The organism is Streptomyces sp. NPDC002125, from assembly GCF_053593715.1.
Window position 1 is genome coordinate 1 of the sequence record NZ_JBSFDD010000005.1, and the last position, 56,711, is coordinate 56,711.

Genomic DNA, 56,711 nt, shown 5'->3' on the forward strand with positions numbered 1-56,711 from the left:
CCACCCGGTCGGACGCCGTCACCTCACCCGCACGCACGATCTTCTGCGTCCCTCGCCTACCCATGGCCGCCGCGTCAGATGCCCACACGTCGCCGGAACCGGACACCGACGGTGCCAGGTAGCGGGCGGACGTGCCCGCCGGCTCTCCCTCAGTCACGGACTCCTCCTCGCACCGACATCACGGACCGTCTCGAATCACACGGTAGGCGAAGTACTCAGGCCTCCCCAAAAGATTACCTTGCTGCTTTTCGCGAATAGCAGTACGGTGTGCGCGTCAAAGCCCACGAGCAACGGGGTGAACCACCGTGTCTCTGTCGCAGCAACAACGCTTCCCCCGGCGGAAGACGTCCGTCCGCGCCTCCCGCGACTTCGTGACCGACGTCCTCACCGAGTGGCGGCTGACGCCCCTGATCGAGGACATGACGCTCTGCGTCTCCGAGCTCGCGACCAACGCCCTTCTGCACGCGGTCCCGCCCGGCAGGGAATTCGCCGTCCGCCTGAGCACCACGGACGACCTCGTCCGGCTCGAAGTCCGGGACAGCGGCGACGGCCGGCCCGTCCACCGGACACACGAACCGGACACGGCGAATTGCTCGGGACGAGGCCTGTACATCGCCGACCGGCTGGCGGCGGAACTAGGCGTGCGCCATCACGTCGTCGGCAAGACCGTCTGGGTGGTCTTCGAAAAGCCATCGTCGTAGCCACCGGAGCGCAGGCGCCTCCCGCCGCCGGAGCACCGGCAGCGGGGGCGGCACGTCCTACGAACCAAGAATCGTCGTGAGGAACTCCCCGGTCCACGACAGGAGTTCGCGGCCCACCACCGGCTTCCCGCCGATCCGGCCCGCCGTCGGCCTCGGCACCAGGATCTGACGCGTGGCCGGCTTGAAGATCGTCTTCGGGTGCAGCCGCTTCAGCCGCAGCTCCTGCGACTCCCGCAGCTCCACCGGCGCGAAGCGGATGTTCGGCCCCTGGAGCACGATCTCGCCCACCCCGCACGCCCGCGCCAGCATCCGCAGACCGGCCACCAGCAGGAGGTTCTCCACCGGCTCCGGCAGCTTGCCGTAGCGGTCGGTGAGCTCCTCGCGCACCGCCCTGATGTCCTCCTCCGAGTTCGCGGAGGCGATCGCGCGGTACGCCTGGAGGCGCAGCCGCTCCCCCGGGGCGTAGTCGTGCGGGACGTGCGCGTCGACCGGGAGCTCGATCTTGACCTCCAGCGGCGGCTCCTCCTCGGCCCCGCCGTCCACCGCCGCGCGGTAGTCCGCCACCGCCTCGCCGACCATCCGGATGTACAGGTCGAAGCCGACCCCCGCGATATGACCGGACTGCTCGCCGCCGAGCAGATTTCCGGCGCCCCGGATCTCCAGGTCCTTCATCGCCACGTACATGCCCGCACCCATCTCGGTGTGCTGGGCGATGGTCGCCAGCCGCTCGTGCGCGGTCTCGGTGAGCGGCTTCTCCGGCGGATACAGGAAGTAGGAGTAACCCCGGTCACGGCCACGGCCGACACGGCCGCGCAGCTGGTGCAGCTGCGAGAGGCCGAAGTTGTCGCCGCGCTCCACGATCAGCGTGTTGGCGTTGGAGATGTCGATGCCGGACTCGACGATCGTCGTCGAGACCAGCACGTCGAACCTCTTCTCCCAGAAGTCGACGACGACCTGCTCCAGCTGGCTCTCGCCCATCTGCCCGTGCGCCGTGGCGATCCGCGCCTCGGGGACGATCTCGCGCAGCCGCGCCGCCGCCCGGTCGATGGACTCCACCCGGTTGTGGATGTAGAACACCTGGCCCTCACGCAGGAGTTCACGACGCACGGCCGCGCCGATCTGCTTCTCCTCGTACGGGCCGACGAAGGTCAGGACCGGGTGGCGCTCCTCCGGGGGCGTCGTGATCGTCGACATCTCGCGGATGCCGGTCACGGCCATTTCGAGCGTACGGGGGATGGGGGTCGCCGACATCGTGAGCACGTCCACGTTGGCGCGGAGCTTCTTCAGCTGCTCCTTGTGCTCGACGCCGAAGCGCTGCTCCTCGTCGACGATGACCAGGCCCAGGTCCTTGAACTTCGTCTCCGACGAGAACAGCCGGTGCGTGCCGATGACCAGGTCGACCGAGCCGTCCTTGAGCCCCTCCAGCGTCGCCTTCGACTCGGTGTCCGACTGGAAGCGGCTCAGCGCCCGCACGTTGACGGGGAACTGGGCGTACCGCTCGGTGAACGTGCCGAAGTGCTGCTGGACCAGCAGTGTCGTGGGCACCAGGACGGCGACCTGCTTGCCGTCCTGGACCGCCTTGAAGGCCGCCCGCACCGCGATCTCCGTCTTGCCGTAACCGACGTCGCCGCAGATCAGCCGGTCCATCGGGACGGACTTCTCCATGTCCTCCTTGACCTCGGCGATCGTGGACAGCTGGTCGGGCGTCTCCGCGTACGGGAAGGCGTCCTCCAGCTCGCGCTGCCACGGGGTGTCCGGGCCGAAGGCGTGGCCGGGGGCCGCCATCCGCGCCGAGTACAGCTTGATCAGGTCGGCGGCGATCTCCTTGACCGCCTTCTTCGCCCGCTGCTTCGTCTTCGTCCAGTCGGCGCCGCCCAGCCGGTGCAGGGTCGGGGCCTCCCCGCCGACGTACTTGGTGACCTGCTCCAGCTGGTCGGTGGGGATGTACAGGCGGTCGCCCGGCTGGCCGCGCTTGGCGGGGGCGTACTCGACGAGGAGGTACTCACGGGTCGCACCCTGCACGGTGCGCTGGACCATCTCGATGTAGCGGCCGACACCGTGCTGCTCGTGGACGATGAAGTCGCCCGCCTGGAGGGTCAGCGGGTCGATCGACTTGCGGCGGCGGGCCGGCATCCGGCCCAGGTCCTTGCTGGCCGTGCGCTGTCCGGTCAGGTCCGTCTCGGTCAGCACCGCCAGCTTCAGCGCCGCGTCGACGAAGCCGTGGTCGATGGCCCCGCACGAGACATGGACGAGCGACGGCGCGAGATCGGCCAGGTCCGGGTCGAGGCGGGCCGCGATGCCCTCGCCGCCGAGCACCTCCACGGTGCGCGACGCGGGCCCCTGCCCCTCGGTGACGTACACCGTGCGCCAGCCCTCGGCCAGCCACCCCTTGGTGTCCGCGAGCGCCCGGGCGGTGTCGCCCCTGTACGCCTCCGGGGCGCGCATCCCGAGCTTCAGGGTGTCGTCGTCCAGCTCGTCGTCCGCGGCGAACGGCGAGACGGTCCACCACAGCATGCCCAGCTCACGGGCCCGGTCCCGGACATCGGCGATGCCCCACAGGGAGGCCGCGCCGACATCGATCGGCGCCTCGCCGCCGCCCGCCGTGGCCGCCCAGGACGCCTGGAGGAACTCCTGGCTGGTCGCGACGAGGTCCGCGGCCCTGGTGCGCACCCGCTCGGGGTCGCAGACCACCGCCATCGAGCCCTGCGGCAGGACGTCGAGCAGCAGCTCCATCTCGTCGACGAGGACCGGGGCGAGCGACTCCATGCCCTCGACCGCGATGCCCTCCGCGATCTTCCCGAGCAGTTCGCCCAGCTCGGGGTGTTCCTCCGCGAGGGCAGCCGCCCGCGACCGCACGTCCTCGGTGAGCAGCAGCTCACGGCAGGGCGGGGCCCACAGCCCGTGCTCGGCGACCTCCAGGGAGCGCTGATCGGCGATCTTGAAGTAGCGGATCTCCTCGACGTCGTCGCCCCAGAACTCCACCCGGAGGGGGTGCTCCTCGGTCGGCGGGAAGACGTCCAGGATGCCGCCGCGCACGGCGAACTCACCACGCTTCTCGACCAGTTCCACACGGGCGTACGCCGCCGCCGCGAGGGCGTCCACGACCTCGCCCAGATCCGCGCTCTGCCCGCTGCTCAGCGCCACGGGCTCCAGGTCGCCGAGGCCCTTGACCTGGGGCTGGAGCACGGAGCGCACGGGCGCGACGACCACCCTGACCGGGCCCGTCTCCGGGTCGTCCTGCCGGGGGTGCGCGAGCCTGCGCAGCACCGCGAGACGGCGTCCCACGGTGTCCGAGCGGGGCGAGAGCCGCTCGTGGGGCAGTGTCTCCCAGGAGGGGAACTCCGCCACGGTGTCCGGGGGCAGCAGGGTCCGCAGCGCGGCCGCCAGGTCCTCGGCCTCCCGGCCGGTCGCGGTGACGGCGAGCACGGTGCGCCCGGCGTCACGGGCCAGTGCCGCCACGGCGAAGGGGCGCGCGGCGGGCGGGCCCACCAGGTCGACGTGGGGCCGGTGGCCGTCGGTGGCGGCCTTCACCGCTTCGGAGAGCGCCGGGTCGGTGACGACGACGTCCAGCAGACCGTGCAGGCTCATGAAGGTTCCGTCCGGTGTGGCGAGTGAGCAACGCGAAGGGCCCGACACGTGGCACGGGCCGGGGGCTCCAGCGTACGACGCCGGTGTGTCACTCGCGCGAGGGAACGCCGTTGTCCGTACGGCGGCAGCGGGGCTAGCCCTGATCCGTAGCCGGTCCACGTCCGGCCCGAGCGAGGCGTCATGGAAGCAGTCCGGCAGTACGACGTGCACGAGGCCAAAACCCACTTCTCGCGCATTCTGCGGCAGGTCGAGGCCGGTGAGGAAGTCGTGATCAGCCGGGCGGGGGTGCCCATCGCGAAGGTGGTGCCCCTTCGGTCCAAGGTCAACCGGACCGACTGCGGCGCCCTCCGCGGGCAGATCCACATCCGGGACGACTTCGACGAGCTGCCGGACGACATCGCCGAGGCATTCGGGATGCGCTGACGTGGCGCGCCTGACCGCGGCAGCCGGACGCGAACCGGCCCCGGGGCGTTTGGAGGAACGCCCCGGGGCCGGATCAGTCATCTTACGGCCGGGCCGTCACCCGTCCGTGGCGATCGCGTTCAGGACGTTCATCCGGCCGGCCCGGAAGGCCGGGACCAGGGCGGCGAACAGTCCGACGAAGGCCGAGGCGACGAACACGGTGACGATCGTCGGCCAGGGGATCTCCAGGACCTGTAGCCCTTCCAGGGCCAGCAGCTTCTGGGCGGAGGTGCCCCAGCCCATGCCCAGGCCGAGTCCGAGCAGCGCGCCGAAGAGGGCGATGACGACGGACTCCAGCCGGATCATGCGCCGCAGCTGGCGGCGGGAGAGGCCGATCGCCCGCATCAGGCCGATCTCGCGGGTCCGCTCGACCACCGACAGGGCCAGGGTGTTCACCACTCCGAGCACCGCGACGATGATCGCCAGGGCGAGCAGGCCGTACACGATGTTCAGCAGCTGGCCGATCTGGTTCTTCAGGTCCTCCTTGAAGTCGGCCTGGTTCTGGACCTTGTACTGCGGGTAGGCCGCGAGCGAGCTCTTGAGGGCGGCGTACGCCTCCTTCTCCTTGCCGTCCTCCGCCGACGCGAACATGATCATGTTCTTGGGCATGCTGCCGGCGTCGACGTAACGCTCGGCGGTGGTGACGTTGGTGTAGTTCGCGCCCCGGTCGACGTTCGTGTCGTCCGAGGTGATGGCGGCGACCTTCAGCTGGGCGGTGTCGCCGGCCTTGAAGGCGACGGTGATCTTGTCGCCGACCTCGATCCTGTGCAGGGCGGCGTAGTCCGATCCGACCGACATGGAGTCGGCGCCGTACGCCTTCGCCAGGTCACCGGCGGTGGTCTTGCGCCGCAGGTCCTGCGGGTAGGTCGGGTCGGCGGCGGTGACCTGCTCGTCGGCGGTGGAGCCGTCGGGGTTGGTGAACGTCGCGGAGAGCACCCGGTAGTCCGTGACGTGCTCGATGCCGGGGACCTTCTCGATGGCCTGTGCGGCCTGCGGCACGATGAGCTGGCCGGTGTTCGACTGGACGATGAAGTCCGTGCCGACCGACTTGTCGAGCTCGTCGGTGGCCGAGGCGACCATGGACGAGCCGACGACCGACAGGCACGCCACCAGGGCGAGGCCGATCATGAGGGCCGCGGCGGTGGCTCCCGTACGCCGGGGGTTGCGCAGCGCGTTGCGCTCCGCGAGCCGCCCGACCGGGCCGAAGAGCCGCAGGACGACGGCGCCGAGCACCCGCACGACGACACCGGCGAGCAGCGGGCCGATCACGATGAAGCCGATGAGGCTGAGGACCACGCCCAGGCCGAGGTAGAGCGAGCCCTCGCTCGCCTCGTCGGCCCGGGTCGCCGTCCACAGGCCCGCGGCACCGGCTCCGGTGAGGACCAGGCCGAGTGCGGCCCGTACCCAGCCGGACTTGGCGTCCGCCGGGGTGCCGGCGTCGCGCAGGGCGGCCATCGGGGAGACCTTCCCGGCGCGGCGGGCGGGGATGTACGCCGCGAGGACGGTGACGACGATGCCGAGGGCCAGCCCGATCGCCGGTGTCGTCCAGGCGATGGTGAGGTCCCTGGTGGACAGCTCCATGCCCATGGCACCCATGAGCTTCATCAGCCCGACGGCGAGCCCGATGCCCGCGCCGACGCCGAGGACCGATCCGACGATGCCCAGGAGCACCGCCTCGACCAGCACGGACCGGTTGACCTGCTTGCGGCTGGAGCCGATGGCCCGCATCAGGCCGATCTCGCGGGTGCGCTGGGCGACCAGCATCGAGAAGGTGTTGACGATCAGGAAGATGCCGACGAGGAAGGCGATCCCGGCGAAGCCGAGCATCGCGTACTTCATGACGTCCAGGAAGGAGCCCATGGAGTCCTTGCCGTCCGCCGCGGCCTCCTCCTGGGTGCGCAGCTTGTACGAGGCCGAGTCACCGAGGGCGGTGGCGACGTTCTTCTTCAGCTGGGTGTCACTGACGCCGGGTTCGGCGGTGACGGAGATGTGGGTGAAGACACCGGGGGCGCCCAGCAGCTTCTGCTGCGCGGTGGCGGTGTCGAGGTAGACGACGGCCGCACCGGGGTTGGTCACGGTGAAGGAGGCGATCCCGGTGATCCTCGCCCGGATGTCACCGGTGACGGCGATCGTGCGCACCTCGTCGCCGAGCTTCAGGTGGTGCTCCTCGGCGGTGTCGGCGTCGATCATGGCCTCGGTGGGGCCGCGCGGGGCGTGGCCGGAGGTGATCTCCATGGACCGCAGGTCGTTGGTGGTCCAGTTGCCCGCGATGGTCGGGGCTCCGGTGTCCGAGCCGAGGTTCTTGTCGCGGCTGTCGACGAGGGTCACGGACATGCTGGTGACCGCGCCCTCGGCCTTCTTCACACCCTCGGCTCCGGCGATCTCGGCCACGACGGACGCGGGGAGCGCCTCGGGCTTGCCGTTCTCCGGGAGGTCGTCGGCGCCGGTCGCCTTCTTCGGGCTGACCGTGACATCGGCGGACGTGGCCGCGAAGAGCTTGTCGAAGGTGGTGTTCATGGTGTCGGTGAAGACGAGCGTGCCGCAGACGAACGCCACCGACAGCAGGACCGCGACGGCGGAGAGCGCCATCCGCCCCTTGTGCGCGAGGAAGTTGCGCATCGAGGTCTTCCATACGGTCATGACGTCCGCCCGCGCGCGTCGAAGTCCTTCATCCGGTCCAGGACCTGCTCGGCCGTCGGGTTCTGCATCTCGTCGACGAGGGAGCCGTCCGCGAGGTAGAGCACCCGGTCCGCGTAGGAGGCGGCCACGGGGTCGTGGGTGACCATGACGATCGTCTGGCCGAGCTCGTCGACCGACTTGCGCAGGAAGGACAGCACCTCGGCCCCGGCCCGTGAGTCCAGGTTCCCGGTGGGCTCGTCACCGAAGATGATCTCCGGGCGGGCGGCGAGGGCACGGGCCACCGCCACACGCTGCTGCTGGCCGCCGGAGAGCTGGGTGGGCCGGTGCTTCAGCCGCTCGGCGAGGCCGACGGTCTCCACGACCTGCCGCAACCAGGCGGCGTCGGGCCTGCGGCCCGCGATGTCCATCGGCAGCGTGATGTTCTCGATCGCGTTGAGCGTCGGGAGCAGATTGAACGCCTGGAAGATGAAGCCGATGCGGTCGCGGCGCAGCTGGGTGAGCTTCTTGTCCTTGAGGCCGGTGATCTCGGTGTCGGCGAGGTGGATCTGCCCCGAGGTCACGGTGTCCAGACCGGCGAGGCAGTGCATCAGCGTCGATTTGCCCGACCCGGACGGCCCCATGATGGCCGTGAACTGCCCGCGGGCGATGTCCACATCGACGTGGTCGAGCGCGACGACCCGGGTCTCCCCCGCCCCGTACGCCTTGACGACCTGCCGCGCCCGCGCTGCGACGGCCGTACGCCCTCCAGTGTCCCCGTGCCTGGGAATCGTTACAGCCGTTGTCACGGTAAGTCTCCTATGTCGGTCGATGCGTGGACGTCTCTGTGTACGTTCCGAGTCTGGTGTGCGAGGGGGGTCCGGCGCGCTGGTGCCCAGCGCAGTCTTCGCAGGGGGTTTTCCCCACCCCACCCCCTGCGGCCGGCCGCATCCCCCCGGTACAGGAACACGCTAGGGAACGGGGCCCCCGCCTCTCGTCCTCCGGCGGGAGGAACCGCCCCCGGCCCCAAGTACGGAGCTCCCCCTAAGGGTTCGGGCCCGCGGACCAGGACCTGGGTAGGGGTGGTCCGCCCCTCGGGCTCCGTCTCCCGTACGGCCGCCTGCGGTGAGAGAGTGTCCTCCGGGAAATAGATGCATAGGGAAGGAACCCCTGTGGGCGGCACGGAAGGCGTCGGCGGTACGGAGAGCCAGGAAGCGGTGCCCGGGACACCCACCACCGGCACGGCACCGGACGCGGCACGCGCCCGCCGCCGGGTCGCGGCGGCCCTGATGCTCGGCATGGGGCTCGCCGCCCTGGACGGCACCATCGTCGCGACCGCCGTCCCGCAGATCGTCGGCGACCTCGGCGGCTTCGCCGTCTTCTCCTGGCTCTTCTCCGGCTATCTGCTCGCCGTCACCGTCACCCTGCCGGTGTACGGGAAGCTCTCCGACACCTTCGGCCGCAAACCCGTCCTGGTCGCGGGCATCATCCTCTTCCTGGTCGGCTCCGTCCTGTGCGCCGCCGCCTGGAACATGGCCGCGCTCATCGCCTTCCGGGTCGTCCAGGGGCTCGGCGGCGGAGCCCTCCAGGGCACGGTGCAGACCATCGCGGCCGACCTGTACCCGCTCAAGGAGCGCCCGAAGATCCAGGCCAAGCTCTCGACGGTCTGGGCCACTTCGGCGGTGGCGGGGCCCGCGGTCGGCGGGCTGCTCGCCTCGTACGCCGACTGGCGCTGGATCTTCCTGATCAACCTGCCCGTCGGCGCGGTCGCCCTCTGGCTGGTGGTCCGCCACCTCCACGAACCGGCCCGGCCGCGCCCCGCCGCCCGTCCCCGGGTCGACTGGGCGGGCGCCCTCGCGGTGTTCGCGACCGGCGCGCTGCTGCTGACCGCGCTCGTCCAGGGCGGCGTCGCCTGGCCGTGGCTCTCCGCGCCCTCGCTCGGGCTGCTGGGGGCGAGCGCCGCGATGGCCGCCCTGACCGTCGTCATCGAGCGGCGGGCCGCCGAACCCGTCATCCCCGGCTGGGTCTGGCGGCGCCGCACCATCGCCTCGGTGAACCTGGCCCTGGGTGCGATGGGGCTGCTCATGGTCGCACCGACGGTCTTCCTGCCGACGTACGCCCAGTCCGTCCTGGGGCTGGGTCCGATCGCCGCCGGGTTCGTCCTGTCGGTGATGACGCTGAGCTGGCCCGTGGCCGCGGCCCTCTCCGACCGGGTCTACAACCGGATCGGCTTCCGCCGCACCGCGATCACCGGCATGTCCGGGGCCCTGCTCGTCCTGCTCTGCTTCCCGCTGCTGCCCTATCCGGGCGCCGCCTGGCAGCCCGCCCTGCTCATGCTGCTGCTCGGCGCGACCCTCGGCCTCTTCCAGCTTCCGCTGATCATCGGCGTCCAGTCCACGGTCGGCTGGACCGAGCGCGGCACCACCACGGCGTCCGTGCTCTTCTGCCGCCAGGTCGGACAGAGCCTGGGCGCCGCCCTGTTCGGCGCCGTGGCCAACAGCGTGCTCGCCTCCCGGCTCACCGCCGCAGCCGTCCCGGGACTGCCGGACGACCTGGACGCCGTCTCGCACGCCCTGGAGGCCCCGGCGTCCCTGTCCGCCGCCGCGACGGACCATCTGCGCCGGGCCGTCGACACCGCGGTCGACCATGTCTTCACGGGCGCCGCGGTCGCCGCCGTACTCGCCCTGCTGATCCTCGTCTTCCTCGCCCCACGCCGCTTCCCGGTCCTGGACGAACACGAAAGCGCTCCCCGTACACCCGCGGACTGAGGGCCGCCCAGGGGACAACTGGCGTGTTACCCACGGTAGTTCACCCGTAACGCTCCCTCTCCGCGATACCCGCGAGTAACGTACGCGCTCCCAACAGCGCACCCGCGCCGCCGCCTTGCAGCCCGCCCCGGGCCCGAGCCATGCAAGGAGCACCACCATGCCGCACAACTCGCACCCCCACCCGGTGCGGCCCCACCGGCCCCCGCCGCCCCGATATCCCGGCGACTACCTCATGCCCTGGCAGAGCTCACCGCCGCCACCACCCGGCCGGCCGGCCACCGCCCCGCGCCCGGCCCCCGCGCCCGGCCGCCACGGCGACCTGCGCCGGCTGCGCACCGCCTACCGCCTGCTGCGCCGCGTCTCCACACTCACCGCACTCGGCTACTTCACCCTCTTCCTCGTACTGTCCGGCTACGCCCCCGGCCTGATGACCCGCCCCGTCGGGGACAGCGGACTCACCACCGGCCTCGCCCTCGGCCTGGGCCAGCTCCCCGTCGCTCTCGCCGCCGTCGCCGTCTACGAACGGACCGCCCGCCGCACCGTCGACCCGCTCTGCGCCGGACTCCGCGACCGGGCCGGACCCACCGGCCCACCGGCTGGCGACCACAGAAGGGGGACGGGCCGGTGAACGGCTTCGAGGAGTCCGCCCGGACGCTGTCCCTGACCGCGTTCATCGCCGTCGCCAGCATCACCCTGCTGCTCTGCGTCATGACCGGACCCGACCGCGACGACCTCGACGGCTTCTGCACCGGCCACCGCTCGCTCTCACCCCTGCGGGGCGGCCTCGCCATCGCCGGCGACTACCTCTCCGCCGCCACCGTCCTCGGCACCACCGGAGTCATCGCCCTCACCGGCCACGACGGCCTCGTGCTCGCCCTCAGCACCGCGCTCTCCCTGGTCCTGCTGATGTTCCTGCTCGCCGAACCCCTCCACAACGCGGGCCGGTTCACCATGGGCGACATGCTCACCCGGCGCACCCCAGGCCGGGCCGCCCGCATCACGTCCTGCGCCGTCACCCTCGCCGCCCTGCTGCCGCTCATGGTCGTCCAGCTCTCCGGCAGCGGCGACCTGCTCGCCTTCATGCTCGGCTTCGACAGCTCCGGCTTCCGCACCGGATCCATCATCACCCTCGGCATCCTCATGACCGGCTACGCGGCCATCGGCGGCATGCGGGGCACCGCCGTCATCCAGATCATCAAGACCCTCGCGCTCCTCGGCGCGTGCCTCCTCGTCTCCGCCCTCGTCCTCGACCGCTTCGACTGGGACACCGCCGCACTCCTGCGCGCCGCCACCGCCGGCAGCGGCGCGGGCAGCGCCTACCTGCACTCCGGGCTCCAGTTCGGCGGCAACGACCTCGACATGATCAGCTCCGAACTGACCGTCGTGCTCGGCGCCGCCTGCCTCCCCCACATCACCATGCGGATGACCGGCGCGAGCGACGCCCGCGCCGTCCGCCGCTCCCTGTCCTGGGCGGTCTGCGTCGTCGCCGGACTCTGCCTGCTCCTCGCCGTCATCGGCTTCGGCGCCGCAGCCCTCGTCGGGCACGACCGCATCACCGCCGCCGGAGCCCAGGGCAACAGCGCGATCCTCCAGGTCACCGGCGCCGTCGCGGGCGGCGGCAAGGCCGGGGCGCTCGTCGTCACCACCATGACCACGGCGATCTTCCTGACCCTGCTCGCCTCCGTCGCGGGAATGATCCTGGCCTGCGCCAACTCCCTCGCCCACGACCTCTTCGCCCACGGCCTGCGCCCCGGGAAACCCGTCGGCGACCGGCGGGGCACCGCCACCGCACGGGGCGCGGCGATCGGCGTGGGAGCACTCGCCATCGCCCTCGCCGTGCCGGCCAGACACTGGAACGTCCAGGCCCTGGTGACCCTGTCGTTCTGCATCGGGGCATCCGCCATCGCCCCGGCGCTCGTCTACAGCATGTTCTGGCGCCGCTTCACCCGCACCGGCCTGCTCTGCACCCTCATCGGCGGCACCGCCTGCGTACTCGTCCTGATCACCGGCATCAACCTCGTCTCCGGCTCCCCCGGCTCCGTCTTCCCCGACCGCGACTTCAACTGGTTCCCCCTCACCACGACCGGCCTGGTCTCCATCCCCTTCGGCTTCCTGGCCGGCTGGCTCGGCACCGTACGCGGCCGGAACACCGACCCCGCGGGACAACGCCGCCAGTACGAGGCGGCGGAACCCTGGATCCTCGCGGGAGCCCCGCCCGCCCGACGCCGGTGAACCCGGCGGCAGAAGCCCGCAGAACCCTGCCCGCGCCTACTCCACGGACCCCGCCACCGCACGCCCCGTCAACGCCGCCAGCGAACTGCGTACGTGCGCCATGTGCGCCTGCACCTCCTCGCGGCCCTCCTCGTGCTCCCGCAGCACCCGCTCGGTCTCCCGCACGATCCGCTCCTCCGCCAGCCTGGCCGCCGACACCAGCTGCGCCGCCCGCGCCTCCGCGTCCTCCTGGCCGTGCCTGGCCGCCTCCTCCGCGTCCGCGAGCTCCCGCCGCGCCCGCGCCAGCAGCGCCTCACCACGGGCCGTCAGCTCCGCCTCGCGCTCCGCCGCCGCGGCCTCCGCCGCGGCGAACCCGGCGTCCGCCGCCTTGCCCCGGTCACCGTGCTCCTGCTCCTGGTGCGCCAGCACACTCGCCGTACGCCGACGCGTGCCCTCCATCTCCGCTTCCGCCGCACCCCGCACCTCGGCCGCCTCCCGGCGCGCGTCCTCCACCAGCTCCGCGGCCGAACCCCGCGCCCCCGCCAGCACCTCGTCAGCACCGGCGTCCGCCGCCGCCCGCACCGCGCCCGCCCGCTCGCGCGCCGTCTCACGGACCTCCCGGCCCGCCGAGTCCGCCGCGTCCCGCAGCGCCTGACCCTCCTCCTGCGCGGCGCCCAGCACCGCCTCGGCCTCGGCCTCCGCCAGCGCCAGGATCTGCCGCGCCCGCTCCCCCAGGGACTGATACGTCTGCGGAGCGAGGGAGGCGACCACCTCACCCAGCCGCGCCGACTCCTCGGCCAGCTCATCGGCCAGCACCCTCAGCCGGGACAGCCGGTCCAGGGCCCCGTCCCGCTCGGCGGACAGCGAGGCCACCATGCGGTCCACCTGCTCAGGACGGTAACCACGCCCCCGTACAGCCACGAAACCGTGCCCGGACACCGGTCCACCACTCATCCCTGAAGCCCTCTTTCCCGCTCTCCGACGCCCCGACCATGACGCAATACGTCAAGGATGCGGTAATTGGCCCGGAAGTCGGAATCGATCAGCTGCTTTCAGGACGAGAGCGTTCCGAATCACAGAACCGCACACAAAAGGCGCCTGCCCCCAAAAGGAACAGACGCCTCTCGCACACAACCGGTCGGATCAGAGCAGCCCGTCCCACATCTGCTCCAGCAGAACCGACCACCAGCTCTCCGGCGACGCCAGCGCAGCCGGATCGACCGCCACCAGCTGAGCCTGGAAATCAACCGTCCAACGGCCCGCCTGCTCCGGATTCAGCCCGTACCGCAACCGCCACATCCGGCCCAGCAACGCCATCGACCGCACGAACTCGGGCAGCCCCGTGTTCACGAACTGCGGCGGCACCGGCGACCCACCCGGACCCGCCTCCACCGGAACGGCCACGATGTTCGCCGTCCCGTACTGCACACAGATCGCCCGGCCGAAGTCCGAACCCATCACCAGATACGAACCCGCGTCCGACGCCGGCTGCACCTGCCGCTGCGCCGCCAGCTCCGCCAGCGTCGGCACCACAGGATGCCCCGGCTGCGCCCAGAAGAACGGCCCGAAATCGGCGGGCAGCCCCGCCCACACCAGCGTCTGCGCCACGACCTCGGGCACACCCTGACGGGACACCGCCCGCTGGTCGAACCGCAGCACACCCGGACCGAACGCCCCGTGCAGCTCCTCCGCCAGCGCCTCCGGCCGAACCGGCATCGCGGGCGGCATCTGCGGCAACGGCGCCCGCACCGGAGCGGACCGCGCCGGACCGTCCGCCACCTGATGCAGCTCACCCTGATGCGTCAGCAGATGCTGCATGCCCTGCTGCCGGCTCGCGTGATCCGTCCCGTACGGCGCCACACTCGTGATCCGGACCTGCGGCCAGGTCTCCCGGATCATCCGCGCACAGTACCCACCGGGCAGCTCGCACGACTCCAGCTCCGTGTGCAACTCGATGACCTGCTGCGGCGGCACACCCATCGCCCGCAGCTCGTGCAGCATCTGCCACTCCGGATGCGGAGTACCCGGCGCCGAACGCCGGATCAGCTGCTGCTCACTGCCGTCGGCCGCACGGAAGCGCAGCACGGCCTGATAGCCGGGCCCGACCGTCGGCTGACCCGGCGGCTGCTGCGGGTAGCCGTACCCACCGGGCGGCGGCGGAGTGTGCGGACCCGGCACACCAGGAGGCGGCGTCGCCCCGGGACCGACCTGACCGGGACCCGCCAGCATCGTCGCGGCATGGTGCACCCCGCCACCCGGAGGCGGCGTCGCGCCCGGAGGAGGGCCGGGCGGACCGGGAGGACCCGGAGGCGGCGTGGAACCGGGCGGAGGCGGCATCGCACCCTGAGCGCCAGGAGCACCCTGGGCCCCAGGGGCACCCGGAGGACCGGGCGGACCGGGAGGACCCGGAGGACGCGGCGCGTTCGGGCCGCCGATGCTCGCGTCGGCGAACATCGTCGCGGCCTGGTGCATCCCGCCACCCGGAGGCGGCGTCGAACCCTGCGGGGGTCCCGGAGGGCCGGGAGGACCAGGAGGACCGGGAGGCTGAGGCGCACCCGGAGCCCCGGGCGGACCCAGCTGCGAGACCAGCTGCGTCGGCAGGTACCCACCCGCCGGCGCACCGGGCGCACCCGGACCCGACGGCGGCGCGGACACCCCCGGCGTACCCGGCGCACCGGGCGGCGGCGGAGTCGTCGACGCCGGCCCCCGCACACCCCTCGGCTCCACGACAGCCTTGCTCGTCGCCGCATCGGAGATGTCCCCCGCACCGGCACCAGGACCGGGACCAGAAGGCCCCGGCGCCCCCGGCGGCGGCGCAAACGGGTCCAGCCCCGGAACCAGCGCCGTCGGCGGCAGCTGACTGCCACCCGACATCAACGCGGTCGGCGCCTCCGCGGACACCACCGGCGGCGGAGTCCCGTCATCGTCCGAACCCGAGAGCGGGGGCGCGAACACCGTCGCCGGCAGCGCCACACCACCCTCGTCGCCCGCCGCGTTCGTGTCCGTACCCGCCCAGGGAGTCCCCGAGGCAGGCACACCGTCCGACGCCGTCGGCTCATGATCCGGCTGCCCACCGGCCGCCGGCCACGCACGCGCACCCGCACCGGAGCCGGCCTGCGCGGGAACAGAAGGAGAAGAAGACGAAGAAGCCGGATCACCGGAGGACGGCGCATCCGCCCCCGCACGACGATCCGGAATCCCCAGCTTGTCCGCCGCCTCCTGAAGCCACTCCGGCGGACTCAGCAAGAACGACGTCTGATTCAGATCGATACGCTGCGGCGGCTCCGGAGCCGGCTCCGCCACCGCGGACACCCCGTACTCCTCCTCGTACCGCCGGATCACCTCACCCACCGGCAGCCCCGGCCACAACGTGGCCTCACCACTGTCACGGGCGATCACCAGCCGCTGACGGCCCCCGTCCGAAACCGGACCCTCGGCCCGGTCCTCGGCCCACACCACAAAACCCAGCTCGAACTCACGGACCCGGACCTCACGATGCTGATACGCGGGCACATCACCGTTGACCCACTCATCCGCCCGCTCCTGCGCCTGCGCGAACGTCACCACCGCGCTCACCCCTCCACCGGGACGGCCCGCGCGAAGCCACCGTCCACCATCAGGTTCGCCACCGTCTCCAGCTCCGGCGGATTGCCCGCGAGACGCTGGAGGAAAGCATCGAAGTCCTCACCGCACGGCAGCAGCAGCCGGTCCACCCGCTCCTGCACACCCCAGCCGTCCTGGTCCCGCGCATCGTCGTAGGCGCAGAACCACACCGACCCCACACCGCCGCCCCGGACCTTCACGGCCAGAATGCCGCCCTGGACGAAACCCACGCCCAGGAAATCCTTCGTGAAGTGATCCCGCAGACACTTGTTCACGTACACCAGGTCGTTCATCGCGGCTTCCTCACGCACCGTGAAGAACGGCTGGTCCACCAGCAGCCCCAGCTCCGCGTCCAGCGCGGCACCCACCGGAGCCGAACCGCCCGCCGCCTTCAGGAACGAACGGTACGCACCCGGAAGGCGATACCCGAGATCCTCCTCGACCCCCAGGATCTGCTGCTCACCCACGGCGACAGCACCCTTCGGCAGCCGGAAGTGAGCGGGCCTCGTCTCCTGCAACGGCCTCGTACCCCGACGGTTCTGATCCACCGGAGTCGTCGCCAGACCGCCGTGATGACGCAGCAGCGCCTTCACCTCGACCGGAACCAGCTCCATCCGCCGGCCACCCGCCACGTGATGCCACGTCCAGCCGTGCGGAGTCGCCACCGCGGGAATCGTGTCCCACAGCTCATGACCGCTCGCCGCGAGCGCCGCGTTCGCCGACACGTAGTCCGTCAGCCGCAGCTCGTCGATCCCGAAACCCGGAGGCGGATCAGCGATCTCCGCGGCGGCACGCGCATACGGCGAAAGCACCGGATAGCCGTTCCCGTCCACCTGCACACCTCTGGGGTGGCGGGACGCCCGGACAGGATCCGGGAAATGCACGACCTGCCCGGCATAGGCCGCGTTCGGTGGCGCGGCTTGCTGCCCGAGCCGACCTGTCGTCATGGCGGTTGCCCCCTGCTGCGTCTGGTGTTCCGCACAGCCTATGCGGTGGCGCAACCAGGCCACCCGCCCCCGCACCCCCACTCACCCAACGTCACCGACGCGTGACGGACGCGCGACAACCGGGCCACCCGCCCACGACACGAAGACACGTTTCACCCACCCAGCTTCCCCACCACCCTGCATATTTGGCAGGCTGTCCCCCGCAACTCGGGGGATTGCAGGGAGGGACAACAGCACCATGCGCACAGCACAAACAGTCACATCCGGAGACCCACGACTCAGTTGGAGCACCACCGAGCCCAGCCGCCCACCCCAGCTCCACCACCGCCGCGACGGCATCCTGCCCGCCGTGGCCGCAGCCCTGTCCGTACGCGGAGAAACCCTCACCTGCACCGCAGGCAAAGGCGACCAGCCCCCGGTCCTCCACCCCCTCGTACAGGACTTCCTCGACACCCTCGCCACCAACCAGCGCGAACGCTTCACCGGACGCTGCCCCGAAGCCATACTCCTGTCACGACAGCTCACCGCAGCCGACGACAGCCGCTCCAAACGCGCCCAGCGCAAACCCCTCACCAACGGCGAGGCCCGCCGCGCGCTCAAACACGCCCGCCTCACCGCCCGCCGCATCCGCGAGGACGGCGACCCCCTCCACGGCACGTACGCGCCACCCTGCCGCTCCTGCACCGAGATGCTCGCCCACTTCGGCGTACGCCCCGTCGACCTCACCCACGGTGCGGCGACCACAGCCGAGAAGGGCTGAGCAACAGCACCATGCACGAACGAATCGACGTACCCGCCCAGCAGGACCGCACCTCCACCACCCGCTTCCCCGTCGCCGTGGACGCCGCGCTCCGCGACGCCGGATGGCAGCCCGGACGCTGGGACATCCGGCAGGCCGAGGAATGGGCCGACGCCCTGCGCTCCCACGCGTCCCCCGCCGGACACCAGCACGCCGTGTTCCCCGCGGCCGTCGAAGCCTGGGCCGAATTCGGCGGACTCCGCATCAGCTCCACCGCACCCGGCCGGCAGATCGCCACCGCCACCGTGCACATCGACCCGCTCAGCGGCCTCCACCTCGCACGTACCCTCGGCGACCTCGGACGCGCACTCGAAACAGAGGTCGCACCCCTCGGCCAAGAAGGCGACGGACAGGCCGTCCTCGCCATCGACAGCGAAGGACGCGTCTACTCCATCGACCACACCGGAGACTGGTACCTCGGCTCCGACATCGACCGCGCCTTCGAAACACTCATGACCGGCGTACAACCGGCCAGACTCACCTCGGGCTGAGACCACCCGGACCGGACCCCGGACCGGCCCAGCCCCGAACCGGCCCAACCCCAGACCCAGCCCCAGGGCCGAGGCAGCCCCACAGGCCGCCGCCCCCTCAGACCCCCGCCGCCCCACCGTCCGGCAGCACCGCCGACACCCGGAAACCACCCGCGTCAGTCGGCCCCGACACGAACACACCCCCGAGCCCCAGCACCCGCTCCCGCATCCCCACCAGACCGTTCCCCCCACTCGGCAGCCCCGCATCCGCCGTCACACCGTCCGACGGACCGTTCTCCACCTGCATCGCCACCTCGGACCCCCGATGCGCCAGCCGCACCCACGTCCTCGCACCCGCCGCATGCTTGTGGACGTTCGTCAACGCCTCCTGCACCACCCGGTACGCCGTCTGCTCCACCTCCGGGGCATACGGACGCAGCTCCCCCTCCACCGACAGCTCCACCGTCATCCCCGCATCCCGGGACTGCGCCACCAGCGCCTCCACCTCACGCAGACGCGGCCCGTCCTCCGCCACCATCTCCGCGACCGCCGCGGCAACACGCCCCACCGACGCCAGCGGCACCCGGCCCGACCGCGGAGCCACCAGCGCGTCCCCGCTCCGCAGCACCCCGAGCATCTCCCGCAGCTCCGTCAACGCCTGCCGGCCCATGTCACCCACCAGCGCCGCATTGCGCACCGCCTTCGCCGGATCCTTCGGAGCCACCGCCTGCAACGCCGCCGCGTGCACCACCATCAGACTCACCCGGTGCGCCACCACGTCGTGCATCTCCCGCGCGATCCGCGTCCGCTCCTCCGTACGCGCCCACTCGGCCCGCTCCTCCGCACGGTCCGCCAGCAGCGACAGCTCCCGCTCCAGCGAATCCGCACGCTCCCGCAGGCTCTCCATCAGCCTGCGCCTGGCCCCGATGTAGAGCCCGAAGAGCACCGAGGGCGCCGTCAGCCCCAGCGACATGAAGAGGGACACCACCGGGACGTACCAGAACCCGGGCCCGAAGTCGGCATGGGCGTCCATACTCTGCCGGAGCCGCACGTACGACACGATGAACGTGCCGACCAGCGTCATCCCCGTCAGCACCACCGTGATCCGCCGCGGCACCTCGGAAGCCGCCAGGGTGTACAACCCGACGATCCCCATCAGGAAACCCATCTCGGCCGGCGTCGTCGCGATCGACACCAGCACCACGGCGATCGGCCACCGCCTGCGCAGCACCAGCACCGACCCCGCCGCCAGCCCGAACAGCACCGCCAGCGGCACCGGCAACCCGGTGTCCCCGGCGAACTCCACCCCCTCCAGCGCACACTCCAGCGCCGAAAGAAGCGCCAGTCCCACGTCCAGGGCGACACTGCGCCGCCGCTCCCACCACCAGTAGCCGCGGGTGGTCTGCCCCGCCGCTTCCTGGTCTGCCCCCGTTGCGGTCATGGCATCCAGCGTACGGGCGGGCGCATCTCTTTTTCCGGAGACTCCAAGAGCACAGAAAGTGACTGGTCAAGCCGTAAACGCAGGTAATCGCACGATCCGGCGAACCGAGCGCCTTTTCGACCCGGACGTCCGCATTCCGGACGAGGCTGTCCGTATGACACATGCCACTGGCAAGTACGCGGACTTCGAGGGCCTGCGGGAGAAGGCGGTCGCGCTGCGGCGGGAGGGCCTCAGCCGCCGCCAGATCCGCGACCGGCTGCACGTCGACAACAACGACATCCTGAACCGGCTCCTGGAGGGCGAGCCCGCCCCGGAGTGGACGAAACGCCCCAACGCGAAGGACGACCTACGAGCCAAGGCCCGGGAGCTGCGGCTCCAGGGGATGACCTACGACCAGATTCAGGTGGAGCTGGGGTGCTCGAAGGGTTCGATCTCGCTCTGGGCGCGGGACCTGCCGAAGCCGGTCCGCAGCCGAAGCGCCATCGAGCAGGCCCGGCTTGCCGGGCGCCTGCGCTGGGATCACGAACTGGCCGTGCGCGACGAGGAGCGGCAGCGGACGAAGGCCGCTGCGCAGGCAGCGATCGGCAACCTCACGGATCGGGAGCTTCTCCTCATCGGCGTAGGCCTCTACTGGTCCGAGGGGGCGAAGGACAAACCGTACGACCGCCGGGAGAACCTGGCGTTCGTCAATAGCGACCCAGGCATGATCGAGACCTATCTGGCCTGGCTGGCCGTGGTGGGGGTCACGCCTGACCGCATCTGCTTCCGAGTCATGATCCACGAGACAGCAGAGGTCGAGGCCGCCGAACGCTACTGGGCGGAGCTTGTGGGAATCGACGCCTCAGCGCTCCAGAAGACCACGCTGAAGAAGCACAACCCCAAGACCTCTCGCAAGAACACCGGCGAGACCTACCACGGATGTCTGGTGATCCGTGTTTCTCAAGGTGCGGAGTTGTACCGTCGAGTTGAAGGCTGGTGGCGCGGAATCGTGGATCAGGCCCAACTCCGCCTCAGGTAGGGTCTGACGCAGTGATCCGCCGTGGGGTAGCGGCATCCCGCAGGCCTTTGGAGCCTTGAGACGCTGGTTCGAATCCAGCCGGCGGAGCCCACGCATCGGGCCCCGACCTCACCGGTCGGGGCCCGCGCTCGTTTCGGGCATATACGCCCCCGGTATCCTGCGGATGTCCACCACCCGAAGCCGAAGGGCACATCCGTGAGCGCCACAAGCCCGGCCGCCGTCGTCGTCCTCGCAGCGGGTGAGGGCACCCGCATGAAGTCGAAGACCCCCAAGGTCCTGCACGAGATCTCCGGGCGCTCGCTCGTCGGACATGTCGTCGCCGCCTCCCGTGAGCTCGACCCCCAGCACCTCGTCGTGGTCGTCGGCCATGCCAGCGAGCAGGTCACCGCTCACCTCTCCGCCGGGGAGACCCCCGTGCGCACCGCGTACCAGGCCGAGCAGAACGGGACCGGCCACGCCGTCCGCATCGCTCTCGAAGAGCTCGGCGGAACCGTCGAGGGCACCGTGATCGTGGTCTGCGGCGACACCCCGCTGCTCTCCGGCGAGACGCTCTCCGCGCTGGCCGCCACCCACGCCGCCGACGCGAACGCCGTCACCGTGCTGAGCGCCGAGGTCCCGGACTCGACCGGCTACGGCCGGATCGTCCGTGACGCGGCCACCGGTGCCGTCACCGAGATCGTCGAGCACAAGGACGCCACCGACGCCCAGCGCGCGATCCGGGAGATCAACTCCGGCGTCTTCGCCTTCGACGGCCGGCTGCTGAGCGAGGCCCTCGGCAAGGTGCGCACGGACAACAGTCAGGGCGAGGAGTACCTCACCGACGTGCTGTCGATCCTGCGTGAGGACGGGCACCGCGTCGGGGCGTCCGTGGCGGGCGACCACCGGGAGATCCTGGGCATCAACAACAGGCTCCAGCTCTCCGAGGCCCGGCGGCTGCTCAACGAGCGGCTGCTGGAGCGGGCGATGCTGGCCGGCGTAACGGTCGTGGACCCGGCGTCGACCCTGATCGACGCGACGGTGACGTACGAGCGTGACGCGGTCGTGCACCCCGGTACGCAGCTGCTCGGCTCGACCCACCTCGCGGAGGACTCCGAGGTCGGCCCGAACTCGCGCCTGAAGGACACCGTGGTCCACGCGGGCGCCCGGGTGGACAACACGGTCTCGGACAGCGCCGAGGTGGGCCCCGGGGCGTCCGTGGGTCCGTTCGCCTATCTGCGGCCCGGGACGCGGCTCGGCTCGAAGGCGAAGGCCGGGACGTACGTCGAGATGAAGAACGCGACGATCGGCGAGGGCACGAAGGTGCCGCACCTGAGCTATGTCGGGGACGCGACGATCGGCGACCACACCAACATCGGCGCCGCGAGCGTCTTCGTGAACTACGACGGGGTGGCCAAGCACCACACCACGATCGGGTCCCACTGCCGGACCGGGTCGGACAATATGTTTGTGGCGCCTGTCACGGTCGGGGACGGCGTTTACACGGCTGCCGGTTCGGTCATCACCAAGGATGTGCCGGCAGGTTCGCTGGCCGTCGCCCGGGGCCAGCAGCGGAATATCGAGGGCTGGGTCGCCCGGAAGCGTCCCGGGAGCGCGGCGGCTCAGGCCGCTCAGGCTGCCGCACGGGAGACCGACGGCGAAAGCTGACCGGAAACAGGTGCGCCAAAGGCGGCGTACCGTGATAGATGCTCACCCATTTCGGCTGGCTCGTCGCACATCGGGACACATGCGTGCGGTGCCAGATACACGTCTGAGGAGACTGTGCTGTGACCGGGATCAAGACGACCGGCGAGAAGAAACTGATGCTCTTCTCCGGCCGCGCCCACCCCGAGCTGGCCGAGGAGGTCGCACACCAGCTGGGTGTCGGCCTCGTGCCGACGAAGGCCTTCGATTTCGCCAACGGTGAGATCTACGTCCGCTTCCAGGAGTCCGCTCGTGGCGCGGACTGCTTCCTGATCCAGAGCCACACGGCTCCGATCAACAAGTGGATCATGGAGCAGCTGATCATGCTGGACGCGCTGAAGCGTGCGTCGGCGCGGTCGGTGACGGTGATCGTGCCGTTCTACGGTTATGCCCGTCAGGACAAGAAGCACCGTGGCCGTGAGCCGATCTCGGCCCGTCTGGTGGCGGACCTGATGAAGACGGCGGGTGCGGACCGTGTCCTCACCGTCGATCTGCACACGGACCAGATCCAGGGCTTCTTCGACGGTCCGGTGGACCACCTGTTCGCGCTGCCGATCCTGGCGGACTACGTGGGTGCGAAGGTCGACCGGTCGAAGCTGACGGTGGTCTCTCCGGACGCGGGCCGGGTGCGGGTCGCGGACCGCTGGTGCGACCGTCTGGACGCGCCGCTGGCGATCGTGCACAAGCGCCGTGACAAGGACGTGCCGAATCAGGTCAGCGTCCACGAGGTCGTGGGTAACGTCGAGGGCCGGGTGTGTGTCCTGGTCGACGACATGATCGACACGGGTGGCACGATCTGCGCCGCGGCGGACGCCCTGTTCGCGCACGGTGCCGAGGACGTCATAGTGACCGCGACGCACGGTGTGCTGTCGGGTCCGGCGGCCGATCGTCTGAAGAACTCGAAGGTGAGCGAGTTCGTCTTCACGGACACGCTGCCGACGCCGGGTGAGCTGGAGATCGACAAGATCACGGTGCTCTCGATCGCTCCGACGATCGCGCGCGCGGTGCGTGAGGTGTTCGAGGACGGTTCGGTGACGAGCCTCTTCGAGGAGCAGGGTTAAACCTCGGGGCCGGGTGCTGCGGGGTGATGAGCCCCGGGTGACCGCCTTCGGGTGATCGACTTTGGGCGCGGCCTCCCCGCCGGGTAGACTCAGTGAGTTGCTCGGCGAGGGAGGCCGTTCTCATGCGTGGTCATGGGATTCGGTGGTCCGTTATCGACGCGCTCTTCGTAGCAGGCCTGTCGTGGGCCGGGTGACCATCGGTTTTTCGTCACCTTACGAGGAGTGCAGCATGGCTGAGATCAAGCTCGACGCAACGGTCCGTACGGAGTTCGGCAAGGGCGCTGCCCGTCGTACCCGTCGTGCCAACCTGGTTCCCGGTGTGGTCTACGGCCACGGTGCCGAGCCGGTTCACATCAACCTGCCGGGTCACGAGCTGCTTCTCGCGCTCCGTACCGCCAACGTCCTGATCGGTCTGGAGATCGACGGCAAGGACGCCCTGGTGATCCCGAAGGCCGTGCAGCGCAACGCCATCAAGGGCAACATCGAGCACGTCGACCTGCTGACCGTGAAGCGCGGCGAGAAGGTCAACGTCGAGATCGCGGTGCACGCCGAGGGCGACCTGGCGCCGGGTGCCAACCTGCTGGAGTACGTGCAGAACACGCTGCTCGTCGAGGCCGAGGCCACGCACATCCCCGAGTCCGTGACGGTTTCGGTCGCGGGCCTGGACGCCGGTGACTCGATCCTCGCGAAGGACATCCCGCTCCCCAAGGGTTCGGTGCTGGCGGGCGACGAGGAGGCCGTCGTGCTCCAGGTCGTGGCCGCGCAGGCCGAGGAGGCCCCGGCCGAGGGTGCCGAGACCGAGGCTGCCGAGGCCTGAGCCTCGCCCCACCTGCTTGACTGACGGGGTGGCGGTTCCCTTCCGGGGTTCCGCTGCCCCGTTTTCCTGTATCGATCTGTCTGTACGCACTGCGAGGAGACCGAGTTCTGATGTCCGAAGCCACCGACCCCTGGCTGATCGTGGGCCTCGGTAATCCCGGCCCCGACTATGCGGCGAACCGGCACAACGTGGGGTTCATGGTCGCCGATCTTCTCGCGGAGCGGATCGGGGGTTCGTTCAAGCGGGCTCAGAAGGCGCAGGCGCAGGTGCTGGAGGGGCGGGTCGGTCCGCCGGGGCCGTCGAGCCGCCGGGTGGTGCTGGTGAAGCCGATGTCGTACATGAATCTGTCGGGTGGTCCGGTGACGGCTTTGCGGGACTTCTACAAGGTGCCTACGGATCATGTGGTGGCGGTGCATGACGAGTTGGACATCGATTTCGGGATGTTGCGGCTGAAGCTGGGTGGCGGTGACAACGGGCACAACGGGCTGAAGTCGATGACGAAGGCGATGGGTCCGGATTATCACCGGGTGCGTTTCGGGATCGGCCGGCCGCCGGGGCGGATGCAGGTCGCGGATTTCGTGCTGAAGGATTTCTCGGGTGCGGAGCGCAAGGAGCTCGCGTATCTGGTGGACCGGGCGGCGGATGCGGTGGAGTCGTTGCTGGACGAGGGGCTGGAGCGGGCTCAGTCCGCGTACAACTCCTGACATTCCAGTGGGTACGTGGGTGTTTTTCGGCCACAGGTTGACCGAGGGGAGCGCTCTGCCCAAGGATCGGCGTCCATGAAGCGGAGTTCCTCGCACCGGATGCTGGCTCATGGCCGTACGTTCGCCGCGGGCTGTGTCGTGCTGTTGCTGCTGGTGGCCGGTGTGTGGGCGTCGTGGGACACGGCGCACCACGTGGTCCTGGCCAAGGGCCGTGAGCACGGCACGATGGCGGTCACGGAGTGCGGTGAGGACGCGTGTTCGGGGTCGTTCTCGCCGGACGCGGATTCGCAGGACCGGTCCGAGGTGACGATCGAGCGGTCGGTGGCGGCGCGGAAGGGCGACCGTTTCCCCGTGGTGGTGAAGCCCGGCACGGGTGATGTGGTGAGGACGGGTGTGCCGGGCTTTCTGCATGCCTGGGTGCCGCTGGGCGGGGCGTTGCTGATGGCCGCGCTGATGATCGGCGGAGGGCTGCGGCTGACGCGGACGGCGTGGGGTACGGGAACGGCGGGTGCGGTCCTGTTGATGGCGACGTTCATCGCTCTCTGACAGGTCCGCACCCGCCGTTCCTCGTCACTGGCCGGCGGTGCCGGCCTGGGTCAGCCGGTGTTGCGCAGACCCGCGGCGACGCCGTTCACGGTGAGCAGCAGGGCGCGGGCGAGCAGCGGGTCGGGCTCCTCGCCCCGTTCGGCGGCCTGGCGCTGGCGGGCGAGCAGGGAGACCTGGAGGTAGGAGATCGGGTCCAGGTAGGCGTCGCGGATGGCGAAGGTCTGCTGGAGCACCGGGTTGGTGTCGAGGAGTTCCTTGCCGCCGGTGATCTTGAGGACTTCCTGCACGGTGAGTGCGTGCTCGGCCTCGATGACGTCGAAGACGTGCTTGAGTTCGTCGGGGACGAGGGTGTCGACGTAGTGCCTGGCGATGCGCAGGTCGGTCTTGGCGAGGGTCATCTCGACGTTGGAGAGGAAGTTCTGGAAGAAGTGCCACTGTTCGTGCATTTCTTCGAGGACGGTGTCGAGTCCGGCTTCGCGCAGGGCCTTGAGGCCTGAGCCGACGCCGAACCAGCCGGGGACGATCTGGCGGGACTGGGTCCAGCCGAAGACCCAGGGGATGGCGCGGAGTCCGTCGAGGGAGACGCCGGAGCCGGGGCGGCGGGAGGGCCGCGAGCCGAGGTGGAGGTCGGCGAGCTGGTCCACGGGGGTGGAGGCGAGGAAGTACGTCGGGAGGTCGGGGTCCTCGACCAGCTTGCGGTAGGCGGCGTGGGCGGCGTCGGAGACGGTGTCCATGGCCGCGTCCCAGCGGGCGAGCGCCTCGTCGGACTGGCGGGGCGCGGTGTGCAGTGCGGAGGCCTGGAGGGTGGCCGCGACGGTCAGTTCCAGGTTCTCGCGGGCGAGGGCGGGGATGAGGTACTTGTCGGAGATGACCTCGCCCTGTTCGGTGACCTTGATCTCGCCCTCCAGGGTGCCCCAGGGCTGGGCGAGGATCGCGTCGTGCGAGGGGCCGCCGCCGCGGCCGACGGTGCCGCCGCGGCCGTGGAAGAGGCGCAGGCGTACGCCGTAGCGGTGGGCGACGTCGCGGAGGCGGCGCTGGGCGCGGTGGATCTCCCACTGGGAGGTGGTGATGCCGCCGAACTTGGAGGAGTCGGAGTAGCCGAGCATGACCTCCTGGACGTCGCCGCGCAGGGACACGAGGCGGCGGTAGGAGGGGTCGGCGAGCATCTCGTCGAGGATGACGTCGGCCGCGCGGAGTTCGTCGGTGGTTTCGAGGAGGGGGACGATGCCGATCTTGGCCCAGCCGGCGTGGAGGTCGATGAGTCCGGCTTCGCGGGCGAGGACGGCGGCGGCGAAGACGTCGTCGGCGCCCTGGCACATCGAGATGATGTAGGACTCGATGACTTCGGGGCCGAAGCGCTCGAAGGCCTGCTTGATGGTGTGGAAGACGCCGAGGGTCTTCTCGCCGGCGGCGTCGAGCGGGGCCGGGGTGGGGGCGAGGGGGCGGCGGGAGCGGAGTTCCTTGGCGAGGAGCTTCTGCCGGTAGTCGCGGGGCATGTCGGCGTAGCGCCAGGACTCCTCGCCGAGGCGGTCGAAGAGCTGGCCGAGCGTGTGGTGGTGGGCGTCGGCGTGTTCGCGGACGTCCATGGTGGCGAGCTGGAGGCCGAACGCGGTGAGCGTGCGGATGGTGCGGTCCATGCGGCCGTCGGCGAAGAGTCCGCCGCGGTGTTCGCGCAGGGAGGTCTGGATGAGGGCCAGGTCGGCGATGAGTTCGGCGGTGCCGAGGTAGTCGCAGCCGGGGCGGTGCGGGGTGCCGGAGGCGAGGCGCTCGCGGGTGTTGACGAGCTTCTGGCGGACGCAGGTGGCCTTGAGGCGGTAGGGCTCCTCGGCGTTCAGCCGCTTGTAGCGGGGGCTGATCTCGGGGAGGCGCTCCAGGTCGGTCTGGAGGGAGGTGAGGAGCTCGTCGGTGGCTCCGGTGTAGCGGATGGAGTTGGAGAGCAGTCCGCGCAGCTGGTCGACGAGTTCGAGGGCGTCGGTGATGCCGTGCTCGTGCTGGAGGATCAGCACGTCCCAGGTGACGGCGGGCGTCACGTTGGGGTTGCCGTCGCGGTCGCCGCCGATCCAGGTGCCGAAGGTGAGGGGGCGGGTGCCGGCGGGCAGTTCGACGCCGACGCGCTCCAGTTCGGCGGCCAGGTCCTCCAGGACGTCGCCCACGGCGTTGGCGTGGAGTTCGTCGAGGTAGTAGATGGCGTTGCGGGCCTCGTCGGCGGGCTCCGGGCGGACGACGCGGAGTTCGTCGGTCTGCCAGATGAGGTCGATGTTCTCGGCCAGGCGGATGTCCTGGCGTCGGCGGTCGGCCTCGATGACGGGGGTTTCGAGGAGCTCGGCGATGCGGCGGAGCTTGTTGAGCACGGAGCGGCGTGCGGCTTCGGTGGGGTGTGCGGTGAAGACGGGCCGGACGTTGAGGTTCTTGACCGTCTCGCGCAGGTGGTCGGGGTCGGCGTCCTTGAGGCGGTCGGCGGTGCGGGCGAGGAGCCCGCCTTCGGCGGCCCGGCGGTCGCGCATCTCGTGGGCGCGGTGGACCTGCTCGGTGACGTTGGCGAGGTGGAAGTAGGTGGAGAAGGCGCGGACGAGCTGCGCCGCGGTCTCCAGGTCCGTGTCGCCGAGGAGCTCGGCTGCTGCCTCGCCGTTCTCGCGGGTCAGGGCGCGGACGCGCTCGACGAGGTCGAGGAGGTCCTGGCCCTCCTGTCGTACGAGGGTCTCGCCCAGCAGGTCGCCGAGGCGGCGGATGTCGGCCCGCAGTTCGGTGCTGGCGGCGGGGGTCTGGTCGGCACTGCTCACAGTGTGCGGCTCCTTGCAGTGGTTGAGCACGTCTGTCAGGGGGGCCGGGGCGCTCGCGGTGCTGACGGGTCACCCCGGATATGCAGAGTGCGGACCGCGCTGTCCGACCCACTCAGGATAGGTGTCCTCGGGGCGGGCGTGCTCGTTGCCCTTGGGGGTAGCCGGTCGTGGTGCCGCGGGCCGGTTCCCCCAAGGGTTGCGGCGGCGCCGCTCTCGTGTCGCGGGCCTTGTCGCTGCCATACTTACGTTGCCGTAGGTTACGGATGCGTAGCCCACTCATTCCGTCATATTTCCTCACCCCACGGGGGACTCCCGATGCCCACCAGTCCCGATGTGATCGACGACGGCCTGCCGGCGGCGGCAGGCGGTCCCACCGCGCCCTCCGCCACGCTGGGGGGTGACAAGAAGCGTTCGGTCGAGCAGATCGCGCTGCTGCTGTTCATCGTGGTGCCGTTCGCTGCCCTGGTCGCGGCGGTGCCGCTGGCCTGGGGCCGTGGTGTCAGCTGGCTCGATCTGGGGCTGCTGGTCTTCATGTACTACTGGGGCTGCCACGGTGTGACGATCGGTTTCCACCGCTACTTCACCCATGGCTCCTTCAAGGCCAAGCGCCCGCTCCGCATCACCCTGGCCGTCGCGGGTTCGATGGCGGTGGAGGGTCCGCTGGTGCGGTGGGTGGCCGATCACCGCAAGCACCACCGGTTCTCCGACGCGGAGGGCGACCCGCATTCGCCGTGGCGGTTCGGCGAGAACCTGCCGGCGCTGGTGAAGGGCCTGTGGTGGGCCCACATCGGCTGGATGTTCAACGAGGAGCAAACCCCGCAGCAGAAGTACGCCCCGGACCTGGTACGGGACCCGGCGATCCGTGCGATCTCGCGTCACTTCCTCAGCTTCACGATTCTGTCGCTGGCGATCCCTCCGCTGGTCGGCGGTCTGGTCACGTGGTCGTGGTGGGGTGCCTTCACCGCGTTCTTCTGGGGTTCGCTGGTCCGTGTCGCGCTGCTGCACCACGTGACGTGGTCGATCAACTCGATCTGTCACGCGGTCGGCAAGCGGCCCTTCAAGTCGCGTGACCGGTCGGGGAACGTGTGGTGGCTCGCGGTCCTCTCGTGCGGCGAGTCCTGGCACAACCTGCACCACGCGGACCCGACGAGCGCGCGCCACGGGGTGATGAGGGGCCAGATCGATTCCAGTGCCCGGCTGATCCGCTGGTTCGAGAAGCTGGGCTGGGCGCACGACGTGCGGTGGCCCGATGCCTCGCGTATCGCCTCCCGGCGCAAGCCCGCGGCCGCCGACCCGGCATGATTGACGACGTGGCGACCGACGGAAGCACCAGCGGCGAGAAGAGCATGCCTGCCCCCACGCGACGGGCCCGGCGGGTCCGTATGACGGGTAAGGAGCGCCGGGAGCAACTTCTGGACATCGGCCGCACCCTGTTCGCCGACAAGGGGTTCGAGGGCACTTCGGTGGAGGAGATCGCGGCGCGTGCCGGGGTCTCCAAGCCGGTGGTGTACGAGCACTTCGGCGGCAAGGAGGGCCTGTACGCCGTGGTGGTCGACCGTGAGATGCGCCAGCTGCTGGACCTGGTGACGGGGGCGCTCACGGCGGGGCATCCGCGTGAGCTGCTGGAGCAGGCCGCTTTCGCGCTGCTGGACTACATCGAGACGTACACGGACGGTTTCCGGATCCTGGTGCGTGATTCGCCGGTCGCGCAGTCCACGGGCACCTTCGCGTCGCTGATCAGCGACATCGCGACGCAGGTCGAGGACATCCTGGGCCTGGAGTTCAAGGCGCGGGGCTTCGACCCGAAGCTGGCCCCGCTGTACGCCCAGGCGCTGGTCGGGATGGTCGCGCTGACCGGTCAGTGGTGGCTGGACGTGCGGAAGCCGAAGAAGGCGGAGGTCGCCGCCCATCTGGTGAATCTGGCGTGGCACGGGCTGGAGAACCTGGAGTCGAAGCCTCGGCTGATAGGCCACCGGAAGAACTGATCCGCTGCGGGCACACGCGTGATCACTCGTTGTGATGACGGAGTCGCGAACCGGACCTTACTGTGGTGGGGCAGGACCAGAATCCCGTCCATGGGAGGAACCATGACCGCCGAGCCGATCACCGGGCACAGCAGCCGCTGGCCGGTGCCCCCGCAGGACGGATACACCGTGGACGACCTGTTCACGCTGCCTGATCTCCCGCCGCACACGGAATTGCTCGACGGGAGCCTGGTCTTTGTGAGTCCGCAGCGAGATTTTCACAGCACGGTGATCGACCTTCTGATGACCGGGCTCCGCCTCAGCGCGCCGCCGGAGCTGAAGGCCCGCCGCGAGATGACTGTCGTCCTCGACCGGCGCAACGCCCCCGAGCCGGATGTCTGCGTCGTCCGGGCCGAGGCGGTGACCGGGCGGGAACTGACACGTTTCGAGGCGGCGGACGTGCTCCTCGCCGTCGAGGTCGTCTCCCCCGACTCCGAGGCCCGGGACCGTGACACGAAGCCGCAGAAGTACGCGGCGGCGGGTATCCCGAACTTCTGGCTGGTCGAGATGGCCGGCAGCGACAGGCATCCGGTGGTGCGGGTCTACGAGCTGGACCCGGTGAACAAGACGTACGCCCTGACGGGCATCCATCACGACCGGCTCAAGACCGGGGTTCCGTTCCCCGTCGACGTCGACGTCTCGGCGGAGGCACTCGACCGGCTCTGAGCGGTCATCCCGCGGTCCTGGTCACCGCGAAGATCCTGCGGAACGGGAAGACCGTGCCGTGCGGGCCCGCCGGGTAGGCGGTGCGGAGCCGGTCGCGGTATTCGGTGAGGAAGGCGTCGCGGGCCTCGGGGTCGTCCGCGAGGGCGTCGAGGAGGGGGCGCAGGCCGGTGCCCTTGACCCAGTCGAGGACGGGGTCCTCGCCCTGGAGGAGGTGCAGATAGGTGGTCTCCCAGACGTCGACGGTGCGGCCGGGCGCGGTGAGGTGTTCCAGGTAGCCGGCGGGGCTGTGCACGGCGTCGCCGTGGCGCAGGAGGCCGCCGAGGCGCGCGTGCCAGCGGGGGGAGCTTGCCAGTTCGCGCATGAGGGCGTGGCTGGGGGCGTCGAAGTTGCCGGGGACCTGGAAGGCAAGTGTGCCGCCGGGGGTGAGGGCGTCCAGCCAGCGGGGGAAGCGGCCGGTGTGGCCGGGGACCCACTGGAGCAGGGCGTTGGAGACGATCAGGTCGTACGTCTCCGAGGGCTCCCAGGTGCCGGCGTCGGCCTCGGCGAAGTCGAGGAGGGGTCCGGCGTGGGTGCGGGCGCATTCCAGCATCTGCGGTGAGTTGTCGTAGCCGGTGATGCGGGCCGCCGGCCAGCGGGCGGCGAGGAGGGCGGTGACGTTGCCCGCGCCGCAGCCGAGGTCGGCGATGCGGGGTGCGGGTTCGTGGGGCAGGGGGCCGGTCCTGGCCAGGAGGTCGTGGAAGGGGCGGGTGCGGTGGTCGGCGTGGCGGAGGTACTGGCGGGGGTCCCAGGTGGGTGCGGTCATGGGATCAGGATCATCAAGAGAATCTCTTGATGTCAAGACACTTGAATTCAAGAGACTTCATGTCGAGGGACCATCTACACTGATCGACATGGAGGACGAGGTCGACCGACTGGTCGCTGCATGGCGCCGTGAGCGCCCCGACCTCGACGTGGAACCACTCGAGGTCCTGAGCCGCGTCTCCCGCCTGGCCAGGCATCTGGACCGGGCCCGCAGGATCGCCTTCGCGGAGCACCACCTGGAGCCCTGGGAGTTCGACGTCCTGACGTCCCTGCGGCGCGCCGGAGCCCCGTACCAGCTCTCCCCCGGCCAGCTCCTGACTCAGACGCTGGTCACCTCGGGCACGATGACGAACCGCATCGACCGGCTCACCAAGAAGAATCTGGTGGAGCGGCTGCCCGACCCGAGCGACCGCCGGGGTGTCCTGGTGCGGCTGACCGACCTCGGCCGCGACAAGGCCGACCAGTCGCTGGCCGGACTGCTCGACCAGGAGCGGGCCATCCTGGGCGAGCTCTCCCACCAGCAGCGCTCCGAACTGGCCGGGCTGCTACGCCAGTTGACCGCCCCGTTCGACAACATCCCCGGTTAGCGGCGCCGGGCCCACCCCGGCCCGCCTGGCCAGCGCCACGGCGGCGAGCGTCGAGTGCACGCCCAGCTTCCCCAGCACGTTCTGCATGTGCGTCCGCACGGTGTGCGGGGAGAGGAAGAGCCGCTCCGCGACCGCCTTGCGGCCCAGGCCCGCCACCATGCAGCGCAGCACCTCCCGCTCGCGCGGGGTCAGCGACTCCACGAGCTGCTCGCTCTCGGTGCGGTGCTTGCGGGCCGCCGTCAGCTCCCGCAGGACCCCGGTCAGCAGGGCGGCCGGCAGATGCGTCTCGTCGCGCAGCACGCCCCGTATGACCGCCAGCAGCCGCTGGAGCGAGCAGTCCTTGGCGACCCAGCCCGACGCGCCGGCCTGGAGCGCCATCGCCGCCCTGCGGGGGTCGTCCCGCTCGGCCAGCACCACCGTGCGTATGTGCGGCTGGGTCGCTCGCACCCCCGTCACCAGCGAGATGCCGTCCACCGGACCGCCCGGGCCGGGCCCGCCGTCCGGTGCGGCTCGCGGCGCGGGCACCCGGACGCCGTTCGCCGCGAGGATGCCCAGCTCGGCGTCGACCAGCATCACGTCGTAACGCCGCCCCTCGGCGGACGCGCGCTCCAGACAGCGCAGCGCGGCGGGACCGCTGCCCGCCGCCGACACGTCGACGTCCGGTTCGGCCGCCAGCGCGGCGGCGAGGGACTCGGCAAAGATGCGGTGGTCGTCGACCACCAGAACCCGGATACGCGCCACAGACACCCCCATGCTGTGTGAACTCTGGGGCGCCCCCTGAATGGCCGGCCCCGGCGAGGACGGGGACCACGGCGGACACGACGCCCGGAGCACTCCGGTGAACCGCAGGCCCACGGCCGCCGCCGTGCGCCGGCCGCCACCCGCCCCGGGCGTCGTATCCGACTGTCTCGTCCCCTGAAACGACACCGGCCCCCACCGGTGCTGAGCATCAGCGTACGGAAGGCGGTGGGCAGCGGAAGGCGATTCGCGGAACTGACCAGCCGAGGTGTTTAGGGTGTTGTTCATGTTCCGTCTTGAGACAGAAGTAGACAAGGAACGTCGTATTCTGCTGGGCCGTCTGCTGCACGACGACAACCGGGACGGATCACCGCAGCTGCGCGCCCTGCACTCCACCCCGGCCGAGCACGAACTGCCGCTGGAGGTGTGGCTGCTGGACGAGGAGGGCGCGCTGGCCGGGGGGCTGAGCGGGCGGACCTGGGCGCACTGGCTCCATGTGGACCTGCTCTGGGTGGACGCCCGCCACCGCGGCCTGGGCCACGGTGCGCGGCTGCTCGCCGAGGCGGAGCGCCTCGCCCGCGACGACCGGTCCTGCACCCGGTCCCGGCTGGAGACCTGGGACTTCCAGGCCCCCGGCTTCTACCGGAACCAGGGGTACGAGGTGGTCGGCGCGGTCGAGGACTATCCGCCCGGCGTCGTGGAGTTCATCTTCGTCAAGCGGCTGGAACCAGCCGCCGGCCACCGGCCGAGGGAACGGCGGGGAAGACTCCTGGGGCGGCGTAACCGGCCGAAGTGAAGGCCTCCGTCACGGCCTTGGCGACGGTGTCCGCCGCCGCCTCCTCCACCAGGACGACCGCCGAGCCGCCGAAGCCGCCCCCGGTCATCCTCGCGCCGAGCGCCCCGGCCTCGTTCGCTGCCGAGACCACGAGGTCCAGTTCGGGGCAGGAGACGCGCAGATCGTCGCGCAGCGAGACGTGCCCCTCGTTGAGCACCGGGCCCGCGGCGCGTACGTCGCCCGCGTCGAGCAGCGCGATGACCTGCTCGACCCGGCGGTTGTCGCTCACCACATGGCGGACGTAGCGCACGACGGACTCGTCCTCGTCCGACGCCCGGAGCTTGTCCAGGGCGGCGTCCAGACCCTCGTACGGAAGGTCGCGGAGGGTGCCGATGCCGAGCGCCCTGGCACCCGCCTCACAGCCGGCCCGGCGCTCCGCGTACGCCCCGTCGCCCAGGGCGTGCTTGACCCGGGTGTCGACGACGAGCAGCTGGAGCCCGTGCGCGGCCAGGTCGAAGGGGACCTGGCGCTGGGTGAGGTCGCGGGTGTCGAGGTGCAGGGCGTGGCCCTCGGTGCAGCACGCGGAGGCCATCTGGTCCATGACGCCGCAGGGCACACCGACGAAAGCGTTCTCGGCGCGCTGGCCGAGCACCGCGATCTCCGGTGCGCTCAGGCCGAGTTCGAAGAGGTCGTTCAGCGCGAGCGCGGTGACGACCTCCAGTGCGGCCGACGAGGAGAGTCCGGCACCCACCGGGACGGTGGAGGTGAGCTGGATGTCCGCGCCGGTGACCGGGTGCCCGGCCTCGCGCAGCGCCCAGACGACCCCGGCGGGGTAGGCGGCCCAGCCGTGGCCGGAGTGCGGGGTCAGCTCGTCGACGCGGAGGGAGACGACGCCGCCCGGTACGTCGGTGGAGTGCAGCCGCAGCTGTCCGTCGGTGCGGCGGGCGACGGCCGCGCGGGCGGTGTGCGGGAGGGCGAGCGGCATGACGAAGCCGTCGTTGAAGTCGGTGTACTCACCGATCAGGTTCACTCGTCCGGGTGCTGCCCAGATCCCCTCGGGCGCGCTCCCGTAGAGCTCGGTGAAGGAGGCGGTCAGCTCGGCGTTGTCGGTCATGGTGCGGTGGGCTCCTCTCGGCGGGCGAACGTCCACGCGTCGGCGACGATGGCGGCCAGGTCGGCGCGCGACGGCTTCCAGCCGAGCCGCTCCCTGGCGGTGGCTGCGGAGGCGACGAGGACGGCCGGGTCGCCGCCGCGCCGGGGGGCCGCGGTCTCGGGGACCGGGTGGCCGGTGACCTGGCGGACGGTCTCGATGACTTCGCGTACGGAGAAGCCGTTGCCGTTGCCGAGGTTGCAGATGAGGTGTTCGCCGGCGGTGGCGTTCTCCAGGGCCAGCAGATGGGCCTCGGCGAGGTCGGCGACATGGATGTAGTCGCGTACGCAGGTGCCGTCCGGGGTCGGGTAGTCGTCGCCGTACACGGAGATCGACGCGCGCTGCCCGAGGGCGACCTGGAGGACCAGCGGGATGAGGTGGGACTCGGGGCTGTGGCGCTCGCCGCAGCTGCCGTAGGCGCCCGCGACGTTGAAGTAGCGCAGGGAGACGGCGGCCAGGCCGTGGGCGGTCGCCTCACCGGTGATCATGTGGTCCACGGCGAGCTTGGAGGCGCCGTAGGGGCTGGTGGGCGCGGTGGGGTCGGTCTCCGTGATGGGGCTGGAGACCGGCTCGCCGTAGGTCGCCGCGGTGGAGGAGAAGACCAGGGTCCGGACCCCGGCGTCGCGCATGGCGGCGAGCAGGGCGGTGGTCCCGCCGACGTTGTTGACCCAGTACTTCTCCGGGTCGACGACGGACTCGCCGACCTGGGAGTACGCCGCGAAGTGCAGCACTCCGTCGTAGGAGGCGTCCAGCCATTCGGCGGCGTCCTGGATGCGGCCCTCGATGAACTCGGCGCCCTCGGGGACGCCCTCGCGGAAGCCGGTCGACAGGTCGTCCAGGACGGTCACGGTGTGGCCGGCCTCCAGCAGGTGCGCGGCGACGACACTGCCGACGTATCCCGCGCCGCCCGTCACCAGGTACTTCTTGCCGGTGCTGCTCATTCGCTCGCTACCTCTCGCAGTCGCTGGGCCGCGGCCTCCGGCGGCACGTCGTTGATGAAGGCGCCCATGCCGGACTCGGAGCCCGCGAGGAACTTCAGCTTGCCGGACGTCCGCCTGATGGTGAAAAGCTCCAGGTGCAGTCCGAACTCCTCACGGCCGGGCACCCTGAAGGGCGCCTGGTGCCAGGCCGAGATGTACGGGGTCGGCGGCTCGCCGGGGCCGAAGATCCGGTCGAATCGCCTCAAGAGTTCCAGATAGATCTGTGGGAACTCTGTGCGGGCGTCCTGGTCGAGTTCCCGCAGGTCGGGGACGCGGCGGCGCGGGTGGAGGTGGACCTCGTAGGGCCAGTGCGCGGCGTACGGCACGAAGGCGACCCAGTGCTCGCCCTCCAGGACGACGCGGTCGCCGTCGGCGAGTTCGCGGGCGACGACGTCGTCGAAGAGGTTGCGGCCGGTGCCGGCGCGGTGGCTCTCCATCGAGCGCAGCATCTGCTCGGTGCGCGGGGTGACGAAGGGGTAACCGTAGATCTGCCCGTGCGGGTGGCCGAGGGTGACGCCGATCTCGGCGCCCCGGTTCTCGAAGCAGAAGACCTGGGCGACCTGCGGGAGTTCGGCGAGGTCGGCGGTGCGGTCGGTCCAGGCCTCCAGGACGAGTGCGGCCTGTTCCTCGGTGAGGCCGGCGAAGGACACCTCGTGGTCGGAGGTGAAGCAGACGACCTCACAGCGGCCGGAGTCCCCGGCGAGCGAGGGAAAGCGGTTCTCGAAGACGGCGACGTCGTAGCCGGAGTCGGGGATCTCGCTGAGCCTGCCCTCCCGCGAGGGGCAGAGCGGGCACTCGTCGGCCGGCGGGTGGTAGGTGCGCCCCTGCCGGTGGGAGGCGATGGCGACGGAGTCGCCGAGCAGCGGATCGCGGCGGATCTCCGAGGACGTCGAGACGGCGTCCAGGGGCCGCCGGTCGACGGCGTCGCGGACGGTGTCGTCCGCGGCGTCGTAATAGATCAGCTCACGGCCGTCGGCGAGGGTCGTAACCGTCTTCTTCACCAGGCTCCTCCATGTAACGCCCTCCAAACAGAACCGCACATAACAAACCACAAGCCAACACCACAGTCAATGGCGTCGAGCGCCGGCCCGCGGTGGCGTGGGGCGCGCTCGCAGCGGGACGGGATCAGCGATCACGCCCAGAACGCGCTGGGCGATGTGGTGTTCGTGGAGCTCACCGAAGTCGGCAAGGTGCTCGGTGCCGGCGACGCCGCAGGCGTGGTGGAGTCGGTCAAGGCCGCCACCGACATCTACTCCCCGGTGAGCGGGGAGGTCATCGCGGTCAACGAGGAGCTCTCGCACAGCCCCGAGTTGCTCAACGAGGAGCCCTACGATGCGTGGATCTTCAGGCTGAAGCCCTCCGACACGAGCCAGCTGGACAGTCTTCTGGACGCCGCCGGTTACCAGGCAGCGATCGGCGAGTGACGTGGTCGGGTGACCTGGTGTCCGGGGTGGTCACTTCCTCGTCCGGAGGAAGCTTCGCCCGGCCCGGACACCCAGGAGAGCTGACCCCTACCCGGGGAAGCCTCCGGCACGAGCGGGGGCCGGACCGTCACGCGTTCACGCGGGGCCGTCCGGCCCCTGCGGTGTTCCCGCCGCCCTGTCCAGCAGGCCGGTGCGCGCCGCGAGCGCCGCGGCCTCCAGCCGGGAGCCGACGCCGAGCTTCATCAGCACCCGCTGGACGTGGGTGCGCGCGGTGCTCGGCGCGATCCCCATCCCGGCCGCGATCAGCCGGGTGTCCTCGCCCTCGGCGACCCGCACCAGCACCTCGACCTCGCGCGGGGTGAGCATCCGCAGCAGCCGCTGCCCCTCGTCGTCCGGCTGGACCGCCGGGTGCAGGAGCTCGGCGAACGCGCCCCGCAGCAGCTGCGGGGCGATCGCGGTCTCTCCGGCGCGGGCCTTGATCATCGCCCGTTCGACGCCCTCGATGCGCTCGTCGTGGCGTACGTAACCGGCCGCACCCGCGGCGAAGGCCGCCGCGATCCCGCGCGGGCTCGGCACCGGGCCGAGCACCACCACCGCCACCTGCGGGCGTTCCCGTCCGATCCGCACGATCGGGTCGAACACGCCGGGTTCGGCGGGCGTCGCGGTGCCGAACAGACAGACCTCGGGTGCCCTGCTGACCACCAGCTCCGCGGACCCGGACGTCGGCGCGGCAGCGGCGAGCACCCTGTGCCCGCGCAGTTTCAGCGCCGAGGCGAGTGCCTCGGCGAGCAGACGGTGGTCATCGACCACCATGAGCCGCACGCCCATCGGAAAGCCCCCATGTGTGCAGCGGCGCACCGCTGCGTAACCCTAAGAACAGGCCCCCCGGCCCCTCTGACCCGGCAAGTTACACGCTTGTTCGACGCTGTGCGCCCTCTACTGGGCAGAAGCCCCCCAGAATGCCGAATTCTGCGTCATTCAGGGCTACTTGCCCGTCGCAAAACGACCGGCCCTGCCGGTCGGACGATCAACCGGCAGGGCCGTCGGTGCTCCCCGGCGAACGGGGCGTGCGGGTCAGACGGTGGTGAAGGACACCACGAGGTACTGCTTGTCGTCCAGCGAACTGGCGCTCTTGCTGGGCTCGCTGATCATCTTCTCGGAGATGAACAGCCGGCCCTTCTCGTAGATGAACTCGGAGTAGTCGATGGAGAAGCTGGTCTCCGCGTCACGCACCGCCTCCGTGTCCGGATTGACCATCAGCACGGTCTCCTTGAAGGTGGAGCCGTCGATCGAGACGATCTGGCCGCCCTTGTCGTACGGGGGCTCCTTGTACGCGATGATGTTGGAGCCGTCCATGCGCAGCGGGGTCAGCGTGTAGTCGTCGCCCGCGTCGGCCCTGCCACCGAGGAGCTTGCCGGTGGTGAGGTCGAAGGCGACGATCTCGTTGGTGTCGCCGTACTCGCCGCCGCCGTCGTGCTCCTCGGTGGGCACGTACAGCTTGTTGTTGCCGACGGCCAGGGAGTGGCACGTCTCGACCTCGGTGGAGCCGCACTCCGCCGCGTACTTGTCCGCGTCGGCGGAGATCCGGACGATGAGCTTGCCGGTGGCCGCGTCGATCGAGAAGAAGTCCGAGATGCCGCTGCCGTCACCGGCGGTGTCACCGACGTCGGCCGCGACGACGAGCGGCTTCGTGGAGACGATGCTCGCGTACTCGACACCGGCGGGCATGGTGTACGAGGAGAGCGGTGCGCCCGTGTTCGGGTCCAGCGCCTGGATGGTGAGCTGCGGTTCGTCGTAGCTTCCGCACCTGCGGACGACCGCGAGGGCCTCGCCGCCGCCGTATCCCCGGTCCGCGCAGTTGTTGGTGTCGGCCTTCGGCTTCCAGAGCTCGGCGCCGTCGGTGAGCTTGAAGGCCGCGCCGCCGCTGGTGCCGCCCGCGGCGACCGTGGTGCCGCTGAGCGTGACCTCGCTGAACCTGACGGGCTCGTCGCCGCCGGTCGTCGAGGTGACCGACTTGCTCCAGACCAGCTTGCCGGTGGCCAGGTCGAGCGCGCCGACCTGGGTGCAGGAGGGGTACTTGTCCTCCGCGGTCGGCTTGCCGTCCTCGAAGACGATGGCCGTCCTGTAGTCCTTGCTCATGTGCCGGGAGGCGGCGCAGAGCTGGCCGGTCAGCGGGATGGACCAGAGCTTGGTGCCCTTGGCGATGTCGTAACCGACGATCTCGTACACGCCGGTCTTCACGTACGCCTTGTCGGTGACCCAGGAGCCGTCGACGGTCGTGGTGTCGGTGACCTTCGGGTGCGGGAGCTGGAAGCCGACCTTGGACGCGGTGTCGGCGGGGGCCTTCTCGCTGCCGCCGCCCAGGCCTCCGCTCTCGCCGCCCTTGTTCTCGCCGTTCTCGCCGCCGGTGGTTCCGGCGGTCGACGCCTCGTCCTTCTTCCCGCTGTCGCTGCCGTTGGAGGCGTAGATGACACCGCCGCCGACGATCAGGACCACGGCGACGACCGCGGCGACGATGATCTTCGCCTGGGTGCCGAACTTCTTGGCGCCGCCCGGCTGCGGGGTGGCGTACTGCGGCTGCATCGGGGCCGTCGGATAGCCGTAGCCGTGCTGCGGGGGCATGCCGTGCTGCCCGGGGGGCGGGCCCTGCGGGAAGCCGTAGCCGGGCTGTGTGGGCGGCTGTCCGGGGGGCGGTGCCTGCGGGTAGCCGTACGCGGGGTTCTGCGGCGGCTGTCCGGGCGGCGGGGTGCCGTAGCCGCCGGCGGGCGGCGGGGTGGGGGCACCGTAACCGCCGGCCGGCGGGGGCGGCGGGCTGCCGTAGCCACCGGCGGGCGGGGTCGGCGGCGCGGCCGGGGGCTGCTTGCCGAGCGGGTCGGCTGGCGGCGGGGTGGGGGTGCCGAATCCGCCGGGCGGCGGGTCCTGGGGGGCGCCGAATCCGCCCTGGGGCGGTTCGTTGGGCGGCTGGGGCGGCTGGCTCATGGCGTACGTACCTCTGCGGAGTCTGAGAAGAAGGGGCTGCGGTTGCCGTGCTCGGCCGTCACTTGCCGAAGGCCATCATGGTCGTCTGCTCCTTCTCCTCCTCGTCGCTGCTCGCGCTGACGCGGTCGCTGACGATGAAGGAGCGGCCGCCCGCGTAGACGGTCTTCGAGGAGAAGAAGTTCTCGATCTGCGTCGTCGAGTCCGGGTGCTGGAGCACCACCTTGGGCGCGCCTCCGGTGGGCGCGATCGTCGCGATCGCCCCGCCCTTGTCGTACGAGGGCTCCAGGTAGACCAGCACGTTGCCGCCCTCCATGCGCAGCGGCTTCATGGTGCGCTCGGCGGGGGCCGCGGCCTTCCACTTGGGCTTGCCGGTGTTCAGGTCGAAGGCGATGACCTTGTTGGTGCGGCCGGTGCCGCTGGTGTCGTCCTCGGTCATCATGTAGAAGGTGTTGGCGTCGGCGGCGAGGCCGGTGCAGCCTTCGAGCTGCTGGCCGAAGATCGCGAAGTCGTGGCCGCAGTCGACGGAGAACTTGTCCTCCTTGTCACCGACCAGCTGCGAACGGAGCGTTCCGTTCTCCCTGAGCGCGAGGATCGACCACTTCTTCTCCTCGGACTGGGTCAGCGAGACGACGAGCGGGCTGACCGAGTAGACCTTGTCGATCTCCCAGCCCCGCTTCGGCTTGTACGTCCACTTGGGCTTCCCGGTGGTCGGGTCGACCTCCTGGACCTGGTGCTGCGGGTTGTTCACGTCGTCCGTACGGCAGCTGGACGCGGCGATCAGCTTGGGCCCGCCGGCGAAGGCGAACGGCTGGCAGTTGCCCGAGGGCTTGCCGAACAGCTCCTTGCCGTCGCTGACCCGGTAGGCGTTGGAGTTGCTGGTGCGGCCCACGGTCACGGTGTCACCGCTGATCGCGAGGCCGATGTCCGAGAGCAGGTCCCAGGTGCCGTTCTTCGTGACCGACTTCTTCCAGCCGGCCTTGCCGGTGTTCAGGTCGATCATCTGGAGGTCGGCGCAGTCGGCCTTGTCCGTGGTGCCGTTCTTCACGCCGATGACGATCTTGCCGTCGGCGGTGGCCGTCGCGGGTGCCGCGCACATGTCGGCGGGCAGCGCGAGATCCCACTTCTTCTTGCCGTCGGCCACCGAATAGCCGGAGACCGAGCGGTACATGCCCTTGACCAGGGTGTCCCCGACGATCCAGGGGCCGTACACGTCCGCGCCGTTGCGCGGCAGGTCGACGTCGTTCGTCGTCAGCCAGAGGACCTTGGCCTCGCCCGCCTTGCGGCCCGCGTTGAGGTCGTCCTCGGTCTCGCGGCCGTCGCCCTTGCCGTCGCCCTGGTCGACGGTGGGCGTACCGGTCGGCTCGGGGGCGCCGCTGCTCGTCTTCGCGACGGGCTTCTTCGGGTCGTCCCCGCCGCTCGTGGCGAGGTAGACGCCGCCGCCCACGACGAGGAGCGCGGCCAGGGCCGCGCCGATGACGACGGCGGGCTTGCCCTTGAAGGGGCCGCCGCCGGGGGCGGTCGGTGCGCCGGGGTACTGCTGCTGCGGATAGCCGTGACCGCCGGGCGGCTGCTGCCCGTAGGGGCCGGGCTGCTGGCCGTACGGACCGGGCTGCTGGGCGTACGGACCCGACGGGGCGCCGTAGGGGCCGGGCTGCTGGGCGTACGGACCGGGGGCGGCCTGGGGCTGGCCGGGTGCCTGCGGGTAGCCGTAGCCGGGCTGCGCGCCGGGGGCCTGCGGATAGCCGTAGCCCGGCTGCGCGGGCGGCGGCGTCTGCGGGGGCGTGGGCGGCATCTGCGGCGGAGCCGCCGGAGGTGTCGGCGGCTGCTGGGGAGTGGCCTGAGGGTCCTGCGGAGCCCCGAAGCCCCCCTGCGGCGGTTGCTGGCTGGGCGGCTGGGTCATCAGCACGTCCCCCTTCGTGCGGTCCGGTGCCCGGTTCGGTCTCCCCCGCGATTCCGCTGGGCTCAGAGGATCGGATACGAGAAATCTCTGAATTCCCCCCGGAAAGGAGCGAATCGGGCATGGCTTCCGCGGCGTCACGACAGTCGAGCGGGGCTTCTTTGTACCACCCGCACCACGGAGGGCACCGGATCGGTCCATCCCCTGTTCCCAAGGGAGAACCGGCCCGTGATGCCCTCGTTACGCGCCTGCCGGGGCCACGGAGGCGCCCTTTCGGCCGACACTCCGTCAACTGCTGCCGCCGGGAGTTCCTTTCACAGAATCTCCCCGGTACGGCCCGCTATTCGCCGAAGACCAGCACGGCGGTCGAGGCCATCTCCTCCTCGTCCTTGTCCGCGCTGATGCGCTGCGGGAGGAGGTAGGAACGGCCGTCCCGGTAGACGACCTTCGGCAGGTACAGCGAACTCTCGGTCTCGGCGGCCGACGCGGGGTGCTTCAGCACTGTCGCGAACGTTCCGGAGGACGGGTCGAGCGTGCCGATCGCGCCGGGCGTGCGGTACTCGGCCTGCACATGGACCACGACCTTCCCCGGGTCCATGCGCAGCGGCATCATGATCTGCCCCTCGGGCGCCGGAGCCTTCCAGGCCGACGTGCCGGTGGCGAGGTCGAAGGCGACGACCTTGTTGGTCAGCCTCTTCTCGGCACCGCCGGGCAGGGGCAGGGTCGCGAGGTAGAACCTGCCGGCGTCGGCCGCGACTCCCGCGCAGCCGTCCAGGTTGCCGCCCATGTCGACGGATTCCTCGCCGCACCGCACGGCGTACTCCTCGTCGCCGCCGGCCATCTGCGAACGGTAGGTCCCGTCGTCGCCGAGGACGAGGACGGCCCACTTCTCCGGCTGCTTGATGGAGACGACGAGCGGGCTCACGGAGTAGACGTGCGCGACGGACCAGCCGGCCTTCAGCTCGTACGTCCATTTCGGCGCCCCGGTCACCGGGTCGACCTCCTGGACCTGCTGGCGGACCGGATCGGCGGGCTGCGCCTGGCAGCTGACGGCCGCGATCATCCGGGCGCCACCGGTGAACGCGTAGGGCTGGCAGACGCCTTCGCGCTTGCCGAACAGCTCCTTGCCGTCGCTGACGCGGAAGGCGTTCGACGCGGTGTTGCGCCCGAAGGTGACGGTGTTCCCGCTGATCGACATGGCGACGTGCGAGAGGCCGTCCGTGAGGTCGGAGCGGTTGACGGTCTTCTTCCACCCGGCCTTGCCGGTGCGCAGGTCGATCATCTGGAGGACGGAGCAGGACGCCTCCGACTCCGAGACGTTGTCCTCGATGCCGACGACGACCTTGCCGTCGGCGGTGGGGGCGGTGGGGGCGGCGCAGATGTCGGTGGGCAGCCGCAGGCTCCACCGCTCGGCCCCGTCGGCCACCGCGTAGCCGGTCACCTTGCGGTACATGCCCTTGGCGATGATGTCCCCGGCGAACCAGGGGCCGTGCGTCTCCTCCCCGTACTGCGGGAGGTCGACGCCGCTCTCCTGGAGCCACGCCACCTTGGCCTCGCCCGGCTTGCGGCCCGCGTTGAGCTCGGCGGCGGTCGGCTTGGCGAAGCTCTCCTTCTCCTTGGAGGTGGGCGAGCCGGTCGGCTTCTTCCCGTTCTTCCCGTCGCCGCTGGGGCCGGCGACGGGCTTCTTCGTCCCGCCCCCGTCGTCGCCGGTGGCCAGCCAGATCCCGCCGGCGGCCAGCAGCACGGCGAGCACGGCGCCGATGACCACGCCGGTCCTGCCCTTGAAGCGGCCACCGCCGCCGGGGCCGCCCGCTGCGGGGGCCGGGACGGTCGGGGGCTGCGGCGGATAGCCGTACCCGGACTGCTGGGGGTACGGGCCGGGCTGCGGCGGCTGGGTGTAAGGACCGGGCTGCTGCTGACCGTAGGGGCCGGGCTGCTGCGGCTGGGTGTACGGGCCGGGCTGCTGCGGGTACTGGCCGGGCTGCTGCCCGTACGGCCCCGGCTGCTGGGTGTACGGCCCCGGCTGCTGCGGCGGGTAGCCGTATCCGGGCTCCGGCGGAGGGGTCCCCTGCGGTGGGTCGTACGGAGCCCCGAAGCCTCCCTGCGGCGGTTGCTGGCCGGGCGGCTGGGTCATCAGCACGTCCCCCTTCGTGCGAATCGCGTACGGTGCCCGGAACGGGCAGGGGTTCTTTGTACCACCCACGCACCACCCGTCCCACGGGCACCGGCGATCACATCGGGGAGATCAGGCGTCCTCGGCCAGTTCCAGCCAGCGCATCTCCAGCACATCGCGTTCCGCGACCAGTTCACGCAGTTCGGCGTCGAGTGCGGCGACCTTCTCGAAGTCCGTGGCGTTGTCGGCGATCTGCGCGTGCAGTGCCGTCTCCCTGGTCGACATCTTGTCGAGCTGCCGCTCGACCTTCTGCAGCTCCTTCTTCGCGGCACGCGCCGCCTGCGGCGAAACGGCCTCGGCGGGAGCCTGCTTGGGCGCGGAGGAGCCCGCGGCGGAGGCCGGCGCCGCCGTCTCCTCCATGCGCTGCCTGCGCTCGATGTACTCGTCGATTCCGCGCGGCAGCATGCGCAGCGCCCGGTCGCCGAGGAGGGCCATCACCTTGTCCGTGGTCCGCTCGATGAAGAACCGGTCGTGGGAGATCACGATCATCGATCCGGGCCAGCCGTCGAGGAGGTCCTCCAGCTGGGTCAGGGTCTCGATGTCCAGGTCGTTGGTGGGCTCGTCGAGGAAGAGGACGTTGGGCTCGTCCATCAGCAGGCGCAGGATCTGGAGCCGCCTGCGCTCACCACCGGACAGGTCACCGACCGGCGTCCACTGCTTCTCCTTGGCGAAGCCGAACTGCTCGCAGAGCTGCCCGGCCGTCATCTCCCGGCCCTTGCCCAGGTCGACGCGGTCGCGCACCTGCTGGACGGCTTCGAGCACGCGCAGGTTCTTGTCGAGCTCGGCGACCTCCTGGGAGAGGTAGGCGAGCTTGACCGTCTTGCCGACGACGATCTTCCCCTCGGCGGGCTGTACGTCGCCCTGGCTGCGGGAGGCCTCGGCGAGGGCCCGCAGCAGCGAGGTCTTGCCCGCGCCGTTGACGCCGACCAGGCCGATGCGGTCGCCCGGACCGAGCTGCCAGGTGAGGTGGGTGAGCAGGGTCTTGGGCCCGGCCTGGACGGTCACGTCCTCCAGGTCGAAGACGGTCTTGCCGAGGCGGGCGTTGGCGAACTTCATGAGCTCGCTGGTGTCGCGCGGGGGCGGCACATCGGCGATCAGCTCGTTGGCCGCCTCGATGCGGTAGCGCGGCTTGGACGTACGGGCGGGTGCACCGCGCCGCAGCCAGGCCAGCTCCTTGCGCATCAGGTTCTGCCGCTTGGACTCCTCGGTGGCGGCGATCCGCTCCCGCTCGGCCCGCGCGAACACGTAGTCGCTGTAGCCGCCCTCGTACTCGTGGACGGCGCCCCGCTGGACGTCCCACATGCGGGTGCAGACCTGGTCCAGGAACCACCGGTCGTGGGTGACGCAGACGAGCGCCGAGCGCCGGGCCCGCAGGTGTCCGGCGAGCCAGGAGATGCCCTCGACGTCGAGGTGGTTGGTCGGCTCGTCGAGCACGATCAGGTCCTGCTCGGCGATGAGCAGCTTCGCCAGGGCGATCCGGCGGCGCTCGCCACCGGAGAGCGGGGCGATCACGGTGTCGAGGCCGTGCTCGAAGCCGGGGAGGGCGAGGCCGCCGAAGAGCCCGGTCAGCACATCGCGGATCTTGGCGCTGCCGGCCCACTCGTGGTCCTCGAGATCGCCGATCACCTCGTGCCGGATGGTGGCCTTCGGGTCCAGCGAATCGTGCTGGGTGAGGACACCGAGGCGCAGCCCGCCGTTGTGGGTGACCCGGCCGGTGTCGGCCTCCTCCAGCTTGGCCAGCATCCGGATGAGCGTCGTCTTGCCGTCGCCGTTGCGGCCGACGACGCCGATCCGGTCGCCCTCGGACACCCCGAGGGATACACCGTCGAGCAGGGCACGGGTGCCGTACACCTTGCTGACCTGCTCGACATTGACCAGATTGACGGCCATTTCACTCCTGCCTCGGGGATCCCTGCGTCGGGGACCGCTCGACGTCCCAGAGTAGTCGCCGCGCGGGGTGCGATAGCGTGCGGCGATCGATCATGGGGAGTAACCCCAGGTCGGAGCGGTTCGGAACATCTCTGGGGTGGGGACTTCATGATGCTTCACGCGATACGGGCACTGATTCCGGCGGTCCTGGCGACGGCGGTGCTGGCCGGCTGTTCGTCTTCCGGCGGTGGCACGGCGCCGGACGACGGCAAGAACGGCGACAGCGCGCCCGCGAGGGCCGGCGAGAGCACCGGGCCCGAGAAGGGCACCCCGCTCGGTGGCGCCGGGTCGGCGTGCGAGCTCCCCGTGACCTTCGACGTGGCGGCGGACTGGAAGCCCGCGTCCGTGGAGGTGGACCCAGGCTCCGATCTCGCGGCACTGGGACAGCAGGGCTCGGCCACGATGGTCTGCGAGATCGACGCCAAACCGGCCGGGAACATCGGCTACATCCGGGTCTGGCAGGGCAAGGGCGCCTCCACCACCCCTCGGGCGGCGCTGGAGGACTTCGTGGCCGGCGACCCGAACGCGTCGAAGGCCGCGTACGAGGAGACCGAGGCGGGGACGGTACCGGCCGCCGAGGTCAGGTACACGGTGAGCGGCGAGCTGCTGGACGAGCCGAAGACCGAGCGCGCCTTCGCGGTCGCCACTCCCCGGGGTCCGGTCGTGGTGCACCTGGGCGGGCTGGACTCCCAGGAGCACGAGGAGATGCTCCCGGCGTACGAGCTGGCGAGGCAGACCCTGAAGCTGGGCTGACGCCGCCGGCGCACTCGTTGCCGCCTAACGGAATCCCACGTACGCTATCCCGTACGTACAGGATTCCGTACGTCCATGAGGAGGCTGCTGTGCGGACGATGACCTATACCGAATCTCGCGCCAAATACGCCGAGACCCTGAGCTCCGTGGTCAACGACCGCGAAGAGGTCATAGTGACGCGCGCCGGCCATGAGCCCGTGGTGATCGTCGCACTCGACGAGTACGAGTCCATGAAGGAGACGGCCTATCTGTACCGCAGTCCCGAGAACGCGCGTCGCGTTCTGGCGGCGATCGATGATCTTGAAAACGGCGGCGGCACTGTACGGGAGCTCATCGAATGAAGCTGGTCTGGCACGAATCCGCATGGGTGGACTACGTGTGGTGGCAGACCCAGGACCGGAAGGTCCTCAAGCGGATCAATGCCTTGCTCCAGGACATCGACCGCAACGGAAACGAAGGCATCGGCAAGCCGGAGCCTCTCCGGCATGACTTCCACGGGTACTGGTCGCGTCGGATCAGCGACGAGCACCGACTCATCTACCGCGTGATCGAGGACGAAGTACGCATCGTCTCGTGCCGTTACCACTACGGTCGCTGACCACTTCCGCAAACACCACCCCGCCGTTCACCGCCCGGCGCGTTCGACGAGCAGCCAGCCGCCCAGGGCCATCGCCACGGCCGCCGGGGCGCTGATGTGGAAGGCGATCAGCAGCGCGGTGTGCCCTTCCAGGAGTCCCGCGTATCCGACCATCGACAGGCCCAGCACGCCGAGCAGGGCGAGGGTCACGCCGATCGCCGAGACGGCACCCGCGCCGATCGCCGCCCGGCCGGGGGCGACGCGGACGGGCCGCTCGAACGTACGGAAGGCGGCGACCAGGGCGGCGGTGAGCGCGGCGGCGGCCACGATCCGCAGGGGGACCTGTGCCCACCAGGTGGCGGTGGCCGGCTCGGGGAGCGGGAGGCCGAGGCCGAGCATCGCTCCGTAGACGCCGAGCATCGCGGTGAGGTGCCAGAGGAAGGCGGTCATCGCGACGCCGTTGGCGGCCACGACGGCGCGCCAGACGCGGGGCCGGGCGACCAGCCGCGCACCGGGGGCGCGCAGCAGCTCGACCGCCCCGACGAGCCAGAGGCCGTGGCCGAGGAGGGCGAGCGTGGGCGGAGCCATGTTGCTGATCCTCTCGCCGGGCATGCCGACCATGGACAGCGGATAGGGGCCGAGGGCCACCAGCGTGACGGCGGCGGCGAGCCCGGCACCGGCGAGGAGCGCGGGCCTGCGGATGCGGCCGTCGGCGCGCAGGAATCCGAGCTGGTGCACCGCGAGCCAGACGAAGGCGAAGTTGAGGAACTCGACGTGGGGGACGCCCGCGGCGAAGCGCAGGAGGTCGACCGCAGCGGCGGCTCCCGCGAGCGCGGCGAACGCGCCCCAGCCGTAGCGGTCGTGGAACTTCAGCAGGGCCGGGGTGAAGGCGACCATCGCCAGATAGATCCCGATGAACCAGAGGGGCTGGGTCACCAGCCGCAGCGTCACTCCGGTCAGTCCGCCGCCACCGCCCAGGAGTTGGACAAGGAGCGCGGCGGCGCCCCACACGAGGACGAACACCATGGTCGGCCGCAGGAGCCGTTGCAGCCGGGCCCGCAGGAACGACGGGTAGACGGAGTCCGTGGAGCCCTCCGGCCGCCTGCGGAGCAGGGAGCGGTAGGACAGCGCGTGGGAGAAGCCGCCGACGAAGAAGAACACCGGCATGATCTGGAGGCCCCAGGTCAGCAGTTGCAGCTCCGGCACGACGGCGAGGAGGTTGCCGACCCCGTCACCGGTGACGGCGGCCATCAGCCAGTGGCCGAGGACGACCGTGCCGAGCGAGCCTACGCGCAGCAGATCGATGTAGCGGTCGCGGGTGGCGGGTGTGGCCTCGGCCAGTTCCCGAACGTGTGATCCCATGCGACCACGGTCGCGCCGGGGCCCCCGGGGGCGGCAGCGCGACCGTACTCAATTCCCGTCTGAGTACCGGCAGTCGGACGACGGCGTACCGGCTGCGGAACGGCGTACCGGTGTCGAGCGGCGGTCTACCGGCTGTCAGACGACGGTGGCCCCGGGAGCGGGCGACACCGCGGTCCGCGCCTCCCGGCAGGTGCCCGACGCCAGCAGCGCGTCGGCCACCTTGTGCGCCGACTCCTCGTCCGACACCAGGAACGCCGTGGTCGGCCCGGAGCCGGAGACCAGGGCGGCCAGGGCACCCGCCGCGGTGCCCGCCGCGAGGGTGTCGGCGAGCGAGGGGCGCAGGGAGAGCGCGGCCGGCTGGAGGTCGTTGCCGAGGGCGTCCGCGAGCGCGGCGGTGTCGCCGGAGCGCAGGGCGGCCAGGAGAGCGGCCGACGGGGCGGGTTCGGGGACGTCCGTCCCCGCGGTGAGCCGGTCGAACTCGCCGTAGACCGCGGGGGTGGAGAGCCCGCCGTCGGCGACGGCGAAGACCCAGTGGAAGGTGCCGCCGACCTCCAGGGGGGTAAGCCGCTCGCCCCGGCCGACGCCGAGCGCGGCCCCGCCGACGAGGCTGAACGGCACGTCGCTGCCCAGCTCGGCGCAGATCGCGAGGAGTTCGTCCCGGGAGGCACCGGTGGACCACAGGGCGTCGCAGGCCAGCAGGGCGGCGGCACCGTCGGCGCTGCCGCCCGCCATGCCGCCCGCGACGGGGATGTCCTTGGCGATGTGGATGTGCACGTCGGGGGCGATGCCGTGCCGGGCGGCCAGCGCGATCGCGGCGCGGGCCGCGAGGTTCGTGGTGTCCAGCGGGACCTGGGCGGCGTCCGGCCCCGAGCAGGTGACGCGCAGCTCGTCGGCGGGGGTGACGGTGACCTCGTCGTACAGGCCGACGGCGAGGAAGACGTTGGCCAGGTCGTGGAAGCCGTCGGGGCGCGGGGCTCCTACGGCGAGCTGGGCGTTGACCTTGGCGGGTACGCGGACGGTGACGCTGTGGGTCATGCGGAGGGCTCCGGCTTGTTCTCGGCGATGGCGGCGAACTCCTCGACGGTCAGTGCCTCGCCGCGTGCCTGCGGCGAGATCCCCGCCGCGACGAGGGCCGCCTCGGCGGCGGGTGCCGAGCCCGCCCAGCCCGACAGGGCCGCGCGCAGCGTCTTGCGGCGCTGGGCGAAGGCGGCGTCCACGACGGCGAAGACCTCGGTCCTGCTCGCGGTGGTGCGGATCGGCTCGGTTCGCCGGACCAGGGACACCAGACCCGAGTCGACGTTGGGCGCGGGCCAGAAGACCGTGCGGCCGATGGACCCGGCGCGCTTGACGTCGGCGTACCAGTTGGCCTTGACCGACGGGACGCCGTAGACCTTGTTGCCGGGCCGGGCGGCCAGCCGGTCGGCGACCTCCGCCTGCACCATCACGAGCGTCCGCTCGATGGTGGGAAAGCGCTCCAGCATGGTGAGCAGCACCGGCACCGCGACGTTGTACGGGAGGTTGGCGACCAGCGCGGTGGGCGGCGGGCCGGGCAGCTCCGTGACCAGCATCGCGTCGGAGTGGACCAGGGCGAAGCGGTCCGCGCGCCCGGGCAGCCGGGCGGCGACGGTGGCGGGCAGGGCGCCCGCGAGCACGTCGTCGATCTCCACGGCGACGACGCGGTCGGCCGCCTCCAGCAGGGCCAGGGTCAGTGAGCCCAGGCCGGGCCCGACCTCGACCACCACGTCGTCGGGCCGCACCTCGGCGGTCCGTACGATCCTGCGGACCGTGTTGGCGTCGATGACGAAGTTCTGGCCGCGCTGCTTGGTGGGGCGTACGCCCAGCGCTGCGGCCAGCTCGCGGATGTCTGCGGGGCCCAGGAGGGCGTCGGGCTCTGTGGTGCTCACCCGTCAAGCCTACGGCCGCCACGGGGCCGGGAGTCCGCCGCCCGGCAGCGGCAGGGGCAGGGAGCCGTGCGCCTCCCGCAGGACCACGACCTCGTCGCCGTCGTCGAGGCCGGTGCCCGGGGCGGGGGCGACGAGGTCGCGGCTGCCGAGCCTGACGCCCTCCGCGTCGAGGAGCTCCCCGACGTCGTCGGCGAAGGTGTGCAGGGTGCGGGAGGTGCCGTCCACGCTGACGCTGACGGCCTTGTCCTGGGCGAGGAAGGCGGCGGTGCCGCCGGCCAGCACGGCGAGGACCAGGGCCCGGGGCACGAGCCGACGCAGCCCGTCGGGGCGGCTCCGGTGGCGCCGGGCAGCCCGGTGGCCCCCGGGCTGCCCGCGTACGGCAGGCTGCCGGGGCACCAGCGGGGTGTCCAGCACGGTGGGGTCGTGGACCGGCATGCGGCCGGGCCACAGTCCGGCGACGATCGTCCGCTCCTCGTGCAGGGAGCGCGGCGGTGCCGGGGCCGGGACCCGCGCCGGGGCCTGCCCCGTACGCCGGCCGCCGCGTGGTGCACGGTGACTGCCCTGCGAATGGCCCACGACGCTCCAGAGACTCCGGCTGCCGACCCCGTTGCGCGGGCACGATAGCCGAGGTCCCGTCACCGCCCATAGTCGTACGATTACCCCACGTGTCGACCGGGCTGGGCGGCGGAGCTCAGAAGTCGAACGCCCGCGCGGTGTTGTCGTAGACGGCCGCCGCGAGGGTGTCCTCGTCGGTGCCCCGCACCTCGGCCATCGCACGCAGCGTGACCGGGATGAGGTAGGGGGCGTTGGGCCGTCCGCGGTAGGGGGCGGGGGTGAGGAAGGGCGCGTCCGTCTCGACGAGCACCAGCTCGGCCGGGGCGACGGCGAGCGCGTCGCGCAGCGGCTGGGCGTTCTTGAAGGTGACGTTGCCCGCGAAGGACATGAAGTAGCCGGCCGCCGCGCAGATCCGGGCCATCCCGGCGTCCCCGGAGTAGCAGTGGAAGACGGTCCGCTCCGGCGCGCCCGCCTCGGCGAGGATCCGGAGCACGTCCGCGTGGGCCTCCCGGTCGTGGATGACCAGGGCCTTGCCGTGCCGCTTGGCGATCTCGATATGGGCCCGGAAGGACTCCTCCTGGGCGGCGATGCCCTCGGGGCCCGTACGGAAGAAGTCGAGGCCGGTCTCGCCGACCGCGCGGACGTGGTCCAGGGCTGCCAGGGCGTCGATCTCGGCGAGCGCCTCGTCGAGTGCCGCCTTCCCGCCGGGCTCGCGCGCCCCCTGGCGGGCCGTGCCCTCGGGGTCGCCGTGCACGATGCGGGGCGCCTCGTTGGGGTGCAGGGCGACGGCGGCGTGGACGGAGGGGTGCGCGGCGGCGGTCTCGGCGGCCCAGCGCGAGCCCTTCACGTCGCAGCCCACCTGGACGACGGCGGTGACATTGACCGCCGCGGCCCTGGCCAGGCCCTCCTCGACGGTTCCGTCCTGCATGTCCAGATGGGTGTGTGAATCGGCGACCGGAACCCGGAGGGGTTCGGGGAGCGGCGGGGCGTCGGTACGGCTCATGCCCCGACTCTACGAGGGCACGGGCCTCCTCTCACGGCCGGTGGGCCGCTCTCACCGGCGCTGGAAGGGGTGGAGCAGATCGGACAGCTGCCAGTGGCGCGGGGCGGGGGCGGGAACGGCGGTCGCCGCGACCTTCTCCTTCGCGGCCTCCGCCTCCGGACGCACGGCCTTCTGGTGCTGGAGCAGCTGCTGGACGGTGGAGACCCGGCCGGCCCGCATGATCCGGACCACATGGCCGCCGCAGTTCGTGCAGGTCGGGGTGGAGAGCGGCGAGGGCACGCGCTCCCCGTCCGCCTTGTAGACCACGAAGGCGTGGCCTGAGCCGTCGACGTGGTGCTCTATCTCGTAGGACTGTTCCCAGCCGTACCCGCACCTCATGCAGGCGAAGGCGTACGCCTCGTGGACGGTGGCTGCTGCGATCTCACTCATGCCTGCTCCTCTTGTCCGATGGACAAGCACTCCGGACAAGCACTCCGGATGGTGCGTTCCACCCTCAAGTGGACGCCTCCACCCGGTCGCGGCGCACCAGGGGCTGCCGAGAGTTGGAACGGTTTTGGCCGATCCGTGGGCCAAGGGCCCGGTACGCGGCTCGCGCTTTACATTTCAGGCTAGTCCTTTGCCCTGATCCTGGCCGGTCCGAGCAGCGTTCTTTGCCGCCACCACCGCATCGAACACCTCGCGTTTGGGCAGCCCCGCCTCGGCGGCGACCGCGGCGATGGCCTCCTTGCGCCGCTCCCCCGCCTCCTCGCGCACCTGCACCCTGCGTACCAGCTCGGCGGCGTCCAGTCCTTCGTTCCCGGTGTCCGTCGCGCCCTCGACCACGACGGTGATCTCGCCGCGCACGCCCTCGGCCGCCCAGACCGCCAGCTCGCCCAGCGGACCGCGCTTCACTTCCTCGTACGTCTTGGTCAGCTCCCGGCAGACGGCGGCCCTGCGGTCCGCGCCGAACACCTCGGCCATCGCGGCGAGGGTGTCGTCCAGCCGGTGCGGCGCCTCGAAGAAGACCATCGTGCGGCGTTCGTCGGCGACCTCGCGGAGCTTGCCGAGGCGCTCGCCCGCCTTGCGCGGCAGGAAGCCCTCGAAGCAGAAGCGGTCCACGGGCAGCGCGGACAGGGCCAGCGCGGTCAGCACGGCGGACGGCCCCGGTACGGCGGTGACCTTGATGTCCCGCTCCACGGCTGCGGCGACGAGCCGGTAGCCGGGGTCGGAGACGGACGGCATGCCCGCGTCGGTGACGAGCAGGACCCGCGCCCCGCCGGCCAGCGCCTCGACCAGCTCCGGCGTGCGCGCGGACTCGTTGCCCTCGAAGTAGGAGACGACACGCCCCGTCGTGTGGATGCCCAGCGCCTGGGTGAGCCGGCGCAGCCGCCTGGTGTCCTCGGCGGCCACGACGTCGGCCGTCTCCAGCTCGGCGGCGAGCCGTGGCGGGGCGTCCGCCACGTCGCCGATGGGGGTCCCTGCGAGTACGAGCGTTCCAGTCGTTCCAGTCACATCGGCCATCCTCCCAGCACGGACGGCACCACTCGCACAGATGCGTTCCCTACGATGGCGCGGTGACGAGTACTGCGCCCGAGGCCCAGCAGGGCAACGACGCCGGGGATCACACCGGCGAACAGCCGCATTCCTGGCAGCAGCGGCTGCGCCGCTTCGGCCATTCCCCCAGGCCGGAGGCGGGGCTGCGCGAGCGCCTGATCCCGCCCTACACCCGGCCGGGCCGCCAGTTCTGGAGCGTGCTCGCCGTGCCACCGGTCCTCGCCGGGCACCTGGTGCGCTGGGCCGCCTGGGGGGGACCGCTGCTGGTGGCCGCGGTCGCCGGGGTACTGCGGTTCTGGAACCTGGGCAGCCCGAAGGCGGTGATATTCGACGAGACGTACTACGCCAAGGACGCGTGGGCCCTGGTCAACCAGGGGTACGAGGGCTCCTGGCCCAAGGACATCGACAAGAAGATCCTCAACGACCCCTCCTCGGTGGACATCCCCGTGGACCCGGGTTACGTCGTCCATCCACCGGTCGGCAAGTGGATCATCGGGCTCGGCGAGCAGCTCTTCGGGTTCACCCCGTTCGGCTGGCGCTTCATGGTGGCGCTGCTCGGCACCGTCTCGGTCCTGATGCTGTGCAGGATCGGCCGGCGGCTGTTCCGCTCGACGTTCCTGGGCTGCCTGGCGGGCACCCTGCTGGCCGTGGACGGGCTGCACTTCGTGATGAGCCGCACCGCGCTGCTCGACCTGGTGCTGATGTTCTTCGTGCTCGCCTCCTTCGGCTGCCTCCTCATCGACCGCGACTGGGCGCGCCGCAAGCTGGCCGGGGCGCTGCCCGTGGACGAGGAGGGCATCCTGCGCCCCGACGCCCGGATCGCCGAAACGCTCCGCCTCGGCTGGCGCCCCTGGCGGATCGCGGCCGGTCTGATGCTCGGCCTGGCCTTCGCCACGAAGTGGAACGGCCTCTACATCCTGGCCGCGTTCGGCGTGATGGCGGTGCTCTGGGACGTCGGCGCGCGTCGCACGGCGGGCGCCGTACAGCCGTACAGGGCGGTGGTCCTGCGGGACCTGCTGCCCGCGTTCGTCTCCACGGTGCCGGTCGCGATCGCGACGTACGTCGTCTCCTGGACCGGCTGGATCGTCACGGACAAGGGCTACTACCGCAACTGGGCCGCCACCGAGGGCAAGGGCGGCAGCTGGACCTGGCTGCCGGACTGGCTGCGCAGCCTGTGGCACTACGAGAACCAGGTCTACGAGTTCCATGTCGGCCTGACCTCCGGCCACACCTACCAGTCCAACCCCTGGAGCTGGATCGTCCTGGGCCGCCCCGTCTCGTACTTCTACGAGGAGAAGACGGGCTGCGCCACGTCCGCGACCGGCAAGTGCGCCCGCGAGGTCCTGGCGCTGGGCACCCCGCTCCTGTGGTGGGCGGCGTGCGTGGCGCTGCTGTACGTGCTGTGGCGCTGGTTCTTCCGCCGCGACTGGCGGGCGGGCGCGATCGCGTGCGGTGTGGCGGCGGGCTGGGTGCCCTGGTTCTTCTACCAGGAGCGGACGATCTTCCTCTTCTACGCGGTCGTGTTCGTCCCGTTCCTCTGTCTGGCGGTCACGATGATGATCGGCGCCCTGCTGGGCCCGGCGGCGGGCACGGGCACCAGGCACGGCCTGGGGATGGACAAGGCCGATCCCACGGGCGAGCGCAGACGCACTCTGGGAGCGATCGCGGCGGGCGTGCTGGTGCTGCTGATCGTCTGGAACTTCGTCTATTTCTGGCCGATCTACACGGGCACCTCCATCCCCGAGGACTCCTGGCGCGACCGGATGTGGCTGGACACCTGGGTGTAGCGGGAAGCGGAGGCTGCGGGCTCCCCCACAGCCCTTGGGGAGCCCAAGGCCTTCGCGCCCGCGTGTGATTGACTCCTGGCATGGCCCCGTCCCCGCGTCCGACCGCTCGGCCGTGACCGATCCGGTCGCGGCCACCCGGCCCCGCAACCGCAGGCAGCTCATCGTCGAGGCCGCCGGCCGGGTCTTCAGCGAGCACGGCTACCATGCGGCGTCCATGGAGATGATCGCGGCCGGTGTGGGCATCACCGCGGCGGCCCTCTACCGGCACTTCCCGAACAAGTACGCGCTGTTCGCCGAGTGCGCCGACGTCACGGCGGAGCGGCTCGTCACCGCGCTCGACGAGGTGCCCTCCGGGGCGCCCCTGGCCGATGTGGTCACGGCCCTCACCCGGGTCACCGTCGCCCATCGCGCGTCGGGCGGTGTGTACCGGTGGGAGGCCCGCTACCTGAACCGCCAGGACCGCCGGCAGCTCACGGCGAAATTCGGCCACATCGTCCGGCGCGTCGAGGATGCGGTGCGGCGCGCGCATCCGCTGCCCGCCGGGCGGCTGCGGGCCCTGGCGGCCCTCGGCGCCATCGGGTCGATCACGATGCACCACACGTCGATCGCCCAGCGCCGGGCCGAGGAACTGCTGTCGGCGTCCGCGCTGCGCGTCGCGGCGACCGATCCCGCGGGGGGCCGGAGGCAGGGCGCGCGGCCCGTCGAACTGCCCGCCCTGCCGGTGCCGCGCACACGGCGCGCGGAGATCCTCGCGGCGGCCGTCCCGCTGTTCGCCCGGGACGGGTTCGCCAGCGTCACGAACGGGCAGATCGCGGAGGCGGTGGGGCTGGCCCCCTCGGCGCTCTACCGCCACTACTCGGGCAAGGTCGACATCCTGGCGACGGCGTGCCTCCAGGCGGCGA

48 protein-coding genes, 1 tRNA gene and 1 pseudogene (1 of these 50 running past the window's edge) are annotated in these 56,711 nt (G+C 71.1%); 25 read left to right on the forward strand and 25 right to left on the reverse strand.

Features of this window, described 5'->3' with window-relative positions:
* The first annotated feature begins 305 nt into the window (after window positions 1-305).
* Window positions 306-701, forward strand: coding sequence for an ATP-binding protein (locus ACWCQM_RS10260; protein ID WP_450914854.1), 396 nt, complete (start codon window positions 306-308; stop codon window positions 699-701).
* Window positions 702-758: 57 nt separating this feature from the next.
* Here ACWCQM_RS10260 and mfd read toward each other — a convergent pair whose 3' ends face one another.
* The gene (gene mfd, locus ACWCQM_RS10265) at window positions 759-4,289 is read right to left on the reverse strand and encodes a transcription-repair coupling factor (RefSeq protein WP_450914855.1); all 3,531 of its coding nucleotides are present in this window, start codon (window positions 4,287-4,289) and stop codon (window positions 759-761) included.
* 180 nt (window positions 4,290-4,469) lie between these two features.
* Here mfd and ACWCQM_RS10270 point away from each other — a divergent pair, with 180 nt between their 5' ends.
* Window positions 4,470-4,712 (forward strand): type II toxin-antitoxin system Phd/YefM family antitoxin, encoded by a 243-nt coding sequence (locus tag ACWCQM_RS10270; RefSeq protein WP_450914856.1) that lies wholly within the window; start codon window positions 4,470-4,472, stop codon window positions 4,710-4,712.
* A 96-nt stretch (window positions 4,713-4,808) separates the two neighbouring features.
* On the opposite strand, the gene ACWCQM_RS10275 is transcribed toward ACWCQM_RS10270, so the two are convergent.
* Window positions 4,809-7,391 carry an ABC transporter permease gene (locus ACWCQM_RS10275; RefSeq protein WP_450914857.1) on the reverse strand — a complete coding sequence of 861 codons (2,583 nt, stop codon included), beginning with the start codon at window positions 7,389-7,391 and terminating at the stop codon, window positions 4,809-4,811.
* Window positions 7,388-8,176, reverse strand: a complete 789-nt coding sequence (locus tag ACWCQM_RS10280; RefSeq protein WP_450914858.1) for an ABC transporter ATP-binding protein — start codon at window positions 8,174-8,176, stop codon at window positions 7,388-7,390. Before ACWCQM_RS10280 ends, ACWCQM_RS10275 begins: the two co-directional genes overlap by 4 nt.
* 342 nt (window positions 8,177-8,518) lie before the next feature.
* Here ACWCQM_RS10280 and ACWCQM_RS10285 point away from each other — a divergent pair, with 342 nt between their 5' ends.
* The 3 genes from ACWCQM_RS10285 (at window position 8,519) to ACWCQM_RS10295 (ending at window position 12,367) form a co-directional block, all read left to right on the forward strand.
* The gene (locus tag ACWCQM_RS10285) at window positions 8,519-10,135 is read left to right on the forward strand and encodes an MFS transporter (RefSeq protein WP_450914859.1); all 1,617 of its coding nucleotides are present in this window, start codon (window positions 8,519-8,521) and stop codon (window positions 10,133-10,135) included.
* Window positions 10,136-10,292: 157 nt separating this feature from the next.
* Window positions 10,293-10,763 carry a DUF485 domain-containing protein gene (locus tag ACWCQM_RS10290; protein ID WP_450914860.1) on the forward strand — a complete coding sequence of 157 codons (471 nt, stop codon included), beginning with the start codon at window positions 10,293-10,295 and terminating at the stop codon, window positions 10,761-10,763.
* Complete coding sequence (locus ACWCQM_RS10295; protein WP_450914861.1) at window positions 10,760-12,367, forward strand: sodium/solute symporter; 1,608 nt, start codon at window positions 10,760-10,762, stop codon at window positions 12,365-12,367. The genes ACWCQM_RS10290 and ACWCQM_RS10295 overlap by 4 nt, the downstream gene beginning before the upstream one ends.
* Window positions 12,368-12,403: 36 nt before the next feature.
* On the opposite strand, the gene ACWCQM_RS10300 is transcribed toward ACWCQM_RS10295, so the two are convergent.
* From ACWCQM_RS10300 to ACWCQM_RS10310, 3 genes are all read right to left on the reverse strand, one after another.
* Window positions 12,404-13,300: a cellulose-binding protein gene (locus tag ACWCQM_RS10300; RefSeq protein ID WP_450914862.1), complete on the reverse strand. Its 897-nt coding sequence runs from the start codon at window positions 13,298-13,300 to the stop codon at window positions 12,404-12,406.
* 189 nt (window positions 13,301-13,489) lie between these two features.
* Window positions 13,490-15,922, reverse strand: a complete 2,433-nt coding sequence (locus ACWCQM_RS10305; protein ID WP_450914863.1) for an SUKH-4 family immunity protein — start codon at window positions 15,920-15,922, stop codon at window positions 13,490-13,492.
* Window positions 15,919-16,896, reverse strand: a complete 978-nt coding sequence (locus tag ACWCQM_RS10310) for an SMI1/KNR4 family protein (RefSeq protein ID WP_450915261.1) — start codon at window positions 16,894-16,896, stop codon at window positions 15,919-15,921. The genes ACWCQM_RS10305 and ACWCQM_RS10310 overlap by 4 nt, the downstream gene beginning before the upstream one ends.
* 238 nt (window positions 16,897-17,134) lie before the next feature.
* On the opposite strand from ACWCQM_RS10310, the gene ACWCQM_RS10315 reads away from it, so the two are divergent.
* Together ACWCQM_RS10315 and ACWCQM_RS10320 are read left to right on the forward strand one after the other, a co-directional pair.
* Window positions 17,135-17,656: a YwqJ-related putative deaminase gene (locus ACWCQM_RS10315; RefSeq protein WP_450914864.1), complete on the forward strand. Its 522-nt coding sequence runs from the start codon at window positions 17,135-17,137 to the stop codon at window positions 17,654-17,656.
* An 11-nt stretch (window positions 17,657-17,667) separates the two neighbouring features.
* Window positions 17,668-18,186, forward strand: a complete 519-nt coding sequence (locus ACWCQM_RS10320) for an SUKH-3 domain-containing protein (protein WP_450914865.1) — start codon at window positions 17,668-17,670, stop codon at window positions 18,184-18,186.
* A gap of 97 nt (window positions 18,187-18,283) precedes the next feature.
* Here the strand turns inward: ACWCQM_RS10320 and ACWCQM_RS10325 are convergent, their stop codons facing one another.
* The gene (locus ACWCQM_RS10325; protein ID WP_450914866.1) at window positions 18,284-19,606 is read right to left on the reverse strand and encodes a sensor histidine kinase; all 1,323 of its coding nucleotides are present in this window, start codon (window positions 19,604-19,606) and stop codon (window positions 18,284-18,286) included.
* Window positions 19,607-19,760: 154 nt separating this feature from the next.
* Between ACWCQM_RS10325 and ACWCQM_RS10330 the strand changes: the two genes are divergently transcribed.
* The 7 genes from ACWCQM_RS10330 to ACWCQM_RS10360 all read left to right on the forward strand — a co-directional run bounded on the left by ACWCQM_RS10330 (window position 19,761) and on the right by ACWCQM_RS10360 (window position 25,432).
* Complete coding sequence (locus ACWCQM_RS10330; RefSeq protein ID WP_450914867.1) at window positions 19,761-20,624, forward strand: hypothetical protein; 864 nt, start codon at window positions 19,761-19,763, stop codon at window positions 20,622-20,624.
* A gap of 15 nt (window positions 20,625-20,639) precedes the next feature.
* Window positions 20,640-20,711, forward strand: a tRNA-Gln gene (locus ACWCQM_RS10335).
* 108 nt (window positions 20,712-20,819) lie between these two features.
* Window positions 20,820-22,268, forward strand: coding sequence for a bifunctional UDP-N-acetylglucosamine diphosphorylase/glucosamine-1-phosphate N-acetyltransferase GlmU (gene glmU / locus ACWCQM_RS10340; RefSeq protein WP_450914868.1), 1,449 nt, complete (start codon window positions 20,820-20,822; stop codon window positions 22,266-22,268).
* Between the two features lie 119 nt (window positions 22,269-22,387).
* On the forward strand, window positions 22,388-23,365 hold the full coding sequence (locus tag ACWCQM_RS10345; protein WP_073753165.1) for a ribose-phosphate diphosphokinase: 978 nt from the start codon (window positions 22,388-22,390) through the stop codon (window positions 23,363-23,365).
* A gap of 229 nt (window positions 23,366-23,594) precedes the next feature.
* A complete protein-coding gene (locus ACWCQM_RS10350; protein ID WP_450914869.1) occupies window positions 23,595-24,182 on the forward strand; it encodes a 50S ribosomal protein L25/general stress protein Ctc in 588 nt (195 codons plus the stop codon).
* 110 nt (window positions 24,183-24,292) lie between these two features.
* The gene (pth, locus tag ACWCQM_RS10355; RefSeq protein ID WP_450914870.1) at window positions 24,293-24,886 is read left to right on the forward strand and encodes an aminoacyl-tRNA hydrolase; all 594 of its coding nucleotides are present in this window, start codon (window positions 24,293-24,295) and stop codon (window positions 24,884-24,886) included.
* 75 nt (window positions 24,887-24,961) lie between these two features.
* Window positions 24,962-25,432 (forward strand): hypothetical protein, encoded by a 471-nt coding sequence (locus ACWCQM_RS10360; protein WP_450914871.1) that lies wholly within the window; start codon window positions 24,962-24,964, stop codon window positions 25,430-25,432.
* A 50-nt stretch (window positions 25,433-25,482) separates the two neighbouring features.
* Here ACWCQM_RS10360 and ppc read toward each other — a convergent pair whose 3' ends face one another.
* The gene (ppc, locus tag ACWCQM_RS10365; RefSeq protein WP_450914872.1) at window positions 25,483-28,212 is read right to left on the reverse strand and encodes a phosphoenolpyruvate carboxylase; all 2,730 of its coding nucleotides are present in this window, start codon (window positions 28,210-28,212) and stop codon (window positions 25,483-25,485) included.
* A 315-nt stretch (window positions 28,213-28,527) separates the two neighbouring features.
* On the opposite strand from ppc, the gene ACWCQM_RS10370 reads away from it, so the two are divergent.
* From ACWCQM_RS10370 to ACWCQM_RS10380, 3 genes are all read left to right on the forward strand, one after another.
* Window positions 28,528-29,514 carry an acyl-CoA desaturase gene (locus ACWCQM_RS10370; RefSeq protein ID WP_450914873.1) on the forward strand — a complete coding sequence of 329 codons (987 nt, stop codon included), beginning with the start codon at window positions 28,528-28,530 and terminating at the stop codon, window positions 29,512-29,514.
* Complete coding sequence (locus tag ACWCQM_RS10375; RefSeq protein ID WP_147963818.1) at window positions 29,511-30,197, forward strand: TetR/AcrR family transcriptional regulator; 687 nt, start codon at window positions 29,511-29,513, stop codon at window positions 30,195-30,197. Before ACWCQM_RS10370 ends, ACWCQM_RS10375 begins: the two co-directional genes overlap by 4 nt.
* 102 nt (window positions 30,198-30,299) lie before the next feature.
* Entirely contained in the window at window positions 30,300-30,902 is a 603-nt protein-coding gene (locus ACWCQM_RS10380; protein WP_450915262.1) for a Uma2 family endonuclease, read from the forward strand.
* Window positions 30,903-30,906: 4 nt separating this feature from the next.
* On the opposite strand, the gene ACWCQM_RS10385 is transcribed toward ACWCQM_RS10380, so the two are convergent.
* The gene (locus tag ACWCQM_RS10385; protein WP_450914874.1) at window positions 30,907-31,704 is read right to left on the reverse strand and encodes a trans-aconitate 2-methyltransferase; all 798 of its coding nucleotides are present in this window, start codon (window positions 31,702-31,704) and stop codon (window positions 30,907-30,909) included.
* Window positions 31,705-31,792: 88 nt separating this feature from the next.
* Here ACWCQM_RS10385 and ACWCQM_RS10390 point away from each other — a divergent pair, with 88 nt between their 5' ends.
* Entirely contained in the window at window positions 31,793-32,290 is a 498-nt protein-coding gene (locus ACWCQM_RS10390; protein ID WP_073753174.1) for a MarR family winged helix-turn-helix transcriptional regulator, read from the forward strand.
* Here ACWCQM_RS10390 and ACWCQM_RS10395 read toward each other — a convergent pair.
* Window positions 32,249-33,043 carry a LuxR C-terminal-related transcriptional regulator gene (locus ACWCQM_RS10395; RefSeq protein WP_450914875.1) on the reverse strand — a complete coding sequence of 265 codons (795 nt, stop codon included), beginning with the start codon at window positions 33,041-33,043 and terminating at the stop codon, window positions 32,249-32,251. The genes ACWCQM_RS10390 and ACWCQM_RS10395 overlap by 42 nt on opposite strands.
* A gap of 271 nt (window positions 33,044-33,314) precedes the next feature.
* On the opposite strand from ACWCQM_RS10395, the pseudogene ACWCQM_RS10400 reads away from it, so the two are divergent.
* Window positions 33,315-33,752, forward strand: a pseudogene (locus ACWCQM_RS10400) (GNAT family N-acetyltransferase); the annotation flags it as partial.
* Here the strand turns inward: ACWCQM_RS10400 and galK are convergent.
* From galK to galT, 3 genes are read right to left on the reverse strand one after another with little or no spacing between them, the layout of a single operon-like run.
* Window positions 33,742-34,917, reverse strand: coding sequence for a galactokinase (galK, locus tag ACWCQM_RS10405; RefSeq protein WP_450914876.1), 1,176 nt, complete (start codon window positions 34,915-34,917; stop codon window positions 33,742-33,744). The pseudogene ACWCQM_RS10400 and the gene galK sit on opposite strands and share 11 nt — an antisense overlap.
* Window positions 34,914-35,894, reverse strand: a complete 981-nt coding sequence (gene galE / locus ACWCQM_RS10410; RefSeq protein ID WP_450914877.1) for a UDP-glucose 4-epimerase GalE — start codon at window positions 35,892-35,894, stop codon at window positions 34,914-34,916. Before galE ends, galK begins: the two co-directional genes overlap by 4 nt.
* Window positions 35,891-36,934, reverse strand: coding sequence for a galactose-1-phosphate uridylyltransferase (galT, locus tag ACWCQM_RS10415; RefSeq protein ID WP_450914878.1), 1,044 nt, complete (start codon window positions 36,932-36,934; stop codon window positions 35,891-35,893). Before galT ends, galE begins: the two co-directional genes overlap by 4 nt.
* Before the next feature lie 69 nt (window positions 36,935-37,003).
* Here galT and gcvH point away from each other — a divergent pair, with 69 nt between their 5' ends.
* A complete protein-coding gene (gene gcvH / locus ACWCQM_RS10420; protein WP_450914879.1) occupies window positions 37,004-37,357 on the forward strand; it encodes a glycine cleavage system protein GcvH in 354 nt (117 codons plus the stop codon).
* 135 nt (window positions 37,358-37,492) lie between these two features.
* Here the strand turns inward: gcvH and ACWCQM_RS10425 are convergent, their stop codons facing one another.
* From ACWCQM_RS10425 to ACWCQM_RS10445, 5 genes are all read right to left on the reverse strand, one after another.
* Window positions 37,493-38,185 carry a helix-turn-helix transcriptional regulator gene (locus tag ACWCQM_RS10425; RefSeq protein ID WP_450914880.1) on the reverse strand — a complete coding sequence of 231 codons (693 nt, stop codon included), beginning with the start codon at window positions 38,183-38,185 and terminating at the stop codon, window positions 37,493-37,495.
* A gap of 246 nt (window positions 38,186-38,431) precedes the next feature.
* A complete protein-coding gene (locus ACWCQM_RS10430) occupies window positions 38,432-40,336 on the reverse strand; it encodes an outer membrane protein assembly factor BamB family protein (protein WP_450914881.1) in 1,905 nt (634 codons plus the stop codon).
* Between the two features lie 58 nt (window positions 40,337-40,394).
* Window positions 40,395-42,236 (reverse strand): outer membrane protein assembly factor BamB family protein, encoded by a 1,842-nt coding sequence (locus ACWCQM_RS10435; protein ID WP_450914882.1) that lies wholly within the window; start codon window positions 42,234-42,236, stop codon window positions 40,395-40,397.
* Between the two features lie 337 nt (window positions 42,237-42,573).
* Window positions 42,574-44,367, reverse strand: coding sequence for an outer membrane protein assembly factor BamB family protein (locus tag ACWCQM_RS10440; RefSeq protein ID WP_450914883.1), 1,794 nt, complete (start codon window positions 44,365-44,367; stop codon window positions 42,574-42,576).
* A 111-nt stretch (window positions 44,368-44,478) separates the two neighbouring features.
* The gene (locus ACWCQM_RS10445; protein WP_450914884.1) at window positions 44,479-46,296 is read right to left on the reverse strand and encodes an ABC-F family ATP-binding cassette domain-containing protein; all 1,818 of its coding nucleotides are present in this window, start codon (window positions 46,294-46,296) and stop codon (window positions 44,479-44,481) included.
* 147 nt (window positions 46,297-46,443) lie between these two features.
* Here ACWCQM_RS10445 and ACWCQM_RS10450 point away from each other — a divergent pair, with 147 nt between their 5' ends.
* The 3 genes from ACWCQM_RS10450 (at window position 46,444) to ACWCQM_RS10460 (ending at window position 47,686) form a co-directional block, all read left to right on the forward strand.
* Complete coding sequence (locus tag ACWCQM_RS10450) at window positions 46,444-47,088, forward strand: lipoprotein (RefSeq protein ID WP_450914885.1); 645 nt, start codon at window positions 46,444-46,446, stop codon at window positions 47,086-47,088.
* Window positions 47,089-47,177: 89 nt separating this feature from the next.
* Window positions 47,178-47,429: a type II toxin-antitoxin system Phd/YefM family antitoxin gene (locus ACWCQM_RS10455; protein ID WP_450914886.1), complete on the forward strand. Its 252-nt coding sequence runs from the start codon at window positions 47,178-47,180 to the stop codon at window positions 47,427-47,429.
* Window positions 47,426-47,686, forward strand: a complete 261-nt coding sequence (locus tag ACWCQM_RS10460; protein ID WP_450914887.1) for a Txe/YoeB family addiction module toxin — start codon at window positions 47,426-47,428, stop codon at window positions 47,684-47,686. The genes ACWCQM_RS10455 and ACWCQM_RS10460 overlap by 4 nt, the downstream gene beginning before the upstream one ends.
* A gap of 27 nt (window positions 47,687-47,713) precedes the next feature.
* On the opposite strand, the gene ACWCQM_RS10465 is transcribed toward ACWCQM_RS10460, so the two are convergent.
* The 7 genes from ACWCQM_RS10465 to rsmI form a co-directional block, all read right to left on the reverse strand.
* Window positions 47,714-49,027, reverse strand: coding sequence for an acyltransferase family protein (locus ACWCQM_RS10465; RefSeq protein WP_450914888.1), 1,314 nt, complete (start codon window positions 49,025-49,027; stop codon window positions 47,714-47,716).
* Between the two features lie 135 nt (window positions 49,028-49,162).
* On the reverse strand, window positions 49,163-50,062 hold the full coding sequence (locus ACWCQM_RS10470; RefSeq protein WP_450914889.1) for a 4-(cytidine 5'-diphospho)-2-C-methyl-D-erythritol kinase: 900 nt from the start codon (window positions 50,060-50,062) through the stop codon (window positions 49,163-49,165).
* Window positions 50,059-50,931 (reverse strand): 16S rRNA (adenine(1518)-N(6)/adenine(1519)-N(6))-dimethyltransferase RsmA, encoded by an 873-nt coding sequence (rsmA, locus tag ACWCQM_RS10475; RefSeq protein ID WP_450914890.1) that lies wholly within the window; start codon window positions 50,929-50,931, stop codon window positions 50,059-50,061. Before rsmA ends, ACWCQM_RS10470 begins: the two co-directional genes overlap by 4 nt.
* Window positions 50,932-50,940: 9 nt before the next feature.
* Window positions 50,941-51,507, reverse strand: a complete 567-nt coding sequence (locus ACWCQM_RS10480; protein WP_450914891.1) for a ubiquitin-like domain-containing protein — start codon at window positions 51,505-51,507, stop codon at window positions 50,941-50,943.
* Between the two features lie 115 nt (window positions 51,508-51,622).
* Window positions 51,623-52,489, reverse strand: coding sequence for a TatD family hydrolase (locus ACWCQM_RS10485; protein WP_450914892.1), 867 nt, complete (start codon window positions 52,487-52,489; stop codon window positions 51,623-51,625).
* Window positions 52,490-52,540: 51 nt separating this feature from the next.
* Window positions 52,541-52,918 carry a hypothetical protein gene (locus ACWCQM_RS10490; protein WP_450914893.1) on the reverse strand — a complete coding sequence of 126 codons (378 nt, stop codon included), beginning with the start codon at window positions 52,916-52,918 and terminating at the stop codon, window positions 52,541-52,543.
* A 174-nt stretch (window positions 52,919-53,092) separates the two neighbouring features.
* Window positions 53,093-53,989 (reverse strand): 16S rRNA (cytidine(1402)-2'-O)-methyltransferase, encoded by an 897-nt coding sequence (gene rsmI / locus ACWCQM_RS10495; protein WP_450914894.1) that lies wholly within the window; start codon window positions 53,987-53,989, stop codon window positions 53,093-53,095.
* A gap of 53 nt (window positions 53,990-54,042) precedes the next feature.
* Between rsmI and ACWCQM_RS10500 the strand changes: the two genes are divergently transcribed.
* The gene (locus tag ACWCQM_RS10500) at window positions 54,043-55,809 is read left to right on the forward strand and encodes a dolichyl-phosphate-mannose--protein mannosyltransferase (protein WP_450914895.1); all 1,767 of its coding nucleotides are present in this window, start codon (window positions 54,043-54,045) and stop codon (window positions 55,807-55,809) included.
* 112 nt (window positions 55,810-55,921) lie between these two features.
* Window positions 55,922-56,711, forward strand: partial view of a TetR/AcrR family transcriptional regulator gene (locus tag ACWCQM_RS10505; protein WP_450914896.1) — the 5' portion only. 374 nt of this gene lie beyond the right edge of the window; 790 of the gene's 1,164 nt are visible here — the first part of the coding sequence; the start codon lies at window positions 55,922-55,924; the stop codon falls past the right edge of the window.

Coding starts and splice junctions, on each gene's coding strand:
- ACWCQM_RS10430 (WP_450914881.1), bottom strand. CDS start 40,336: ATGAGCCAGCCGCCCCAGCCGCCCAACGAACCGCCCCAGGGCGGATTC.
- ACWCQM_RS10315 (WP_450914864.1), top strand. CDS start 17,135: ATGCGCACAGCACAAACAGTCACATCCGGAGACCCACGACTCAGTTGG.
- ACWCQM_RS10285 (WP_450914859.1), top strand. CDS start 8,519: ATGCATAGGGAAGGAACCCCTGTGGGCGGCACGGAAGGCGTCGGCGGT.
- ACWCQM_RS10325 (WP_450914866.1), bottom strand. CDS start 19,606: ATGACCGCAACGGGGGCAGACCAGGAAGCGGCGGGGCAGACCACCCGC.
- ACWCQM_RS10330 (WP_450914867.1), top strand. CDS start 19,761: ATGACACATGCCACTGGCAAGTACGCGGACTTCGAGGGCCTGCGGGAG.
- ACWCQM_RS10490 (WP_450914893.1), bottom strand. CDS start 52,918: ATGAGTGAGATCGCAGCAGCCACCGTCCACGAGGCGTACGCCTTCGCC.
- ACWCQM_RS10435 (WP_450914882.1), bottom strand. CDS start 42,236: ATGACCCAGCCGCCCAGCCAGCAACCGCCGCAGGGGGGCTTCGGGGCT.
- ACWCQM_RS10385 (WP_450914874.1), bottom strand. CDS start 31,704: ATGACCGCACCCACCTGGGACCCCCGCCAGTACCTCCGCCACGCCGAC.
- galE (WP_450914877.1), bottom strand. CDS start 35,894: ATGAGCAGCACCGGCAAGAAGTACCTGGTGACGGGCGGCGCGGGATAC.
- rsmI (WP_450914894.1), bottom strand. CDS start 53,989: ATGGCCGATGTGACTGGAACGACTGGAACGCTCGTACTCGCAGGGACC.
- ACWCQM_RS10320 (WP_450914865.1), top strand. CDS start 17,668: ATGCACGAACGAATCGACGTACCCGCCCAGCAGGACCGCACCTCCACC.
- ACWCQM_RS10375 (WP_147963818.1), top strand. CDS start 29,511: ATGATTGACGACGTGGCGACCGACGGAAGCACCAGCGGCGAGAAGAGC.
- ACWCQM_RS10460 (WP_450914887.1), top strand. CDS start 47,426: ATGAAGCTGGTCTGGCACGAATCCGCATGGGTGGACTACGTGTGGTGG.
- ACWCQM_RS10395 (WP_450914875.1), bottom strand. CDS start 33,043: ATGGGGGTGTCTGTGGCGCGTATCCGGGTTCTGGTGGTCGACGACCAC.
- ACWCQM_RS10465 (WP_450914888.1), bottom strand. CDS start 49,027: ATGGGATCACACGTTCGGGAACTGGCCGAGGCCACACCCGCCACCCGC.
- ACWCQM_RS10350 (WP_450914869.1), top strand. CDS start 23,595: ATGGCTGAGATCAAGCTCGACGCAACGGTCCGTACGGAGTTCGGCAAG.
- ACWCQM_RS10425 (WP_450914880.1), bottom strand. CDS start 38,185: ATGGGCGTGCGGCTCATGGTGGTCGATGACCACCGTCTGCTCGCCGAG.
- ACWCQM_RS10310 (WP_450915261.1), bottom strand. CDS start 16,896: ATGACGACAGGTCGGCTCGGGCAGCAAGCCGCGCCACCGAACGCGGCC.
- ACWCQM_RS10390 (WP_073753174.1), top strand. CDS start 31,793: ATGGAGGACGAGGTCGACCGACTGGTCGCTGCATGGCGCCGTGAGCGC.
- ACWCQM_RS10440 (WP_450914883.1), bottom strand. CDS start 44,367: ATGACCCAGCCGCCCGGCCAGCAACCGCCGCAGGGAGGCTTCGGGGCT.
- ACWCQM_RS10360 (WP_450914871.1), top strand. CDS start 24,962: ATGAAGCGGAGTTCCTCGCACCGGATGCTGGCTCATGGCCGTACGTTC.
- ACWCQM_RS10370 (WP_450914873.1), top strand. CDS start 28,528: ATGCCCACCAGTCCCGATGTGATCGACGACGGCCTGCCGGCGGCGGCA.
- mfd (WP_450914855.1), bottom strand. CDS start 4,289: ATGAGCCTGCACGGTCTGCTGGACGTCGTCGTCACCGACCCGGCGCTC.
- ACWCQM_RS10275 (WP_450914857.1), bottom strand. CDS start 7,391: ATGACCGTATGGAAGACCTCGATGCGCAACTTCCTCGCGCACAAGGGG.
- ACWCQM_RS10380 (WP_450915262.1), top strand. CDS start 30,300: ATGACCGCCGAGCCGATCACCGGGCACAGCAGCCGCTGGCCGGTGCCC.
- ACWCQM_RS10470 (WP_450914889.1), bottom strand. CDS start 50,062: ATGACCCACAGCGTCACCGTCCGCGTACCCGCCAAGGTCAACGCCCAG.
- galK (WP_450914876.1), bottom strand. CDS start 34,917: ATGACCGACAACGCCGAGCTGACCGCCTCCTTCACCGAGCTCTACGGG.
- ACWCQM_RS10445 (WP_450914884.1), bottom strand. CDS start 46,296: ATGGCCGTCAATCTGGTCAATGTCGAGCAGGTCAGCAAGGTGTACGGC.
- ACWCQM_RS10450 (WP_450914885.1), top strand. CDS start 46,444: ATGATGCTTCACGCGATACGGGCACTGATTCCGGCGGTCCTGGCGACG.
- ACWCQM_RS10485 (WP_450914892.1), bottom strand. CDS start 52,489: ATGAGCCGTACCGACGCCCCGCCGCTCCCCGAACCCCTCCGGGTTCCG.
- ACWCQM_RS10290 (WP_450914860.1), top strand. CDS start 10,293: ATGCCGCACAACTCGCACCCCCACCCGGTGCGGCCCCACCGGCCCCCG.
- gcvH (WP_450914879.1), top strand. CDS start 37,004: ATGGCGTCGAGCGCCGGCCCGCGGTGGCGTGGGGCGCGCTCGCAGCGG.
- ACWCQM_RS10270 (WP_450914856.1), top strand. CDS start 4,470: ATGGAAGCAGTCCGGCAGTACGACGTGCACGAGGCCAAAACCCACTTC.
- pth (WP_450914870.1), top strand. CDS start 24,293: ATGTCCGAAGCCACCGACCCCTGGCTGATCGTGGGCCTCGGTAATCCC.
- ACWCQM_RS10300 (WP_450914862.1), bottom strand. CDS start 13,300: ATGAGTGGTGGACCGGTGTCCGGGCACGGTTTCGTGGCTGTACGGGGG.